The sequence below is a fragment of the Holzapfeliella saturejae genome (assembly GCF_037546065.1).
GTDB lineage: Bacteria > Bacillota > Bacilli > Lactobacillales > Lactobacillaceae > Holzapfeliella > Holzapfeliella saturejae.
This window is the reverse complement of sequence record NZ_JAWMWG010000001.1, coordinates 237,501-295,171: the sequence shown is the minus strand read 5'-3', so window position 1 is coordinate 295,171 and position 57,671 is coordinate 237,501. Positions and strand designations below refer to the sequence as shown.

The window sequence follows — 57,671 nt, the reverse complement described above, 5'->3', positions numbered from 1 at the left end:
ATATACCGTCTGAAACTTCGTTTTGTGATAAATAATGTATAACGTCATCGGGACTTTGTGTCGCCAATTTAATCTCAAAATTTCCTTCATGAAATAATAGATAATTCGTTATCGTCTTTTCAACTTGTTTTAACTGAACAGGATTATCCTCACAGATTATAATTGGATAAGACATTGCTCGTTCCCTTCTATTAATTAACTAAAATTTTAATGTTTGCTGAAAAAATATCTTTTTTCTTAGAAAAAGTTTTTAAAATATTAGGATGTTTTTGACTAATCTCTTCAATATTAACTAATCCTAATCCAGAATGTCCTGCTTTAGTCGAAACATTCGCTTGTCTTAATGATTTCAAATCAACTGTATTAGCTACATAATTATTTCTTACCCAAAACTCTAATTGATGATCATCTTGATACAACATGATATCAATTCTTGGATGAGCGGTTTCTACGGCAGCTTCAATAGCATTATCTAAAACAATGCCAAACATTCTAACGCAATCAAATTGATCAATTGGCATCTTATCAACCACCATTTCACATTCAAAATGACAAGCTATCTCTTTTTGTTTGGCTTTTGATAGTTTAGAAATAATCAAACTCTTCAAATAATCATTTTTAATATTTTGACAGTGTCTAAAGTCAACTTCTATTTTTTTGAAATAATTATCTGAGTATTGTTCTAAATCGGAAACAGTATTAATCAGTTCAGAACTATTATCACTTTCTACTGAACCTTTTAGGCTCAATAATAAATTTTTATAGTCGTGTTTGAATTTAGCATTAACTTCTTGGCTATGTTCTAGCTCTGCTGTGTAGTCATTCAAAGTATCAAATTGCTTTTTCAAGAGTTTAAAATCGTATTTCTTTTGTTGATTATGTGAAGTAATCAAAAATACAATAACCGTGAAAACGGCTTGAACAATTAATATGATATTAATAATTGTTATAGTAGTAGCGAAAACACCAAAATAACCACTAATGAAAATAGCAGCTCTAGTCACAACATATAAATAAAGCATTAACGAAGATAGTAGTCCATTACTCTTATCATGAATAATAGTTATTAAATTTACTTTTTTAATTATATATAAAAGTATCATCAATAGTAGGCTATTAGTTAATACTGTACTACTAACAATTCCTACATCACCTATATTAGGTATACTATAGATAGAATTTTTTAATATTATCTCGGTTGAAAAATACACTAGATCACATAACTCTATTGCTAATATAATACTATTAAATACAAATAAATCAGGTTTGTGACTTTTAAAGATAGCATACAATCCTATGGCCATTACTACGTTAAATACGTCACCAATCATCAATAACAGGAAGATTGGTGCCCAGGAAAGTACCAATAAAATAATCTTTTTAACCGTAACCCTATTTTTTAGAAGAACAACTACTGTTATAGGATATAATATCATCAGAAAAAAATATCGTAAGATAAAAAGCTTCGTATCAGTTACCATTTTTCTACCGTACTAACAATTCTTAAATAATGAAAATACACACTGCCATAGGTTATTCGGACTACTTTGCGAATCTCTCATAGTTATATGCCCACCAGTAATCTTTAATAATTCCTCTTTAGTCAATTTTTCCATACTTCTATTTCTCCTTTTATTGAATATCATTTTATAGTATGAATTTTAACACATTAAGAAAAATAAAATGTTCAAGATACAAAAAACGACATTCAAGATTATTTTTAAACATTTTAACAGTCAGGACTGTGATTTCCCTAATTAAGATATTTATTAATAAATTAGTGTCTTCAAGATAGTTATTCCCCCAACTTAAGACTTTTAAATAACTCATACGCTTTATCATGATAAATTGTAATCATCTTAGTAATACTATCTTTTAAAATCAAAGGAGTTCTAACATTGAAAAAAACATTTAACCTTTTCACACCTATGAACGGACAATTATCTGTAGTTAATAGTGTTTCAAGGATATTCCCAGGTAAACAAGTTCACTTGAAAGCAGAAGTTGATATGGAAACTGGCGAAACTATCTTATTCGTTGATAAAGACGATTTAAAAAAATTACAATAGTAGTCAAAAAATAACCTTACATTAATAATTTGTAAGGTTATTTTTTTATGCTTAATATTCTAAATAAAAAATGTCCACATTAATTTATGTCGTGACCCTCCACCCAAAAAAAGTAAGACACATTAATTAACTAAAATTTTGATGTTTGCTGAAAAATATCTTTTTTTAGAAAAACCTTTTTTAAATATATTGAATTATCTCATCATAAAAGGTAACTAATCATATATAAAAGTTCATACCGAAAATTTGAGAAAAAACACTTTGAAAAATTTCGATTATCAACGTTTTTATTATATTGTGACTTATACTTACCTTTTTCTCTTGTAATAGTTAAAGAAAACACATATGTTGAAAAAATACCAAACGCTAAAATTAAAATAATAACTAAAATGATAAGTGTATTCATATTATTTCTCCTTTTTCACATATAATAAAAAAATGTTCACACTACTTCAAGTAGCGTGAACATTTTTTTATTCAGCAACTTTATTCACTGATTTTTTTAGAAAGCGATACTCTTTATTAGAATAGATTGTTCCAACTAATCTAACAATCCAACCAAGTGCCATCACTAATAGTCCTGGTGCTAATGAAGATACTAAATCTGACAGTTTTTGATTATCGACCATATCAATATTAGCTTTAATTTGTTCTAACAAAGCTTGATCTATACTAACTGATTTTAATAGCATAAATGAAACGCCAGCTAATAGTGAACCCGCCATTAATAATATAACCCCACGTTTTTTGACTTCTTCTTTAGGTGCTCTTATCAAGACATACAAGGCAATAATAATAGTTAATGCTGTTGTAATAAAGCCAACAGATGCTGCCGGAACAATTAAGGATATAATTCCTAGAATAAATAATAGTAAATATGTAGTTTTAAAATGTGATAATTTCATTTGATTTTCCCCTTTTTTATAATTCTTTTAAAAATCAAATTTAGTGTATCATCTCCATTTAATTGAGTTTTCAAAGTATCTTTAATCCCCATTTTTATATCCCGAACAACATTTTAAATTTAGGTATATAAAAAAAGACTTCAATTTGAAGTCTTTTTTGTTTTACTTAACTTTATCAACTGCAAATACTTCATTTGCAATTTCAATTACGAGTTTAATTTTATCCCATTGTTGTTCTTCCGTTAAATGGTTCCCTTCTTCTGTTGAAGCAAAACCACACTGTGTGCTTAGAGATAATTTTTCAAGTGGGACATATTGACTAGCTTCTTTAATACGGGCTTTAATGACTTCTTTTGACTCAAGTTCTGGATTTTTGCTAGTAATTAATCCTAAGACGACTTCTTTACCAGGTGTAACCTGTTGTAACGGTTCAAAATCGCCTGAACGATCATCATCAAATTCAAGATAAAAAGCGGAAACATTTTCTTTTGCAAATAACGTATCAGCAACGGTTTCATAACCCCCACTTGCTGCCCATTTTGAGGCATAATTACCACGACAAACATGTGTTGTCACTGCTAAATCTTCTGGTAAATCAGCTAATGCACGATTATTAAAACTTAGGTAAAGGGCTTTTAGCCGATCAATATCTTGATAATCTTTTGAAATCGTCTTCCAAAAACTTTTATCGGCAATCATTCCCCAAGTACAGTCATCTAATTTAACATGTCGACAGCCTTCATTATATAAAGCAATAATTAAATCGTGATAGGCTTGGGCAACGTCTTCAATTAACTGATCTTCACTTGAATAAAATCGACCGATTGCTTCAATATTTTCAGGTCCTCTGACCAGTTCTGCATAAAGTTGAGCAGGAGCTGGGATACTTTGGCGAGCAACTAACTCATCATCGTGTTCAACTAAACTTTGCAAATATTTAAATGCTAATAAATCAGGATGATTAGGGTTAAATTTGATTTTTCCGCTCACTTGAGCAGAATCATTACGAGTTTCAACACCATGGAATAAATAGCCATGTTCTTGTTTAGTATGACTAATCCCATCAAATCCCCAAAAAGTATCTAAATGCCAGTAACTACGGCGTAATTCACCGTCTGTTACAATTTTTAATCCAACTTCTTTTTGTTTTTGGACTAATTTTTTGATTTCTTCATTTTCAATTTGTGTTAAGTCAGCTTGCGTAATTTTATTTTGATTAAATTCTTCACGTGCAATTTTTAGACTTTCAGGTCTCAAAAAACTACCAACTGTATCATAGTGACTAAGTGTTCCATTAATTTTTGGCATAATAAGGTTCTCCTTCAGATTGTTTGATTAATTTAATTTTTCAAAAGCTTGGGCAAAATCCTGTTTTAAATCATCAATGTCTTCAAGTCCAATTGATAATCTTAATAATCCATCAGTAATTCCACGTTCTAGACGTTCTTCTCGGTTCAATTCAGCATGGGACATTTTCGGAGGGTATGACAAAATTGACTCAGTTGCACCTAAAGATACAGAAAAGACTGGGATTTTAATTTCCTCAATTAACTTTTTGACATTTTCTTCAGTTCCAATGTCAAATGATAAGACAGCACCGCCTGCTTTTGCTTGGCTAAGCTGTAAATCATAACCGTCAGATGTTTCAAGTCCAGGATAGTTTACTTTTGTTACGACAGGTTGCTCGGTTAACCACTTGGCAAATTCTAGGGCATTTCTTGACGAAGTTTGCATTCGAACACCAAGTGTTTTTATCCCTCTTAATAATAAGAAGGAATCAGCAACACCTAAAGTTGCTCCCATTGCATTTTGTAAGAAATAAACCTGATCTGATAAAGCTTTTGTTTTCGTCACAACGAGTCCCGCTAAAATATCACTATGACCCGCTAAAAATTTAGTTGCACTGTGAACAACAAGATCTGCTCCTAATTCTAATGGCTTTTGTAAAATAGGTGTCATAAACGTATTATCAGCAAATACTAAAGCACCTCTTTCATGAGCAATTTTTGAAACCTTTTGAATGTCGGTCACTTGTAAAGTCGGGTTTGCTGGTGTTTCAAGATAGACCACTTTGGTATTCTCTTGAAAAGCATCTTTCAAGGCTTTTTCATCGCTTAAATCAACAAATGTATGACTGATACCATAATTAACTAAAACTTCAGTTACCAATCGAAAAGTACCACCATAAACATTTTTTGTCACAATAACGTGGTCACCTTGTTTAAGCGTTAATAAGGCTGTTGAGATTGCGGCCATTCCGGTAGCAAAGGCAAACCCGCGGTCACCATTTTCAAGTTCTGCAATACTTTCTTCCAAAACATCTCGAGTTGGATTACCACTTCGGGCATAATCCCACTGACCAAATTCATCAAGTCCAGGTTGTTCAAATGTTGAAGACAGATAAATCGGTGGATTCACCGCTCCAGTGTGGGGATCAGGTTTAGCTGTTGATTTGACTACTTTAGTCCAATCTGAAAATTCTGCTTGACTCATTTTTATTCCTCGCTTTCAGCTTTTTTAAATGCTTGTTTGAAGTCTTTAATTAAATCATCACTATCTTCTAGACCACATGAGATTCGGAGTAAGTTTTCGGTGATACCTGTTTTTTGTCGTTGCTGTTCACTTAAATCGGCATGAGTTTGAACAGCTGGAACAGTGACTAAGGTTTCTGTTCCACCTAAGCTCTCTGCAAAAGAAACGACTTCGAGCTTCTTTAAAAACGTATCGATTTTAATATTTTTTGCGGTATAAAGGCTAATCATACCGCCTTTACCTGGATATAAAACGTTAGTAACAGCCTTTGATTGTTTAAACAAACTGACTAATTGCTGTGCATTTTCTTGTTGCTTCTTCAATCGAATAGGCAAAGTTTTCAGACTACGAAGTAGCAACCATGAATCAAATGGACTAATGTTTGAACCAATCGTAATCAAATTTTTATCCAGAACCTCAGCTGTTTGCTCATCTTTACAAATAACAGCCCCAGCTAAAATATCATTGTGACCTGATAAATATTTGGTTGCACTATGAACTGCAATATCGGCTCCTTCATCCAAAACTTGTTGAATGAGTGGCGTATAAAACGTATTATCGACAATTAATTGAGCCTGATTTTGATGTGTTAATTCAGCTGTCTTTTCGATATCGATGACTTTCATCATTGGATTTGAGGGTGTTTCTATCCAAACGGCTTTAGTTTTTTCGGTCAGCAATTGGGCAAACTGGTCAAAATCCTGACCATTCCACTGACTAAATTCAATGCCATATTGTTGGCTCAATAAATCAAAAAATCGAAAAGACCCACCATACAAATCATCAGATACAACAATATGATCGCCACTTTTAAATTGCGTAAAAACCAACTGAATCGCAGCCATTCCTGATGATAATCCAAATGCACGCACACCATTTTCAAGTTTAGCTAATACTTCTTCGAGTACTTGTCGTGTTGGCTGGTTCATTCGTGAGTAATCATAACCTGTTGATTCGCCTAACCCGTGGTGTCGATAAGCTGTTGAAAAATAAAGTGGCATCGAAATCGCACCCGTGACGTTATCTTGACGATTTCCTGCTTGGGCAAGAATCGTATCGATTTTTTTCTTCCATGTACAGTGACTTTCCATTTTTTTGCTCCTTAAAATTTAGATTTTATCAAGTGCTTGTTTTAAATCAGCAATCAAATCATCACTATTTTCAATTCCTATTGATAAGCGAATTAAATCAGGCGTTACACCAGCTGATTTTAGTTCTTCCTCGTTTAATTGAGCATGAGTTGTTGAAGCAGGATGAATAATGAGTGATTTAGCATCTGCAACATTGGCTAACAATGAAAACAACTGAAGTTCTTCAATTAATTCTTGACCAGCTGCTTTTCCACCTTTCAATCCTAAAGTAAAAATTGAGCCTGTTCCTTTTTTGAAATAAGTATTGGCTAGTTCGTGGTAAGGATTATCTGCTAATTTTGGATAATTAATCCAGGCAACTTTAGGATGTTGTTTTAGAAAATCGATAATTTTTTCAGTATTTGAAACATGACGTTCAACTCTTAGCGACAATGTTTCCAATCCCTGAAGTAGTAAAAATGAATTAAATGGACTAATTGCGGCTCCTAAATCTCTTAGCGTTTCTGCCCTTACTTTAGTTGTAAAAACAGCTCCTTCAATATCTGCAAAAATCAAGCCATCGTAGTGTGGATTTGGTGTAATAAATTCTGGGTAACGTTTCGTTTTTCGATAATCAAATTGACCATTTTCAACAATCACACCCCCCATCGTTGTGCCATGACCACCAATGAATTTGGTAGCAGAATGGACCACAATGTCAGCTCCATGTTCTAATGGTTTAACTAAATAAGGGGTTCCGAAGGTATTATCAACGATAAATAAAATATTGTGTCGGTGTGCAATTTCTGCAATTTTTTCAAAATCCACGAGATTAATATTAGGATTCCCAATGCTTTCAACATAAATAGCCTTGGTATTTTCGGTGATTTGTTTTTCAAAATTCAAAGGATTATCAGAATCAACAAATTTAGTTGTAATTCCATATTTAGGTAGGGTTACCGAAAACAATTCGTATGTACCACCATATAAACTACTAGCTGATACAATTTCATCACCCTGTCCTGCAATATTTAAAATCGCAGACGTAATTGCGGCTGCACCTGTAGCTAGAACGACAGCAGATGTGCCGTTTTCAAGAGCTGCAATTCTTTTTTCTAAAACATCTGTTGTGGGATTGGTTAATCGAGTATAAATATTACCTGGTTCTTTTAATCCAAAACGATCTGCAGCTTGTTTGGGATTATCAAAAACATAAGAGGTTGTTTGATAAATTGGAACAGCTCGAGCACCTGTTTCTTTATCAACTTGTTGTCCTGCATGAACTTGCAAAGTTTCAAAATTAAATTGTGTCATAAAGTAAAACCTCTTTCTTAATTAAGTCTAGCCAGTTTTGATAAAATTGCTGACTACTAGCTTGCCATGTATTAATTGGCTGTTGATTAGTATAATAATTTTTTGGTTTTTGAATCTTTTTTTGTTGGTTTAAATCTCTTAAGTACTCATTATGAAGCGTATGAGTGTCATATTCTGGATGACCGCTAATGTAAAGTTGGCGATATTTTTTAGAGTATAAAATAAATGGCCCAGCCTCTGGACTCGAGGCAATAACTGTTAAATCTTTTGGTAAGTTTTGTTCATCCACAAGAGATTTAGTATGACGTGATTGTGGCATTGTTATCGTTTCACAATATTGCGTTAACTCGTTTTCTTCAGCTAAATAACTGGCTTGATAAATACCAAATAATTTTTGCTTCAAATTGATTTTTTCTACCTCAAAATCTTGATTAAGACCTTGTTGTGCAGCCCAACACTCGTTGATGGTTTGTTTAACATGTGTTTTGGCCCAGTTTCGAATAGTGATTAATTCATCAATATAATCAATTTCTGAAAACGCCAACTTTTCAATAGGTGCTCCGGTAATAATTAGACCATCAATTTGTTGGTGCTTAATTTCATCGAATGTGGCATAAGATGCGACTAAATCTTTAGCCTGTGTATGCTTTGAATGGTGTGTTTTGGGATAAATAAATTGCACCGCAATTTCAGCATCTAAACTGTCTAATAAATTCAAAAATTGTCTTTCCGTTTCTTTTTTGTTAGGCATTAAATTCAAAATCACGATAGTAATAGGATTGCTTTGTTGACTATTTACCCACTCTTTTTGTTGTTTTAAAAATCCATTACACGCATTCACTGACATACTTTCAACTCTCCTTTTTTGATTAAGACCATAAAAAAAGCCCCTAGATCTAAGACTATGCTTAAACCTAGGGGCGTTGTTAAACGCGGTACCACCCTATATTAGTGATAATTATACAGTGCTATTATCACCATCTTCGATCCGGACACTCATGGTAGCTATCCTTCAACACAGTAACGTGTGTTATCCCGTAAATTGCTAACCTAACTGGCTCACAATTTAAACTTACTCCAAGACCATCTTCAATATTTTCTTAAGTACCATCTTTCACCTAACATGGCTCTCTGTTAAAATAAGATAAATATTTACTCATCTTTTCTCAGTAAAATTTAATTATTTGCTTTGTTGATGACTACTATAGCGAGATTATAATCGAATGTCAAACTCTTTTTTAAATTAATAACAGCCTCTATCAACAAAAAGCTTATTCAGTAAAGGTTTGCGATTATAAATTTTGTTGAAAAATTTTTTAAGGAGAATAAATTATGTTTACCTACAAAATTGATCATGAATTAGAACTTGCTCTACCTAGACCCGAACTAGATGCTGAGGCTATTTACCAATTAGTTGAAAAAAATCGCACTGAATTTGCAAAATGGTTGCCCTGGGCAAATAACATTAAAAGTCCAAAAGATGAAGAAAAATTTTTGAAAGATTGTCTACAAAAATACGGTAAAGGTGAGATGTTATTAACCATTATTTGGTGCAATCACAAACCTGTTGGTACGCTTACATTAAACCGATTTCATGCGAGCGATAAAAGTACTGAGATTGGCTACTAGCTCGATAAAGATGCTAGTGGCAAGGGTATTATGCATCGTGCTGTGTTAGCCATATGTGATATTGCATTTACCGATTATGACATTAACAAAATTGAAATTCATGCCAGTGTTAAAAATGACAGTAGTAACAATGTTGCCAAAAAAGCCAGTTTTCATTTTGATGGTATTCATCGTGCGGGTGAATTATTACAAGATGGTTTTCACGATTCAACAATTTGGTCTTTACTGCGAGATGAATGGCAAAATAAAAAAGCAAGATAGGCTTTAAGCCCATCTTGCTTTTTTCATAGATTAGTTGTTAGCTAGTGCTTTTTCAACTGCTTCACGTTCTGATTCAATTAAGTCTACACGACTTTCGATTGCTTTAATTCCCATTTTAATTTCACGAGTTAAACCTGGTGTATTAATTTTTGGTTCAAAGAAAGCTTTAAATTCAGCTAATCTTTCAGCTGTTTTGAAAGTACTTGAAACAACCGTAATGTAGCTAGTAAATTCCATGTCGCCACCCACGGTATCTTCAAGCCATTGCCAATCATTTTGTAGCCAATCCCAAGTTTGTTGTTGAGATTTATCATTTGAAAGCAAACCACTAAACCATGATCTTAAATCTTGCGGTTTAATAACATCACTATTTTCAAAGTTTGAAATTAATTTTTGGGCTAACTGCACATCAGTAGTTGAAACTAAAGCTGCAGTTAAATCACGTTTATAGCTGGCATCGGTTGATTTTTGATACTGTGTTAGCAAGTTATCAAATAATTCTTTTGAGCCATAATTCTTAACTTCATTACTCAAAACAAAAGAACGAATTTCAGCTGGTAAGCTGATCAAGTTATCGTGATGGTCGTTAAATAAATCGTGAGCTTCACTCATTGCTTGTTCATTTTTAGCATAAAGAGTCGCACTCAAGACATAAGGTCTAGTCAATTGGTCATCATTTGATTCACCTGATTTTGGTGTGAATCCTAAACGAGCAAATTGTTTTTCACTTAAGCGGTTAAATAAGTTTTGTAAATCTTTTTTAGCTTGACTATCTTCTTTAACAAAACGTTTTAGATTGTTAGCTAAACGGTAAAGACCAGCATTAACAATATTTGATGAACTATCTGCAAAGTTTTGTAACAGTGGGATTAGTTCAGAGTAAGACAAGCGACGACCTTCAGCAAGTAAACGTAAATCCTGTAGTAGTTGCATTTGAGCAATTGCATCTAGTTGGTTTACATCGCTTAAAATGTCATCTAGTAAAGCTTGGTCGTATTGCACAATAAAGTGTGAATTATTGCCCACATTCAAACGCAATGCTTGATTATTAGCTTTTCTTAAATCATCGTAGTTACCTAAAGAAACGCGTTTTTCAGTTAATAGCTCTGGCAATTCTTTGTAATTTGCATTTAGTGGAATTTGCCATTTACGGTCAACATCTTGACCTTCCCCAATAAAGAATTGTTGTTGTGATAAGGTTAATTCACCCTCAATTACTTCAGCTTTAACTACAGGATAACCTGGTTGTTCTAACCATGAATCCATCACAGCACTAACGTCCATACCAGAAGCGTCACCTAGAGCTTTCCAAAGATCTGGACCTGTTGCATTGCTATATTGATGAGCTTTAAAGTAATCCTTAAGCCCTTTTCTTAAGGCATCATCACCAATTAATGAACGCACCATAACTAGTAAACGTGCTCCTTTAGCATAAACAATCGCTGGGTCAAATAGTGAATCAACTTCAGCTGGATGTTCAACTTGAACGTGAACAGATTGGACCCCATCAGTTGCATCACGTTGAAGAGCGGCAGGTGCTTCACCTGTTTGGAAGCTTTCCCAAATATGCCAGTCAGGTTGAATCGCATCAATTGCCACATATTCCATCATATTGGCAAAACTTTCGTTTAACCACAAATCATCCCACCATTTCATTGTGACTAAATCACCAAACCATTGGTGAGCTAGTTCATGGGCAATCACAGTAGCGACTACTTGTTTCATACTTAACGCTGTATTGTCTGGATCTAGCAACAAGTAGGCTTCACGATAAGTTACAAGTCCCCAGTTTTCCATTGCTCCTGCTGAAAAGTCTGGCAACCCTAATTGCCATGAATGAGGTAATGGATAAGGTGTTTGGTAGAAATCTTCGTAGAAGTCGATAGCACGTTTGGCAATATCTAAAGCAAAATCTAACTCATTAGCTTGATGTGCTTTTGTTGAAAACACCCCAACTTTAACGCCACTTTTAGTTTCTGTTAATTTACTTTGCATCTCACCAAAAGCAAATGCCACTAGATAAGTTGACATTTTAACGGTTTTATCAAAGTAATGCACACCGTCTTCCACACGAGTTTCTGGCATGTTACTTAAAGCGATTTCACCTGGTTTTTCATCAAATTTTAGTGCTAATTCAAAAGTTGCTTTTGCTTCAGGTTCATCCACACAAGGAAAAGCCTGGCGAGCAAAGTTTGTTTCAAATTGTGTGCCGACTAATTGTTTTTTGACACCTTCATGTTCATAATATGAAGGATAAATCCCCATCATCGTATCAGTTAATGGTGCTGTATAAGTCACTTCAATCGTTGCTTCACCTGTAGTTGGTGTTTCAAATTTAATTAAGTCTTTTTCTTTATCAATTGTAAAATCAACAGCTTGACCAGCTACTTTCACTTCTGAAACAGCCAAATCTTTTTGATGTAAAGCAATTGTTTTAGCTTTTGCTTCACCCACTACGGTTGTTGTTCCGCTAACCGTTTTGGTTTCACGATTAACATCAATATATAAGTCATAATGTTTGGGTTCAAAAACATCATATAAACGTTTTAATTCTGTCATGAGTCTCTCCTGTTTTTCATTTTATTTTAATAATATAAGTTTATTATATCGTGTTTACTTGACTGATGCTATAACCTGACCAAATAAAAAACGCATCCTTCACTGGATGCATTTTTTGTTAATTAAAGTTTCTTCCATCCTTCGTGCATAATTGATGGAAATAGTGGCACAATTTGTTCAATTTGATCACGTTCTAATTTCAACGCAATCGCTGGTAGAACCGCATTAATAAAGTTTTCAGCTTCTTCACTGACTTCAGTTGCACCGACTAAGTGGCCAGCTTTATCAAAAATAAGTGTTTGTTTACCGATTTTATCTTCATTAACTTTTCTGAACCAATCGCCTGTAACATCACTTTCTAAGATATCGTATTGATCACGATTGGCTTTTGCTTCAGCAACCGTTACACCTGCTTCAGCAATTCTTGGTGAAGTAAAGGTTACAGTTGGTACCACAAATGGTTTCATATCATCTTTGGTATCACCCATAATAAAGTGTGCGATATAGTTTGAGTGGTGAGTTGCTGTTGGCGTTAGTTTTGGATAAGTTGTATCAGCAACATCTCCTGCAACAAAAATATTATCGATATTAGTTTGCATTTTACCATTCACTTGAATCCCTTTATCGCTATAGTGAATCCCTAATTCGTCCAAACCATATCCTGAAGTATTTGGTACACGACCTGTTGCATCTAAAATCCAGTCTGTTTCAACTGTTTTGTCATCATCGTAATGCACAACATAGTGATCATTTTCTTGAGTGAATTCACTTACTTTAGCGTTTTTAATGAATTTAACGCCACGTTCTGTCATATCTTGGACTACTTCGTCAACATACTCAGCATTGAATTGACGCAATACACGATCTCCACGCATCAAAACAGTGACTTCACTACCAAAAGCATTCGCAATTGTTGCAAATTCCATTCCGATATAACCTGAACCAATAACTGTCATTCGTTTTGGTAATGGGTTCAAGTCGAGGAAATCTTTACTATCATGAGCATATTCTTTTCCTGGAACATCTAGTTGATGTGGGTGCAAGCCTGTTGCAATTACAAATTTATCTGATGTATAGGTTTTTCCGTCAATTTCAACAGTATGGTTATCAACAAACTTAGCCCAGCCATGAAGCACATCAATACCAGAACCTGTAAATTTCTTTTCCATACCATCAGCTAGTGGGTCGATAACTTCATGTTTGTGAGCCATGTTTTGTTCCCAACTTAAACGTAAATCGCCTTGAACAATATCTTTTAATTGTTCATGTGTTCGGCTTAATTTAACTGGACCATCTAGTACAATTTTGGCATTACATGCCCAGTTTGTACAAGTTCCGCCGACTTTTTCGGCTTCAATTTTAGCTACTTTATAGCCATATTTATTCAGCATCACCGCACCATCTGAACCGTGACCTGCACCAATAAACATCACATCGTAATCGTATTGTTGAGTTTTCATTTTGACATCTCCTTATTCAATTGAATTATGTATTTTGCACACCACTGTGTGCAGTATTGTATTGCTTTATAGTGAACTAAAAACATCACTAGCAATTGATGGGAACAAGTGAATCATCCGACCCAATTGTTCTTTTGTTGGTTTTAATTCGATAATTGGAACCAAGGCATTAATGACATCATCTGCTTTTTGACTAACTTCAGTTGCACCAACTAATTGATTATTTTTGTCAAAAACAAGACTTCTCTTAGCAATTGGCTCTTTAAAGGCTTGGTAGTACCAATTTGTTTGTGCTAAGTCTGATTCCACTACGCGATAATCGGGATTATCTTTAGCTTCGTCGACTGAAACACCGACTTGTGCAATTCTTGGTGTTGTAAATGTCACTGAAGCAACTGCTGGAAAATCAATTTCTTTTGATGTTTCACGTGAAAACAATTGTGTTAAATAAGCACTTTCAAAAGCTGCGGTAGGTGTTAACTTAGGTTGAGAACTTGAAATGACATCCCCTGAAGCGTAAATACTATCTACGCTTGTTTGAAGATAGCCATTAACCTTAATTCCAGTTTGATCATAGTCAACGCCAACTTCTTCAAGTCCCATGTTTTCAACATTAGGTGTACGTCCTGTAGCATCTAAGATCCATTTAGTAGCATGTTCTTGATTATCCCCATATTTCACAACATAGCCTGATGTTGTTTGTTCAAAAGCAGAAACATTAGCGTTTTCGATAAATTGAATACCCTCTTTTTTCATTTGGTCAACAATTAGAGTAACGTAAGGTTGGTAAAAGTTTCTCAAGACAATATCATGACTCATCATAACCGTTACATTAGCACCTGCCGCTTGAGCGATTGATGCAAATTCCATCCCAATATAACCAGAACCAATAATGGTAATATCCTCAGGTAATTCATCCAAAGCTAAAAATTCTTGACTATCATGAGCTAATTCATGACCATCAACCATTAATTTATGTGGATGTAGACCTGTTGCAATCACAATTTTTTCAGCTGTTTTTTCTTCGCCGTTTACTTGTACAGTATGACCATCTTTTAATTGACCAAAGCCGTGAATAACATCAATTCCTACGGATTGAACTAATCCCTCGATCATATCAGGTAGTGCATCAATCACATCATGTTTGTGTTTCATATTATTTTCCCAGTTTACTTTAGGAAGTTCACCTTCGAATAAATCAGACATATTTTGTTGTTGATGACGAATCAAAACAGGTGCGTCCAACGCTATTTTGGCATTACAGCCCCAGTTCGGACAAGTTCCACCCATTTTATCGGCTTCAACTACACCAATTTTAAAGCCCTTTTGTGCGAGTGGCACTGCACCGTCAAAAGTCCCGTGACCTGCACCTAAGTAAAGAACATCATAATCATATTTTGCTGTCATTTGATTGCCTCCATGACTGTCATTTATTTTAGAATATCATAACACCAAATTAGATTGTTTACAATTTATTAAGTTCAAAAAAAAGCTGCTAGTTAACAAATACTAGCAGCTTTTTTCTATTCTAAATTTGCATGATTGTGTTGCATGTCTGATTCCAAAATATCAAATTTGTTCATATATGAAAGTGTAAAAGCATCTCCAAAAATCAATAGTGATTGTTCAAACAGCGACCCCATCGGTTGGCTTGATTGTTCACCTGAATCGAATTTACCTTTACCAGCTAAATACGTGATTTCTGAAGCTAATTCAGTAGCGGGTGTCTGTTTAGTAGTGGTTAGGAGCCATACTTTGCCACCTAAATTAGCTGCTTTCTCCATAAATTGAATCATTTGACTAGTTGTCCCAGAACCCGTTGCGACAATTAATAAATCCGCTTCGCCAAAAGCAGGGGTTGTCGTTTCAACCACAACATAAGTTGGCTTTCCAAGTTGATTTAATCGCATCGCAAACGATTTCAAGTTTAACCCAGAACGTCCTGCTCCTGCCACAAAGACACGATTGGCTTGGCGAACTAATTCCAGTTGTGAATCGCTCACTTCAACTGCCCCTTTTTGCAACTCTGACAAAATTAATTGCCAACTAGATTGCTTAGGCATTGTCAATCATATCCTTGAACACTTTTGCTTTTTCAGCTGGGTTATCATCAGTTGAAATTGCACCACCAACGATTAATAAGTCAGGTTGTTGTGAAATAATTGTTGGCGCAGAATCTTCTTTAATGCCACCTGCAACAGCTGTTTTAGTTTGTTGAACCGTTGCTTTGATTTTATTGAAGTTTTCAAGTGGTGTTTGACCTAGTGCTTGTAAATCATAACCGGTGTGAGTTGCAATATAATCTGCACCCATTTCATCTAGTTCTTTAGCACGTTTTTCAACATCTTGAACCCCAATCATATCTACTAATAATTCTTTGCCATGTTCATGTGCTTTAGCCACAGCATCTTTAATAGATTGATCTTCAGCAGCAGCCAAAATTGTCACAATATCTGCACCATAATTGATTGCTTGCTCAACTTCGTAACCAGCAACGTCCATAATTTTGACGTCAGCTAATAACGTAATATCTGGAAAACGCTCACGAATTTTCTTTAGTCCTTCAAGACCAAAGTTAATAACTAATGGGGTGCCATATTCAAATACATCAACATTATCTTTTGTTTTTTCGATAAGTTCAATAGCACCATTTACATCTTCTAAGTCAATTGCGAGTTGTAATTTCATAATTAATCGTTCCTCCTACTAACTTTTTGTAATTAAAAGTCTATCGAAAGAACAGATTGGATACAATAAGTTACTTTGAGGTAACTCCCTTATTTTCGCTTGAATTGGTTTGATAATGTGGGTTAATTTTTAGCTCTTCAATGCGGTTTTCACCCCATTGATACATCGCTTCAAGAATTGGAATAATGGTTTGACCAGTGGCAGTCAATTCGTAACTCACTCGCTTAACATTGCCCTCATCGTAGTCCCTTTTTTTAATCATATTATCTTGAATTAATTCATTTAACTGATTAGTTAATACTTTGCGACTGACATTTGGAATGAGACGTGTAAATTCATTAAAGTGAATCGGATTGCCCTTTCTTAGTTCCCATAGAATAAATAATTTATGTTTGCCCATAAACATCGACATGGTCAGCTCTTTGGCACAGTCAAAGTCACCTGATTGAATTCTTTCTTTTACTTTTTGTCGAATATCTTCTTCCATTACTGTCACCTCATTTTGTTAATTAAATCAACCTAATTAACTATATAGTCATATAAGTCGTCTGAATTATTCAATAAATAATCAAATAATATCATATTGTGACGATTATTATTATCAAATTTCAAATTACTTTTTAATGATTCCAAACAAGCGATAAGATCTTTCTTTTTTATACCTGACCCTAAATTTTTTTTTATCTTTTTTATTTTCTTTTTAGACTCTATCTTTATTTTTATATCCATACCATAAAAATTTAAACACTTTTTTAATTTTTCACTTATATCACTTTCATACACTAAATTAATTTTAATATCTTCATCTACAGTATTATATCTTATATCAAAAGAGAGTCCTTCCAACCTACTGTAGTCTTCAAAAAATGGATGGAAACCATAATTTACATCCCCTTTTATTTTATTGCAGTCACTACACATAGGAACCAAGTTAATTGGAGTTATTGAATATTGAACATATTTACTTTGGGGCAATACGTGATCAATATTTATTTTAAAGTATTCTCTGCCGCAAACTGGACAATTAGACTCATTGTATTGTTTCAATATTTTTTCTCTTAATTGACCTTTGATTTTATTTTTATACATTTTTTTAGACTCTATGATATTTAATTTGCCAATTTGATTACATGGCTTTATATCATAACAGTTTTTAGCTTTTATATATCTTTTTTCAAAAAATAATAGCCTATCTTTTTCATATTTATTGAAGCAACTGGGAAGTGTAATATCTTTTAAAATATCATGTAACACCAGATTTGGTTTATCAAGTCCATCAAACAATACTATTCGCTCCTAAAAGATGAAAGATATATTAACGCATCTTCACTCAAAAATCCTTGATTTTTTAAATCAACAAGTTCATTTGGGTATTTTTCAAAGATATTTTTTAGTATTTGATAATATCCTGTACTTCTAATATCGAGTCCAAATATTTCATCGTTGATTGTTTCGGTACTAGTAGCAAATGTTTGGATTTTTGGATTATAAAATTTGTTATATCCTTCATTATTTTTTATAATAAAAACATTTTCTCGGGTCAATTCTTGCAAAACCACAGCAGAATGTGTCGTCATCAAACATATAGAGTTAGTTTGAGAAGCTATTTCATTTATAGATGTAATAATGCCTAACGTAAAAGGTGGGTGTAGATATAATTCAGGTTCATCTATTAATATGATTGAATTTTCACTAGTATGCTGTATCAAATTGGAAACAATAGACAGAACTATCTTTTGTCCTGAGCTCATTCTTTTTATTTTACTTTGAACCTTTGTTCTAATTTTATCAGCATCAGTCGTATAACTAGATACATCAATTTCTGAAACAATATCTAGCAAGCTGCTACTCCATCTAAAATTATTTAACGAATTTAGTAGTATTTCTTTTTTCCACGGATCATAACAAACCCACTCAATACACAAAGCTAAATTTGCACTCATTTCATCTAAATCTGTTATTTTGTTGAAGTCATCTGAACTTCTAATACCCACAAACTTATTTTTATCTTCTTTAAATAAGTCAGAAAAAGATTGTTCGAAAAAGTCGAATGTACTGTATGTAATAAACATTGAATTTGTTATATCAATACCTTTCTTATTAATTAATATTACACGCCAATTTTCAAGAAATAATGAATCCACATAATTTCCAACACAAGAGGCCGCCATTGCTAAATCTTTCAAAATTGATGTTTTACCAACGCCGTTATTTCCTATGATAGCAAAAGAATTACTAGGAATGAGAGAATTTATATCATTTTTCAAGTACATATTAACCGAGTTTCCATCATTTTTATTTTCATATCTTAATATAAATTCAAAATTTTCAAATTTATGTTCTCCATTGATAACCCTTCGTATTTGTTCAATCGAAGACATAGATTTCGTTCTAAAAAACGATTTCATGATAACCGGTAAGTTTTTTACGTTTTCAAAATTATCATTACTATAAGCAATATCATTTGTCTCTCTTAAAATTGAATTTATTTGCCTTTCAGTCAGCTTCTTATTTAAATATTCATAATAAGGAAGTTCCCCCAACATAAAAAGTTCTGAAGGAAATGTTTCAAAATAATTAATACCATCAGGCAAAATAGAACGTATATATCTGTAGGTACTATGAACATAGCCATCACCAGAATCAGAATAAGCATAAGGTATCTGGCTATTTACCCCAATCTTAATAATACCTAAATCGTCATAACTCCTTTGTTCATTTATAAAATAACCATGGAATGTTGTTTTATAGGTATAGTCATCCCAATTATCTGCCAAAAAAACTATACCTTTATTAAAATAGCTAAGTTCATCCATAACTAACCTATTATCGACAAAAAAATAATTAATATTAACCTACTCCTTCAACAATTTTATTTATGATAAGCACTACCACTATTAATCATGAACGCACGATAAATTTGTTCGCATAATACAACACGCATTAGTTGGTGAGGCAGTGTCATTTTACCAAAACTCAATGCATAGTTAGAACGTTTCATTACCGCTTCGCTCAGTCCATTTGAGCCGCCAATCACAAAAACCAGCGAACTATGACCATATGTTGTCCAGTCTTTAATATTTTGAGCTAGTTTTTCTGATGAAATTTCTTTACCTAAAATCTCAAGCGTAATGACAAAATCTTGATCATTAATTTTAGATAAAATCTTTTCACCTTCTTTATCTTTAACCTGCTCAATTTCTTTATCGCTCATATTTTGAGGTGCTTTTTCATCAGGGACTTCGACAATATTCAGTTTACCAAAGCGTTGCATCCGCTTTTGATATTCATCAATTGCTGACTTCAAATACTTTTCTTTTAATTTTCCTACACACACTATTTTTTGTGGCATTTTATCAAAAACTCCTTTATTTCGTGAAACACTAGTCATATATCTTGTATATAGCAATCAATTAGACCACTATAAGTTGATATTGCCTCTTATAAAAAATTTAATAATTGATAAGTTGTGATTTTAGTTCGTTTTTTTAATAATAGCTATAAACCCTAATATAATAACGTTTATAGACGTTTTTAACTATTTTTAATCCCATTTTAAACAACCTAGATATCCACAATTCACAAGGTTATCCACAGGTTTTGTTGATTTTATACTTTACTAGTTTTATGTTTTGTATGGCTAAACACGAACATTATTCATGTTTCACATTTTATACATACAAAAAAGATGGTTATCAAAAGATAGCCACCTCAATTATAGCAAAGCTTTAGTTAAGTTTTAAACTGACAGTTTGTGTTTGTCCAGCACGAACAATTTCAAGACTAATTGTATCGCCAACCTGTTTTTGGTAAAGCAATGAATGTAATTCAGTTACTGAGTTTACAGCATGACCTTCAAATTTAGTAATAACATCACCACTTTGAATGCCGGCTTGCTTAGCAGATGTATTGTCATCTACAGAAGCAATGTAAACCCCACCAGTTACTGAGTCTGGTAGTTGAACTTTTTGGCGTAGTTGTTGTGTCATTTCACTAACACTAGCCACTCTAACACCAATTTTTGGTCTAGTAATTGATCCTTTTTCAACGAGTTGATTAATAATTGTTACAACTTCATCACTAGGAATAGCAAATCCCATACCTTCAACATTAGTCCCATCTTGACTTTGAGCGAGTTTCATAGAGTTAATTCCAACTACTTGACCATCAGAGTTTACAAGTGGACCACCTGAGTTACCAGGGTTAATAGCTGCATCTGTTTGGATAACAGTTGTTTGAGTTCCTGAATTGCTATTTAAAGTACGACTTTTAGCTGAAATAATACCCTGAGTTACACTTGTTGCATATTGACTACCTAAAGGAGAACCAATCGCAATAACAGGTTGTCCGGGTTCTAAGTTATCTGAGTTACCAAAGTCAGCAGTTGCTGGAACTTTTGCAGAGTCAATTGATAAGACAGCTAAGTCAGTTACGCTATCAGAACCCACTACATTTGCATCAATTGCTTCACCAGTATTCAAAATAACCTGAAGTTTAGTTGCGCCTTCAATAACATGATTATTTGTTACTATGTAACCCTTTCCATTAGCTGTTTGATATATAAGTCCTGAACCTTCACTTGCAGTCTGAAGAGTACTTTTTGCTTTTTCATCATCTCCATACATTTGACCGAAATAAGATGACAAACTATTTTGACTAGATTTAGCGGGCTGTAAATTAGAAACTGAGACAACAGCTGCACTTACTTTATTAAATGCACTAGTCATTGATCCGCTATTTGATGATCCTGTAGATGTATTTTGTAATTTTGTAGCTCCACTGGTATTTGAACTAACACCATTGCTAGTTTGTACAACTGATTGGTTACCTGACAGTGCATTATAGGCACCAACACTTGCAAAAGGAATGCTTCCTGCCAAAAGACCAGCAACAGCACTCACAGTTACTAATTTCCATCCTTTATTAGTTGAATTTTGACCTTCTTGATTTTTAGCCATAACAATTCCTCCTTATTTACACCTATTTTAACTCTAAATTTAGAAAATTGTATGACAAAATAATTACAAATTTTATAAAGTAATTAATTCTTGAACATGATTTTGCTGTGTTTTCATCAATTTAACGTGGTGAATATGATTTTTCTGTAAAGTTTCATCAACAGTTTCAAAAGCAACCTCACGTGTATTATTATCTTTACTTAAATGACTCAGATAAATGTACTGCGTATTATCACCCACCCAATTGGCTAGTAACTTGGCACTATCTGAATTGGATAAATGGCCTTGATCAGACAAGATTCTCGTTTTCAAATCCCAACTATAAGGGCCTGAACGCAATAAATCAATATCATGATTACACTCCATCACATAAACCGTTGAATCACATAATGTTGGCCAGATTTTTTGGGGAACATAACCCGTGTCTGTTATTACTACAGCAGATTGATTAACTTCTGTAACTTTGTAACACTGCGGTTGAGCTGCGTCGTGAGAAGTAGCAAAGCTCAAGACTTGAAGTTCATCAAATAGCTTTAATTCTCCAGTTTCAAAAATTTGGCAGAGTTCGGTATCCACTTTTCCTATCTTAGGTAGTAAAGCCTGCCAAGTCTTTTGATTAGTATAGGCTTTAATGTGATATTTTCTCATCAAAACACCTAATCCTTTAGCATGATCACTATGCTCATGTGTAATAAAAATCGCATCAATATCTGCGATATCTCGATTAATTTTAGCGAGTGCTTCTTTCGTTTTTTTAGCAGAAAGTCCTGCATCAATTAAAATTTTATGCTGGCTCGTCTCAATATACGTAACATTGGCTTTTGACCCACTAGCTAAAACCGATAACTTCATTTTATGAATGCTCCCTTATTAGTTCATTACTTTTCCATCAAATGCATTGACTTCTTTGACAAAGAAACGATTATCATTATTAGTAACAACACCCACATACCATGTTGGGACATAAATTTCGCTACCTCTAATCGTTGTATTATAAAGTGGACTATAACCTAACTTCAAAAAAAGCACTTTTGAGTTGTTACTGATTGACTTTTGACTGTAGAGATTAATAACGGCACTTTGTTGGCTAATTGTAGCTTGTTTTTCACCTATTTGAGCCAAATCACTAACATAACTTTGCGTATAGCCTGTAATATTGTTTCCTTTAATTTGAAAACGAATCTGACTTTTATCATCATAAATGAGTCCTGTCATTTGTTTACTTTGACCTAGATTTAACTGTTGTACAAAAACAACCTCCGTATCTGTTGAGAGTTCAGATGCGTAAACATACTCTGATCCATAAATGACATTTTCACTATTTCTCATAAATTGAGCTAAGTCATTAGCTACTGATTCTTTTTGATAATGAATCACTTGATTAAGCTGACTAGTTAGCACATTTTTATCAGTATCATAACTTACACGCTGATTTTTTAAGTATTGATTGTAGTTAGCCAAACTATTCAAATTGCGTGTTGCTAAGTATTGACTTTCATCGGTAGTCGTCGACAATTCTGGAAGACTAATATTATCTTTTTGAATTGAATTAATGGTGTTGTCATTACTATTAGCTGCACTATTCTCAAAAAAAGGCGGATTTTGAACTGAAATACTCAAAAAGATATTAATAAATAAAAAGACCGCAATGAAAATATATTCTATTTTTCTAAAATCCATAGCAATTCCTTTCTATTTATTATCTGTAGATAAATCATTAGCAGATGACTTATTAATCAACGTTTCGTAATTGACCAGTTTGTCGTTCACTTTAACATAGTAGGTCGGAACCAGATCAATCAATTTATCATTAGTTGAATCTTTTTGCCACTCAAAGCCTAATTCGATATCTTGAATACTTTGATAATCATAGCCGACCTGTTTAAGAAGATTAAGTAATTCAGATGTTGTCGGTAAGGTGACGACTTTGCCATCTGGTGGAATCGGAACTTGTAACATTTGATTAGTAAAGTTCATTTCTTCGCCACTATTTGAATACCTGACACTTGCCACCCCATTTTCAGTTTGACTAAATACAGGTAGCCCTTCAACATAATTTCGGTAAGTAATTTGCTTATCAGCTGCTTCATCTGAAGAACTATAATACCGCCATTCAACTAATCTTGTTTTTAAATTCGAGATAGATTGAAAACTTTGGTCGAATAAATTTTGTAAGTCTTGAGGAATTTTGGTCACTGAAACATCGCTGTACTGCAATGAATCATTATTTTTATCGACAACTAAACGCTTACTACTTCCTAGTTTATAAGTTGTTACATAATTGATTTGAGGGGGAGCAATATTATTCCCTAATAACCGAGAAACATAATTATCTTCCATTTCACGATAAATCATATAGCTATAGACTGAAAGTTTGGGTTCAGTTGTGTAATTAAGAACGTATCGATTTGAAGCTAACTTGATAAACTTCGCTGGTGTTTTAAACCCATAATCATCAACTAATTGATTAAATCCTGATGCATCATAACCCCCACGTTCAACCGTATAAATTTCTTTTGTTTGATCATTAGCAAAGTAAATATGATTATCTAAATCTTTGGGAATAAAGATACGATTAAACATAAAATCATTATTTTGTCGTAATTCTTTTTTATCGATAACCTCTGAAAAGACATTTAATGACATGCTGTCTGTATAGGCAACCTGAGTATAGTTTTGATTGTTTAATTTATCTAAATAACGCTTATCATCTAAAGTCTGGATTTGATTTAATTTTAAGCTCCAAGATTTTAACATCGCGATTAGGCTACTAATTAAGTCATTTTGCTGGTTAATTAAGACATAATTTTGACCATTTTGCGCATTTACAACCTGTGTTGGTAAAAATACTCGCGCAAAATTTTGATTATTTAACTGATTAGTCTCATCAGTTACTACCGGATTTTCATAATTTTCTTGTTCTAAACTTTGGTTGCTAGTCCAAATTAAAAAAGTTAAAAATAAGCTCAAAGCAACCAACCCAACTAAAGAAATCCTGACAATATAATTTCTAAACTGCATCCCACGGTTCTCCTTCATTTAATGGTTCAAAGGGTAGCGAAATGTAAAAAGTAGAGCCTTTTCCTTCCGTACTTTCAACCCAAATACGTCCTTTATGAGATTCTACTACTTCTTTTGAAATAGCTAACCCAAGTCCTGTTCCTCCTTGATGTCTAGAACGAGCTTTATCTACTCGATAAAAACGATCAAAAATTTTGTTAATATCTTTTCGTGGAATACCAAGTCCTTGGTCTGAAATACTAATAATGACACGATTAGCAGCTTTAACTAAACGAACCGTAATCACACCACCATCTGGTGAGTAATTAATTGCATTATTCACAATGTTATCAATCACTTGTGTCATCTTATCCGTATCAATTTCTGCCCATAAATCATGGGAACCGAGTTCTCTTTTGATCGTATAGTCTTTACTTTTTTGCTGATCTTCTTGATTATTTTTAATAATCATATCGAAACGATTAAGAACATAGGAAACAAACTCATTTAAGTTCACCCACTCTAAGTTCATCTTCGATGTTCCTTGATCCATTCTGGATAGATTCAACAAGTCATTAATCATTCGAATCATCCGATCAGTTTCTTCTTGAGTGACTTTCAAAAATTCTGGTGCAATATCTGGGTCTTGCCAAGCACCATCATTTAAAGCCTCAATGTAACTACGAACAGAGGTCAGTGGTGTTCTCAATTCATGTGAAACATTGGACACAAATTGACGCTGTTCTTGTTCGTTTTGCTGTTGTTCTGTAACATCATGGAACACACAAACCATCCCTGAAACAAATCCTGTAATTCTTTGAATTAGTGAAAAATTAGCATGCAAAATAATTTCTTGACCATGACCTTCACTCAACGTAATAAACATTTCAGTTCGTTTTTCTAAGAACTTTTGAATATTATCTTCTGATTCAACATCTAATAGCGTCATCACAGACTCTCCGATTGTTTCTTCTTGTGTGCAATCAAAAAGTTGCATGGCTGTTTCATTAATAATTGTAATTTTACCATGTCGATCAGTCGCAATAACGCCATCCGTCATATGCGCTAAAACATTATCAAGCCGTCTTCTTTCAGAGTCAGAAGCCTCTTGTGCTTCCTCAACGCGAATGGAGAGATTATTAACTGCCTGAGCTAATTGACCGAGTTCGTCTTGGCCATAAACTTTAACCTGTCCAGAATAATCGCCGTTGGCGATACGAATAGCTTGTTTTTTCATCTCATCAATCGGCATCGTCACGGCCCGTGCAATAAATAGCGCAATAACTGCACCTAGTAGTGAGGCTACTAAAGACGCTGTTAGAAAAATCACCATGACATTTTGAATACTGCTATAAACAGAACTCATACTAGCTTTAATATAGATTAAACCGACAATGCCATTATTATCACCAGTATTAGAGGTAATGGGCAACACTTGAATATAGTAGTTTTCTCCATTAATTACCCTCGTTTTATAAAGACTTTTAGAATTATCCGTCAATCTAATATCTGGGTCGGTCGATCTTTGACCGATTAAATCACGCGAACTGTAATTACTAATCCCCCGAATTGTTTCTTTATTGTCAATCACTTGAATATCCGTAATTTGAGAATTACTCATATCAGAAATAATGTTAGCAATTTCAGTATTTGCTGCTTTAGTATCGGTTTTATTCAGTTGTTCGGCTAATTGCGTATTGGTATACGGTTTTACTTGCAGTGAAGTTTTGAACGTATCCATATTTTCTCTTTGTAATTGCTGGGTAAAGTAAGCCCCGATAATTTCAATTGTTGCTAGTAACAATAAAATGAAAACAATCGAAATTTTGAAATGAATCGATTGAAAAAAACCAATTTTTTTATTCATTAAAACATTCAACTCTCCTAGTCACTATTTAGCTGGTTTAGTCTTCTTGACTGGGGTCTTTCATAAAGTAACCGACACCTCGTCGAGTTACTAAGTATTGCGGTTTACTTGGATCGTCTTCAATTTTTTCACGTAAACGACGAACTGTCACATCAACCGTTCTCACATCACCAAAATAATCATAACTCCAAACTGTCTGTAACAAGTTTTCACGTGTCATCACTTGACCAATGTGAGCGGCTAGATAATGGAGAAGCTCAAATTCACGATGGGTTAAATCTATTTTTTCGTCATTTTTAGAAACACTATAAGCATCTAAGTTAATTACCAAGTCCCCAACTTTAAGCAATTTTTGCTCTTGTGCTTCATCGTTTGAAGTTGTCACTTCTCGTCTTAAATTAGCTTTAACACGAGCGACTAATTCACGATTTGAAAAAGGCTTAGTCACATAATCATCCGCCCCGATTTCAAGACCTAATACTTTATCAATTTCGCTATCTTTGGCTGTTACCATGATAATTGGCATATTGTATTTTTTACGAACTTCACGGGCAACTTCAATCCCATCCATCTTAGGCAACATCAAATCTAGGATAATTAAATCTGGTTTTTCAGCTTCAACTTGGGCTACCGCTTCTTCACCATCATAGGCAACCACAACGTCATAGTTTTCTTTTTTAAGATTAAATTTGATAATATCTGAAATAGGTTTTTCGTCATCAACGACTAGTATTTTCTTACTCATATCTTTCACCTCTAAATTAATTTTAACTTTTTTGATTTAGGTATTCACTTATTCATTTTAAGCCAGTTCAGCCTAAAAACCAATTATTAGCATGATGGAAATTTTTATATAAATTAATACTTGTTATTCTATTAGTAAAGTGATAGTATAACAATGTTGAAGCAAACCGGGTGGTTAGCTCAGTTGGTAGAGCAACGGACTCTTAATCCGTGGGTCCAGGGTTCGAGCCCCTGACCACCCATCATAAAGCACTTAACCTCGTCAATTGACGAGGTTTTTTTTTATACCAAAAAAGTTACCTGTTAACAGGTAACTTTTTTAATTTAACCCTGGATAAGGATTATCTTTAAGTAATTGACTATAAAATGTGATTTTATGAATTCCTTGCTTTAGGCGTTTTTGATAAAAATCAATTGAAGGTCCTTCTTCAAGTAGTTCACCATTTTCACTAAAGTTTTGTTGCACATTCCCGATAGCAATTGGTGTGGGTAAAACTAAACTCCCTAGTCTTTCAAGTACTGGTGTTAACTCAAGCCCACCAAATTGCCCTCCACGTGCATTATTTGCATAAGTCATTACTAAGCTAGGTTTATCAGCAAGCTGTGTACTTAAATAATCAATGCCATTTTTCAAAACAGCAGGAAATGAATGATTATACTCCGGTGTTAAAAAGATAAAGCCATTAGCTTGGGCCATGTCATCCACCCATTTTTGTTCATTATCTTTAAGCTTTCGATCAGGATTACCAAGAGGTGGCAATGCTTCATAGAAGAATGGTAAATGATAGTCACCAATCTCCATCAGATTAAGCTTGACTGATAGTTCTTCTTCAAAAGATTTTTGCTGTTTTTTAAGATAGTTCAAAACGTGTCGACCTAATGAGTTGCTTCTTGAGCTACCTAAAATAATATTAATTGTGGTCATAAACTGACTTCTTTCTATTTCTTCAAATCGACAAATCGTTCAGTCGCTGCTGGACTATGATGATCAATAAATAAAGGTTGTTTTAGGTCTAACGCTTTAATTTTTGTCATCTCATCTGCAGTCAATTCAAAATCCCATACCTCAATATTTTGTTGCATTCGTTCTTTATGAACGGATTTTGGAATAATGACCGCTCCTAGTTGAATCAAATATCTCAAAGCAACTTGAGCAGCTGTTTTTTGATGAGCTTTGCCAATTGCAATCAATGTTTCATTAGTAAACAAGCCGTTTTTACCTTCAGCAAACGGTCCCCAAGATTCAATTTGAGTACCATACTTTTCAAGATAATGCTGGTCTTCTGCACGCTGATGAAAAACATGCATTTCAAGTTGGTTAACTGCCGGAATGATTTTAGCATAGTTTGCTAAATCAATATAACGGTCTGGATAAAAGTTTGAAACACCAATTGCTCGTAATTTTTTAGCTTCATATAAAGCTTCTAAAGCTTGATAGGCACGATAATAATCGTTAAACGGTTGATGTAATAATACCAAATCTAGGTAATCTGTTTTTAATCTTTCCATTGATTTTTCAACGGCAGCTTTTGTCTCTTCAAATCCATAATCTGTTACCCAAATCTTAGTGGTAATAAAAATATCTTCACGCCGAACAGGGCTTTCTTGAATTGCCTGTCCAACGGCCGCTTCATTTTGATAAATTTGGGCAGTATCAATAAGACGATAACCGACTTCCAGTGCTTCTTTTACTGCTTGTTTACACTCATCAAAATCAGGGATTTGGAAAACGCCAAAACCTTCTTGTGGCATTTTAACGCCATTATTTAGAGTCACGGTTGGAATATTTGGCATGATAAGTCTCCTTTTTTATTGTTTCACATGAAACTTTTTAGAAGTTTTGAATAATTTCTGGTGTAAGATGATCAATAACTTTTTTAGCCAATTCAAAACTATTTTGAAAATCTTCTAATGCAATATAAGAATGTGGTGTATGGGCATAACGAACGGGTACACTAATGACAATGGTTGGTGCACCTTTGTAGCCTGCAATAACTGACCCATTTTGACCACCACGAGTATCTGCATATTCTTGGTGAGGGATATTATAGCGTTTGGCAATGTCTAAAGCAAACTTTTGGAATCGAGGGTTAGTAATCATCGTTGAATCCATGTGACGAATCATCGGGCCTCGTTTAATTCCCGTTTGAATCGCGTAATCAGGGAAACATGTATCATTTGCAGGTGCACCTTCAAATACAATTGCTAAATCAGGTTGAACTTTTCTAACTGTGACTTGTGCACCACGAGCGCCGACTTCTTCTTGGGAAGCTAAAGCGCCCACGACATCAATAGGTAAAGTTTTATCTTTTAGATAATTCATTGTTTTAGCAAGTAAAGCTGTCCCCACACGATTATCAAAAGCTTTTCCAACTAGTGTCTTGTTGTAGTCGTTGTATTGTGTTTTGACATCAATGGTCACTGGTGCACCACGTTTGATTTTTAAGTCTTCAACTTCCTTAGCAGAAGTTGCCCCAACGTCGATTGTGAGTTCGTCGACTTTTGGTAGACGTGTTTTTTGTTCAGGTGTCATAAAGTGAGGTGGAATACTTGAAATAACCCCTGAAATATATTGACCCTCATCATTTAAAATTCTAACTTTAGTAGATGATAAAGTGATTGCAGTTTGTCCACCAATTAAAACAAATTCAATTAAGCCGTTAGGTCGAATGTTTTTTACAACATAACCCACTTCATCTGAATGAGCATCAATTTGCAAACGTAGTCTATTACCCTCATTTTGCTCGGGTTCAACATAAACATTGTTCATTGCATCTTTTGTGACTTTACCAGCTGTTGCCACTTCTTGTTGGAACAAGTCAACGACTTCATCTTCAAATCCTGAAACCCCACTAGCATTAGTTAATTGTGTTAATAAGTTAATATCTGATTGTGCTGTCATGTTTTGGCTCCATTTCTTAATCATATTTTAAGTAAACTATAGCACAGTTAATTTAAACTTTGAAAATATTCTATAATAAGATTATGATGATAGAAGAAATGAAACTTTAAGGGGGTTAGCTAGTGGCAAATTATTTAGATTATTTACGTTTTAGAGGGGATTTGTCCATTAAACAAGACCGACTCAATCCCATTGACTCAGCAATTTTGAGTGCACTAGTTTATCTACCTTTAGATGATATTATGAAGTACCGTCAATCCGTTCCCATTCGCGAAGCGGCTCGACTACTACTTGATAATCCATTATATCGTGTTGATTTACCTGAAGTTGAACAAACACTACTTGAACTTCTTAGAAGAAGTCCTCGATTTAGCTCTGCACGAATTACGAATTGGGAAACCAAATTCAACTATAATCCTGCGATTCAATTTGCAGCGATGACGGTTTTATTTGAAAATAAAACGGCCTACATTGTCTTCAGAGGAACTGATACCACAATGGTGGGGTGGAATGAAGATATGGTGATGAGCTATGCGCCGACAATTAATGGTCAGTTTTTAGCCACGCTTTACCTCAAACGGATGGCAATCAAGTATCCCAAGCGTCATTTGTTTGTTGCGGGTCATTCAAAAGGTGGCAACTTGGCAATTTTTGCAGCAACGCATGTTTCGATGAAAGTTCAAGAACGGATTAACTACGTTTATAACTTAGACGGACCAGGATTTGAAAAAGACTTGCTTAAGAATAAACGCTATAAAAATATCCAAGATAAAATTTTAACTTTTATTCCTCAAGGGTCTATTTTTGGTCGGATGCTCGATCATAATGAACCGCATATTATCGTAAAATCCAGCACCAAAAATTTACTTGCTCAACATGTCCCTGATACTTGGGATATTGGTCGAACAAACTTTATTGAAATGCCAGAAGTTACCAATGGTAGTATTTTCATTGATAAAACACTTCGAAAATGGGTTGAAGAAGTCCCAAGATCTCAAAGAAAGTTACTTTGGAAAGCTGTTTTTGAAGCTTTTGAAAAAGCCGATATTACCGATTTATCTCAATTAACCGACGGTAAAATTCAAAGTGCGATTGGCTTCACTCGTGCCTTTAGTGGACTGGATACCAAAACCAGAAAACTAGCTATCAAAGTGGCTATTCATCTCTTCAATAATGCTCGCCAAAACTTAGATATTATTTTACCGTTTCTATAACAAAAAAGACGCCTTAATGGGCGTCTTTTTTAGCTAGGTTCATGTTGATAATCAAGATTTGAGAAACGGTTATGTGATTTAGTAAAGATTAAATTAGCAGTCCCTCGAGCACCACTTCTGTTCTTTTCAATAATTACTTCAACTACACTTGTATCTTGATTTTCTTGTTCTTCTTCGTCATCACTATGGTAGTAGTCATCACGATATAAGAAAGCCACAATATCAGCATCTTGTTCGATTGATCCTGATTCACGAATATCAGATAAAATTGGTCGTTTGTCTTGTCTTTGTTCTACCCCACGAGAAAGTTGGGACAGTGCAATAACTGGTACGTGCAATTCTTTTGCTAGTTTTTTAAGTTGTCTTGAAATTTCAGAAACTTCTTGTTGACGACTTTCTTTACGGGTTCCTTCAATCAGTTGTAAGTAGTCAATTACCACAATGCCAAGGTCACCTTGTTCTTTTTGGAGACGTCTTGTTTTGGCACGAATTTCTGCCATTTTAATTCCCGGAGTATCGTCAATAAAAATATTAGTTTTATCAAGTGACCCAGCAGCCACAACCAATCGACGCCATTCTTCATCAGTTAAGTTACCAGTTCTTAAATGCTGGGCATCGATTAGACCTTCTGAACAAAGCATTCGGCTCACCAATTGCTCTGCCCCCATTTCAAGACTGAAAATAGCAACGGTTTTCTCGGTTTTAATACCAATAGCTTGACAAATATTCAAAGCAAAGGCAGTTTTACCCACACCTGGACGAGCGGCTAAAATAATCAGCTCATCTTCATGAAAACCGGTTGTTAAATTATCTAAAGCTTTAAATCCAGTGCCAAGTCCCGTGATATTTTCAGCATTTTCAGGAATTGAATTAATTTGTGTTAACGTCGTATCTAATACTTGATGAATCGTTTTAAAGCCGTTTTGACCATTAGCTTGAGAAACATTTAAAATTTTACGTTCGGCATCATCTAAAATTGTCGTCACATCAGTATCTTCTTCAAAAGATTCTGAAATGATTGATTGTGAAGCCGAAATCAATCGCCTAAGTAGGGCTTTACGTTGGACGATTTTTGCATAATAAACGATATTAGCCGCCGTTGGCACCGCTTCAGCTAATTCACTAATGTATGAAACGCCACCTATATCTTCTAATTGTTTACGTCGTTTCAATTCATCTGTCAACGTCACAACGTCTATTGCTTTATCTTGCCCATTTAATTCAAGCATCGCAGCAAAAACTACTTGATTAGCATGACGATAAAAATCGTCAGTCGTAATTAACTCAGAAGCTTCCACAATTGCTTCTGGATCTAAAAATATAGCCCCTAAAACTGATTTTTCAGCTTCTTCATCACGTGGCATATTTTGTGCAATAAATTGGTTATCCATAATTCACCTTCTCTTTATAACTAAATAAAAAGCCACTCACGTGACTTTTATTCAGCAACAACATGTACTCTGATTTTACCTTCAACGCCTGTAAATAATTTTACTGGAACGTTTGTGTAGCCCAATGTACGAATTGGGTTTGATAATTCAATTTTTCTTTTATCTAATTTTACTTTAAATTGTTGTTCTAGTGCTTTAGCAATTTGTTTGCTTGGTACAGAACCAAATAAGCGACTATCTTCCCCTGATTTGGCCTTGATTTCAACAACGGTTTCATCTTCTTCAAGAAAATCCTTCAATTTTAATGCTTCATCTTTTTCTTCTTGGTAAGCTTTAGCTTCCGCATTTTTCTTACCTTTTAAAGCACTAACTGCAGCAGGTGTTGCTTCTTTTGCTTTATTATTTTTAATCAAAAAGTTTTGAGCATAGCCATTAGGGACTTCTTTAATTTCCCCGCGTTTTCCTTTGCCTCGTACATCTTCTAAAAATATAACTCTCATTATGATAGTCCTCCCTTATTCTTGTTCTTCTGGTTCTTCTTCTGCTTGATATGTTTCAATTGCCTCGATTAATTGCTCACTAGCCACATCAATCGTTTCATCTTTAAGCTGGGTAGCTGCATTGGATAAATGACCGCCACCGCCTAATTTTTCCATGATGACTTGAACGTTGACTTTACCTACAGAACGAGCAGAAATACCAATCGTGTTTTTATCACGTCTAGTGATAATAAAAGCAGCTTCAATATTATCTAAAGATAAGCTCATATCAACAGCTTGTGCCGCAACGATTGGATCATAAATCTGATCATCTTCACCTTTTAATAATGCCATACCAGGCTTGATAATTTCAATTGTTGAAATCAAGTGATTACGATTAATAAATTGGTTTAAATCTTCTTTCAATAAATCTTGAATCAATTTATTATCAGCCCCAACTGACCGTAAATAACTTGCCGCATCAAAGGTTCTGGTTCCTGTTCTAAGTGAAAATGACTTCGTATCGACAATAATTCCAGCAAGCATAGCAGAAGCTTCAATCTTGGTAATATTATCAGCTTTTTTAGGTTGATATTCAAGCATCTCTGTCACTAATTCACAAGTTGATGACGCATAAGGTTCAATATAAACCAACATTGGGTTTTCAGGAAACTCTTCTCCACGACGGTGGTGATCAATAACAACCGTTGAATTTTCAAGTTTTTCGTACAATTCAGAACTTTCTGACATCGAAGGTTTTGAATGATCAACCATCACTAATAACGATTTATCATCCGCCATACTCAAGGCTTGTTGAGGGGTAATAAATCGTTCAGCATCTTCTTCTTTATCTAAAAATAAGTCATATAATCGCTGAACATCATAATTAAGATGTGCGTTATCTAAAACAACATACGCCTTTTTATTATTCATTTTTGCGATTCGACTAATTCCAAGTGCTGCCCCAATAGCATCCATATCAGGATGTTTGTGACCCATCACAAAGATTTCATCACGATCTTTAATCGTATCTCGAAGTGCTTGGCTAACCATTCTAGCACGTACTCGTGTGCGTTTTTCCATTGGATTAGACTTTCCGCCGTAAAAACGAGCAGAATCAGTTTGGTTTTTAATCACTACTTGATCTCCTCCGCGACCTAATGCTAGGTCAAGGTTACGTTGAGCAAGCGTGGCAAGTTCACTTAAATCATCGACACCATAAGCAAAACCGATACTCAATGTAATCGGATAATTTTGTTTAGAAGTTTCTTCTCTAATTTTATCTAGGACAGTAAATCTATCACGCTCAGCATCGTTTAATTGATCAAAATGAGCCAAAATTAGAAAATGGTCATCATCAACACGTTTTAAGTACATTTGATATTGATTGGCCCATGACGTTAAGGTATGCGTAATATAGTTATTTAGTGATGAAATCGTTTGATCATCCATACTTTGAGATAATTCATCATAATTATCTAAAAATAGTTGTCCAATCGTCATTTTTTCAGATAAATAACGTTGTTCAATTTCAGCATAACGGGTCACATCAAGTAAATAAAGTACACCCAAGTCATCTTGAATACTCATTTCAAATTGACGTTTTCCCCACGTAACAACTTGATTTTCAATTGTTTGGCTGTCCACAGTTTTTTCCACTAGTGTGGACAAGTCATAATCAACGGCTGAAATCTTTTTACCAATTACTTCTTTATTTCCAAAGTAAAGTTGTAGATAAGGATTAACCCATTGAATTTGTTTTTGGTCATCGTAAAGTAAAATACCAATTGGCATTTTAATTAACGCTTCTTGTTCACCACGTTTAATCCGGTAGCTCAAATTTGACACAAAATTAGTGGTATTTTCCGATAAAATCATCGTACCGTAAATAAAACTAATCACCAGTAGTAAGAAGATAATAAAAATTATCATACCGAAGAATAAGTTTAATGCTAAACCAACAACTGCACCAATAATGCACAAAGCAAAAATAACAATCATTGCAATAGCTAATCGTATATCTTTTAAAAAGGTTGGTATCTCTATTTTTTGTAGTAGTTTTTTCATAAAGTATCCCCAATGATATTTTTATTTAACATTATTTAATTAATATCTATGCCTATTCTATCATAAAAGTCAAAAAATCGTCTTCGTGTAGTATAAGGTGCTAGATAAAAATAAAAAGCCTTGCAGAATGTGCAAAGCTTTTTATTTTTATCTATTAGGAAACATTTTAGTCTTCGACTACGAATGGTAATAGTCCCATAATACGTGCACGTTTTACGGCAATAGTCAACTTACGTTGGTTCTTTGCACTTGTACCCGTCACACGGCGTGGTAAAATTTTACCTCTTTCTGAGATAAAACGTTTCAACAAGTCTGTATCCTTGTAATCAATGTATTCGATATGGTTAGCCGCGATAAAATCAACTTTACGACGACGTCTTCCACCTCTTCTTTGTTGAGCCATGAGTGTTTCCCTCCTTTATTTAAAATGGTAGGTCATCATCTGAAATATCAATTGTATTTCCTGAATCCGCAAAAGGATCTGTGAATGATTGACTATCATTATTAGTTTGATGTTGCGTATTATTTTGTGCTGAGTAGTTAGAAGTTTGTTGGGATTGGTTTTGATTAAAACCACCGCCACCTTCTCTTCTTCTAGCATCAGCTTGAGATTTAGATTCAAGCAATGAGAAATTATCAACGACTACCTCAGTCACGAATACACGTTGACCATCAGCATTATCGTAAGATCTCGTTTGCAAACGTCCTTCAACGGCTACAAGAGAACCTTTATCCGTGAAATTCACAAAGTTTTCAGCAGCTTTACGCCAAATTACACAGTTGACAAAGTCAGCCTGACGCTCACCTTGAGCATTTGTGAATTGTCGGTTAACTGCCATCGTAAATGAGGCAACGGAAATACCGCTTCCTGTACTACGCAACTCCGGATCACGTGTTAAACGTCCGACAAGAACTACTCGATTTATCATAATTTCTCACCCCTTAAAGTCTCAGTTAATTAAGCTTCGATTTTTACTGTCATTGAACGTAAAATCGCTGAATCGATTTTTGCAAGACGGTCAAATTCGTTAATTGCATCTGCATTTTCTGCGTTTAAAACGACAATGTGGTAAGTACCTTCACGATACTTGTTCATTTCGTATGCAAAACGTTTTTTGCCCCAGTCTTTGGATTCAACAACTTCTGAACCGTTTTGGTTTAAAACGTTGTCGTAACGTTCAACAAGCGCTTGTTTACTTTCTTCATCAACGTCTGGTTTGATGATGTAAGTTACTTCGTATTTTGTTGTTGCCATGACTGTCACCTCCTTATGGTCTATGGCTCCCGATATTTGTGATCAAGAACAAGGAGTAAACTGAATTACTTCAGCCGGTAATAAATACCGATTACTCACGAGCATTTATTTTACCACAAGATCGTGTAATTTTCTAGTTAATTATCAGGTAATTTTTTAGTTATCTTTAATTACTTGAAGTATCTTCAGTTACATTATTTTCTGCCACTTCTTCTTCAGATTCGCTTTCTGGAACAGTTGTTAGGGTTGCAACTTTTGAGTTTTCACCGACTTTAATTAAACGAACACCTAAGGCTGCACGTCCTGTTTCAGAAACATTAGCTACTTTGAATCGAATCAAAACACCTTCATCAGTGATTAACATGATATCTTCATCCCCATTAACCACACGAATACCTGCAAGTGGACCATTCTTTTCAGTAACATTAACGGTCTTAATTCCTTTACCACCACGACCTTTAATTGGGTAATGGGTGGCTTTAGTTTGTTTACCGTAACCTTTTTCAGAAATAACCAATACGTTTGAATCTGGTGTAATGATATCAGAACCAATAACCGCGTCTTCTTCACGCAAACGAATACCTCGAACACCTGCAGCAGTTCTACCCATTGATCGAATAGATTCTTCGTCAAAAGTTACAGCGTAACCTTTGTGTGTGCCAATAAAAATAGTTTGTTGGCCGTCAGTAAGCAATACGTTGTTTAATTCATCATCATCTTTAAGTGTAATGGCACGAATACCTTTACTTCTGATGTTTTGGAAGTCACTAATTGGTGTGCGTTTTACTGTTCCGTGTTTAGTGATAAAGAACAAGAATTGATCTGCTTTTGATTCTTCAACACTAATAACAGTTTGAACTTTTTCATCAGAGTCAATGCCGAGTAAGTTAATAATTGGAATTCCTTTAGCCGCACGACCAAATTCTGGAATTTCATAACCTTTAGCACGGTAAACTTTACCCGTGTTTGTGAAGAATAGGACCACATCATGAGTAGATGTGAAAATCAGTTTTTCAATAAAGTCATCTTTATGAACGCCCATTCCTTTAATTCCACGACCACCACGGCGTTGAACTTTGAATTCATCTGCTGGCAAACGTTTAATATAGCCGTTGTGAGTCAAGGTTAGTAACACATCTTCACGTTCGATTAGATCTTCATCTTCAATGCTTAGCACTTCACCAACCATTAGTTCAGTACGTCTTTCATCACCGAATTTATCTTGAATTTCAAGTAATTCTTGATAAATAATTTCGTTGATACGTTCTTGACTACCTAAAATTGCTTCGTAATCGGCAATTTTTTCTTTAAGTTGGCGATATTCTTTTTCAATTTTTTCACGTTCAAGTCCGGTTAAACGAACTAAACGCATATCCAAAATAGCTTGGGCTTGCTTGTTAGATAATTGGTAATCATCCATCAATTGATTTTTAGCAATTTCAGACGTACTTGATTTACGAATAATTGAAATAATTGCATCAATATGATCTAACGCAATTTGCAAACCTTCCACAATGTGTAAACGTTTTTGGGCACGTGTCAATTCAAATTGTGTTCGACGACGAATAATATCTTCTTGGTGTTTCAAGTAATACGTTAGCATTTGTTTTAGATTTAATAGACGTGGTACACCATCAACGATAGAAACCATATTAAATCCAAATGAAGTTTGTAGTGAAGTTAGTTTATAAAGATTGTTCAAAATAACATTAGCACTAGCATCACGACGCACATCAATCACAATACGCATACCATCACGGTCAGATTCATCGTTTAAGTCAACAATACCTTCAATGCGTTTATCACGAGCCAATTCGGCTATTCTTTCGACTAATTTGGCTTTATTAACCATGTAAGGAATTTCCGTTACAATGATGCGTTCTTTGCCTTTTTTGTCGACCTCAATATCGGTTTTAGCACGTAAAGTAATGGTTCCTTTACCTGTTTCATAAGCTTTTTTGATACCAGATTTACCAATAACTAAACCACCTGTTGGAAAGTCAGGTCCTTTGATGGCTTCCATTAACTCTAAAATACTGATATCTGGGTTTTTCATTAATAAATGCAAACCACTAATCACTTCATTCAAGTTATGAGGTGGAATATTGGTTGTCATCCCAACCGCAATCCCGGTTGCACCGTTTACTAACAGGTTAGGAAAACGTGCAGGTAGAACATCTGGTTCGCGTTCTGAACCATCATAGTTGTCAGAATAATCAATCGTATCTTTGTTAATATCACGTAGCATTTCAAGGGCCATTTTGCTCATACGCGCTTCGGTATAACGCATCGCAGCAGCCCCATCACCATCGACAGACCCAAAGTTCCCATGACCATCAACTAGCATGTAACGGTAGCTGAAATCTTGTGCCATTCTAACCATTGACTGATAGATTGCACTATCACCGTGAGGGTGATACTTACCCATAACGTCTCCGACAATACGAGCAGATTTTTTATAAGGTTTATCCGGTGTTACCCCCAATTCATGCATACCGTATAAAATACGGCGGTGAACCGGTTTCATTCCATCACGGACATCAGGCAATGCACGGGCAACAATAACGCTAATGGCGTAATCCAAGAACGAGGATTGCATGGTTTCCGATAAATTAACATTCGTTATTCGTCTATCATTTGTATTATCCATTTTTGACCTCCTGATTAAACGTCAATGTTTTCAACATACTTGGCATTGTCTTCGATAAACTGACGTCTTGAGTCTACTTTGTCACCCATCAACATCGTAAAGATACTATCTGCTTCAACAGCATCTTGTGGATCAACACGATCTAAACGACGATTTTCAGGATTCATTGTAGTTTCCCAAAGTTGTTCAGCATCCATTTCTCCAAGTCCTTTATAACGTTGAACAACAGGTTTTGGACTTGGTGATAGTGTGCTAAGTAGTTCTTTTAATTCTTCATCACTATCAACATATTTCACCATTTTTCCTTGGCGAACTTGGTACAATGGTGGTTTTGCGATATAAACGTATCCGGCTTCAACCATTGGACGCATGTAGCGATAAAATAGTGTCAGTAGCAGAATTCGAATGTGTGCCCCATCGACGTCGGCATCGGTCATGATAATCAACTTGTGATAACGAGCTTTTGATACATCAAAGTCAGCTCCAAAACCAGTTCCTAATGCTGTAAATAATGTTCTGATTTCTTCGTTAGCTAAGATTTTATCCATGCTGGCTTTTTCAACATTTAAAATTTTACCTCGAATAGGCAAAATGGCTTGCGTTAAGCGTGAACGGCCTTGTTTTGCAGAACCACCAGCAGAATCACCCTCAACAATAAATAATTCAGAAATTTCAGGGTCTTTACTTGAGTTATCGGCCAACTTACCTGGTAAGTTGCTGATTTCAAGACCTGATTTTTTACGGGTTACTTCACGAGCACGTTTAGCTGCAACTCGAGCTTTTGATGCTAGTTGACCTTTTTCGACAATACGACGACCAACAGTTGGATTTTCCATTAAGAATTTGGCAAAAATTTCAGAGAAAAGACGTTCAGTAATCGTTCTTGCATCTGAGTTCCCCAATTTCGTTTTCGTTTGACCTTCAAATTGTGGGTCTGGATGTTTAATTGAGATAACGGCTGTCATCCCTTCACGGACATCTTCACCTGAAAGCTTGGCATCGTTATCTTTTAATAGACCGGTTTTTCTAGCATAGTCGTTGATAACACGTGTCAGTGCTGACTTAAATCCAGCTTCGTGTGTTCCACCTTCATAAGTGTGAATATTATTGGCAAAACTCATCAAGTTGGTATGATAGTCATCTGTGTATTGTAAAGCAACTTCAACTTGAATGTCGTCTTGATCAGCTTCCACATAAATTGGCGTATCAAATAACACTTCTTTATTTTGATTTAAATATTCAACATAACTTCTAATTCCACCTTCATAGTGGTAACTTAGCGTTTCAGGGTTTTCGATTCGCTTGTCAGTATAAGTTAGTTTCAACCCTTTATTTAAAAAGGCTAACTCACGAATACGTGTCGTTAAGACTTTACTATCAAAAGTTGTCGTTTCAGTAAAAATAGATGAATCAGGTACAAAGTGAACACGTGTTCCATGGCGATGTTCTGGCACTTCGCCCATTTCTTTCATTTGTGTTTTCACTTTACCACTGGTGAAATCGATATAATATTTCTTGCCATCACGCACAACTGTTACATCAAGTTCAGTTGACAAGGCATTGACAACAGAAGCCCCCACCCCGTGAAGTCCTCCTGAAACTTTATATCCGCCACCGCCGAATTTACCACCGGCATGTAAGATGGTGAAAACTGTTTCAAGAGCTGGACGTCCTGTTTTTTGTTGAATATCAACCGGAATTCCACGTCCGTTATCAGTAATGGTCACACTATTATCAGGTTCAATCTCAACATTGATTTCATCAGCAAAACCAGCTAATGCTTCATCAATCCCGTTGTCGATTATTTCCCATACTAAGTGGTGTAAACCTTGTGAACTAGTTGATCCGATGTACATTCCGGGTCTTTTTCTAACAGCTTCAAGTCCACCAAGAACTTGAATTTGACTAGCGTCATAAGACTTAGCACGTTCTTCTAATGCTTCAACTTGCTGTTGCTTTAAGCGGTCATCATTGTTTTGGGTCATTTTTAACTCCTTTTTTTACTAAATTTCCATTACTAACTTCGAAAATAGTCGGTTGATGCTTGAGTTCTTTTGAAACACTGGCTAAATCCGTTGTTGTAATAAAAGTTTGGATATCTTCGTCAATAATCTCAATTAAGGCTGCTTGTCGTTTACTGTCTAGTTCAGACAAAACATCATCTAACAGTAATATTGGACTTTCTTTGGTTACTTGTTTAATTAACTTGATTTCAGCCAACTTTAAACTCAAAACACAGCTTCTTTGCTGCCCTTGTGAGCCAAATGACTGTAAATCTTTCCCATTTATTTCAAACACAATATCATCACGATGAGGACCTAACAGTGTTGTCCCCAGTTTGATTTCACGACTTTGAACTTTTGAAAATTGTTCAATTAAAAAATCGACAACTGATTGCTTGTCGTTTTTGTGTTTAAAATCGTAATTTGTAGTTTGATAATTAAAGGACAACTTTTCGGTTTGCTGACTAATCTGAAAGTGAATACTTTGAGCTAACTTTTCAAGATGAGCCACATACTTCATTCTCAACTCAATCACAGTTGCCGCAACTTCCACCAACTGACGTGTTAAAACTTCTAAATATAAAAAGTCTGGTTCTTTTTGATAACTCATTTTCTTCAAAAACGTGTTACGTTGCTTTAACAATCGCTGATAGCGGGCTAGTAACGTCAGATAACGATTATCAATTTGACCAAATTCTAAGTCAATGAATCGTCGGCGTTGAGCGGGTGACCCCTTAACCAAGTTTAAGTTTTCTGGAGAAAACAAAACCACATTTAATTGCCCAATATAAGCAGATAAACGTTTTTGTTCCAGATGGTTGATACTTGCTTTTTTACCTCGATTGGCGGTTACTAACTCCAAAACGTTGGAAGTTTGTCTTTTATAAATTCGGGAAGAAACTTTGGCAAAAGGTGAATCAAAATAAATTAACTGACGATCATTATTCGTTCGATGAGACCTCGCAAAGGCTAAATAATAAATCGATTCCAGTAAATTAGTTTTACCTTGTGCATTTTTTCCAATAAAAATATTAATAGTTGGCGAAAATTGAACATTTAATTCTTTGTAGTTACGGTAGTTAGTTAAGTTTAATTGTTTTAAGTACATTGCGATTATTCCAAAACAACCTAATTCTTAATTCGAACTAAATCACCATTAATATTGACAATATCTCCTGGATATAACTTTTTGCCACGACGATTTTCAAATTCATCGTTTAATTTCACAGGAAACTCTTGCAAATACCATTTGGCTTGCCCTCCTGTTGAAATATAACCTAATTCTTTTAATGCCTGAGTCAATGTTATATAGGTCTCTTTAATTGTTAAGTCTTGAATTGTCATTTCCCCCAATCTTCGTAAAAACAGTCGGTTTGTCACTATCTATTATACGTTTTTTTGGAGTAAAGCACAAACTTAAAACCGATATTTTTAATCTCTGACAAATTTTAGCGTTTGACTTTGTAAACTACCCAAAAAATATAAAATCGCTGAGAATAGGGAAAATTTGGAAAATAAAAAAAGACCACAATTTTGTGGTCTTTTTTTAAAATGTTCGAACTGGCGTAATTAATTGCACGAATTGGCCATCATTTTCTTTTGGAACAACTGTAAAGGGTCTTAGCGGTTGTGTGAATTTCATAGTGATTTGATCTGTCTTGAAAGCTCTGAGAGCCGATTTTAAGTAATCTGGGTTAAATGAAATTTCAAGGCTTTCTCCCACTAACGTTTCAACGTTTAAAATTTCTTCTACATTACCCACTTCAGGAGAGTTTCCATAAAGGACAACTTGATGTAGTTCCGGGTTGATAACTAAACGAACCACATTGTTACGACTTTCATGCGTTAACAGACTAGCACGTTCTAAAGCACTGAAGATTTTTGAACTATTAAATGTAATATCAGTTGTTGAACTGTCAGGCAACAAACGGTCAGTTTCAGGATAAGTACCTTCAAGTAAACGAGAATAAAAAGATAAGTGACCAATTGTAAACAAGATTTGGTTTTCACTCATTTGAATTTGAATATTATCATCCACATCACTTAAAATTCTTGAAAGTTCAGTTAGACTTTTACCTGGAATAATAAAATCTAAAATCGTATCTGGACCGTTTTCAATTTTTAAAATACGTTGAGATAAACGGTGGCTGTCAGTAGCAACAGCTTTGACTTGTTCATTTGAAATAACAAAATGAACCCCAGTTAAAATTGGACGACTTTCTTGCGTTGATACCGCAAAGTTAGTTTGATTAATCAAGTTACGCAAAGTTTTACCATTTAATTCAAATTGAAGATCCTTTGATACTTGTGGTAGACGAGGGTAGTTGTCTGCATCTAATCCATTAATTAAAAATTCAGAACTGCCTGATTTAATTACTGTTTGTAAATTTTCTTTAACTTCAAATGTAAAGATTGCTTCAGGTAATTTTTTAACAATTTCACTAAAGAATCTAGCAGGTAAAACAATGCTACCTTCGCTTTGTATTTGTAGTTCATTATCTTTAATCATAGTTGATTTAATTGAAATGTCTGAATTGCTTCCAGTTAAAATTAATCCTTCTTGAGATAAGTCTAATTTAATTCCTGTCAAAATAGGAATTGTTGTCTTAGAAGAAATAGCCCGCATAACATGGTTTAAATGATTAATAAATTTATTACGATCGATTGTAAATTTCATCTCAAAAATCCTCTTTCTCTATTTAATTTATATTTATATATAGTTAGTAATAGTAGTAGGTACTGTGGATACTGTTAATAAGTATGTTGATAGTTGATTATATCAGTATTTTACCTGTGTATAAACTGTGTATAAGTCAGGGTGTTTTTCCACACTAGTTGTGTGTAAGTTTTTGGGTAATATCGTTAATTTGATTCTTAATATCAGAGTCTATTTTAACTAATTCTGTAATTCGCTCGTGTGCATGCATCACAGTTGTATGATCTTTACCACCAAATTCTTGACCAATTTTAGGTAATGACTTATCGGTCATATTGCGTGATAGATACATGGCAATTTGACGAGGAAGAACGATTGTTTTAACTCGCTTTTTACCTTTCAAATCACTTGTAGAAACTTGATAATAGTTAGCCACGACTTCTTGAATTTTTGCAATTGTGACACTGCTAAATTGTTGGACTAAGTTCAGATTCTGTAAGGCTTCTTGAGCAAGTTGAGGGTTAATATCTTGACGCTTAATTGTCGCATGAGCTTGTACGCGAACTAATGCACCTTCAAGATTTCTAATGTTAGTATCAACTTGTTTAGCGATATAGCTAATCGTTGCATCATTGATTTTAATTTTTTCAGCATCTGCTTTTTTCTTCAAAATCGCGATTCGTGTTTCAAAATCAGGTGGTGTAATTTCGACCTGTAATCCCCATGCAAAGCGGTTGCTTAGCCTTTCAGAAAGACTTTTGATTTCGTTAGGTAGGCGATCACTTGTCATAACAATTTGTTTTTGATTACTATAAAGCGTTTCAAATGTATGGAAAAATTCTTCTTGAATACCTTGTTTATTAGCAAAAAATTGAATATCGTCCACCAAGAAGAGGTCAGCATTACGATATTTACGGCGAAAAGCTTCTTGCGTATTATTTTTGATGGAATTAATTAAGTCGTTTACAAAAGTTTCACTTTGAATGTAAACAACGCGACAATTAGGATCTTCTCTTAACATTTGGTGAGCAATAGCTTGCATTAAATGCGTTTTTCCAAGACCAACGCCACCAAAAATAAAGAGTGGATTATAAAAATCACCAGGGTTATCAGCAATAGCCATGGCAGCTCCCGCAGCTAACTTGTTGCCCTCTCCCTGAACAAAGGTATCGAATGTATATTTATTATTTAGGCGTAAATCAGATGCTAATTTTGCATGCTGGGTATCGTTAGAACTAGTTTCAGGACGTTCTTTAGATGTTTGAATAGGCTGTTGTTTTGATGCGTAGGTAGTTGATTGAGCTTCAGGTTGTTGTTGACTTTCAACATAGAAGATAGGTGATATCTCTAAATCGGCATAACCATAGGCTTCTTGAATAAGGTCAGAAGACAGATTCTTTTCCCAGTAGCCCTTACTAACAGCTGTTTCAACACTAATTGTCATTTGCTTAGTGTTTTCATCAAATGAAATGGGATGAGTGTTTCTAAACCAAGCGTTGTAAGTCACTTCGTTATAACGTTTTTTCATCTCGTTAGTAAAATATTCCCAAAAACTATTTAAGTTAAACAATCAGTTGTTCCTCCAATCTTATAAAAATAAAAGTAATAGCAAAAATTATTTTAACATTTTATAAGGCACTTTTCCACAGTGTCAAAAAATACTTTTCCACAAAAACACAAGTGTGAATAACTTTAATAACGAGGTTGTGGATAAAGTCAGAGAGAATAGAAGAATTATTTTTTAATTTCTAAATATCAGATAAAAACATTTATAGAATAACAATCTAAGCCTGTGGATAAAAAATATAGTCATATTTTATTTGTGGATAAAACTGTTAGTTAATCTGTGGATAAAAAAAACGAGAAAAATAGTAATTATTTTATCCACATAGTTATCCACTATTATTGTACCTATAATAAAGTGGAGTTAATTTGAAATAAAGTAGACTTATTTATTTTTATATGCTAAAATTTAACAGTATTGTGCTTATATACATTACAGTAATTTATAAAATAATGACGTAACAGTCGAAAGCACTCGAAACAACTAGGAGGTGCAAAAACATGTCAAAAAGAACTTACCAACCTAAAAAACGTCACCGTCAACGTGTTCACGGTTTTAGAAAACGTATGAGTACTAAGAACGGCCGCAAAGTTTTAGCACGACGCCGTCGTAAAGGTAGAAAAGAATTATCTGCTTAAGGCCACTGAATAAACTTCAGTGGTTTTTTTGTTATATAAGGTGGAAATACTCAAATGAGAAAAAAGTATCGTATAAAAAAAGAACAAGAGTTTCAGACTGTGTATCAAGGTAAAAACTCTTGTGCGAATCGAGCTTTTGTTATTTACCAGATGTCTAAGCCTAATCAAAAGCATTTTAGAGTTGGCATATCTGTCGGAAAAAAAGTGGGTCATCATGCTGTTGTTAGAAATCGGTTGAAACGCTATATTCGTCAAACATTAACTGAAGAGTTACAAGACTTACCAAAAGAATTGGATTTTTTAGTGATTGCTCGACCATATATTCGTGATTTTACAATGGCAGAGGTTAGACAGAATCTAAGACATGCTTTAAAAGTTGCTCATATTTTAGAAAAATAAATGTTTACTCAAGGAGATAGAATTGACTAAGTTTATAAAGAAACATCGTAAAAAGATATTACTGATGGCAACGTTGATGTTGTTCACATTAGTATTAACCGGTTGTTCATCTACTAATCAGCCAATTGATCCAAACACCACAAACTTTTGGGATCGTTACATTTTATATAACATGTCTCAATTATTGATTTGGATTTCAAAAAGTGTCGGCAATAATCCTGGACTAGCGATTATTATCTTTACTATCGTTGTGAAAATTATTTTATTACCATTAAATGTAATTTCAATGCGTAATATGAAAAAAATGTCACAATTGAAACCGCAAATGGATGAAATTAAGAAAAAATATCCAGGTAAAGATGCTCAAAGTCAAAGACAAGTTCAAGTTGAAACTCAAAAATTGTACTCTGAACAAGGAATTAATCCCATTTCGGGTTGTTTACCAATGCTACCGCAATTACCTATCTTGCTGGCGTTATATTCTTCAATTTTAAGAACGCCAGAACTACAAGTGGGTCGATTCTTATGGATGGAGTTAGGAAAAGCAGATCCATACTTTATCATGCCAATCCTTTCAGCACTATTAACACTGGCTACTTCATATATTAGTTCAATGCAACAGCCTGATAGTAATGCGACAACTAAGATTATGACTTTCGTACCGGCAATCATGATTTTGATTGTTGGGTTGAATTTACCGTCAGCTTTGACTATTTACTGGGTAGCTTCAAACTTGTTCCAATTGGCACAAACATTTATTTTCCAAAATCCGTTCAAATATCAACGTGAAATGCGTGAAAAAGAACAACAAGAACGTGATCGTCGTCGTAAAATAAATAAAGCTAAAAAGAAAATTTACAAAAAATAATAAAAAAATCTCAGACTTAAGTCTGAGATTTTTTTATAGCTGAATATGACGAAGATCATCAACATCTGACCAATGTGCATCATAACCTTTTCCTTTTTTAAAAAAGATTGAATTAGCTGTATTTTCTAGGTCACTTTCTGGATCATAATTGATAGTGTTAATCAGTTCAGTTTGATTTTGGGCAGGGAAGTACCCTTTTAGCTGTGTCGTAAGACGTCCTTTATTTTTAGTAAAGGAAGCGAAAGTTAAAGGATAGTCGGTAAAATTGGAAACGGGAACTGCACCTTCAATGAGAGTAGAATCCGCTGAAATTTCAGTAGTAGGGTCTAACTCACCACCCATTCGTGTAATATCTGCACTGACTTTACCAATTAAGTCGCTTGGAACCGTGATTTTTAAAGCAAACCACGGTTCAAGTAGGTGATTAGTTGCTCTTATTTTCATTAATCCTTGGCGAATGGCACGGTAAGTGGCTTCTCTGAAGTCGCCCCCCTTAGTTTCAGGATAATGTGCACGACCACTTAGTAAAGTGATGGTCAAATCGGTTATTGGTGAACCGGTTAAAACACCAAGATGTGTTTTTTCAGTGAGATGAGTCATAATTCGAGATTGGAAGTTAATATCTAATTCTTCTCGACTACAATTATTTTTGACAATAATACCTTGACCGGGTTGACCTGGTTCAAGTTTCAAAGCCACTTCAGAGTAATGTCTTAACGGTTCAAAATGTCCAAAACCAATAACAGGTTCAGTGATGGTTTCTTTATAAAGTACACTAGGTGACAGAAAATCGATTGCGATATTAAATCGCTCTAAGAACGTTTCTTTTAAATAATCCATTTGAATTGTCCCCACGATACTAATGTAAAGTTCGTTGAGGTCTTTTTTGTATCTTAAATGTAGCATCGGATCTTCATCAGCAAGTAAATAAAAATGGCTAATCATCTCATCGAATTGGCTAGTATCTTTTGCGATAACTTGCACTTCATAAACTGGTTCACGAGTTAGTGAAATAGGTTTTGGTAGGTCGGTTTGATTAACACCTGTCCCGCCCATAAATTCACCAGGAGATCCTTCAGTCAAACCGGTCATAACCACAATATCGCCTGTTTTAGCAGTTGTCGTTTTAGTTAGTTTGCGACCTTCAGGATAAAAAATTTCATTAATTTTAAGATTATTTTCTGATTGGGCTAAGGTTACTTTTTCTTTTGAATGAAATTGACCTGAAATAATTTTGGCGTGGACTTGGGTAAGATTATTTTTGTCATGAGAAATCTTATAGATTTGAGCGATAGGATTGTCTTGGTTGAGTTCATCTAGTTCAATGATATCAAGCAACATCAATAAATCTGAAACGCCAGCAAAAGTAACGGCTGAACCGTAAATAGTGGGCATAATCTTTCGTTGTTTAATAGCCGAACTCAAAAGTTGGTGTTGTTTTGTTTGTGATACTTTTTTTGATTGTAACATCAACTCTAACCAATCATCGTCTAACATAGCCCAATCTTCTAAAAATTGATGATCAGGATTTAAAGAAGTATGATCAAAGGGCAATGTTTGAGCAGAAAAACGGCTTATTTCTTGTTTAAGTGCAGGAATATCGACGGTTTCAACATCTGTTTTATTGACAAAAAGTAAAACAGGAACCTGATATTGTTCACATAATTCAGAAATTGTTTCCGTATAGCCTGTAATACCATCAGTCGCACTAACAATCAAAATAGCAATATCGACAACTTGTAAAATTCGCTCCATTTCAAAAGTCAAATCCATATGTCCCGGGGTATCAATAAAAGTATAAGGTTGGTCGTGAGACTTAAAACTGACAGGTTTACTTGAAAAAGTAATTTTGCGTCGTCTTTCAATCGGTTCATTATCCAAAACGGTTGTGCCTTTATTAACATTACCAACTTGTTCGATGATGTGATTTTTATAGAGTATAGCTTCCATCAATGTGGTTTTGCCACCATCAACGTGTGAAAAAACACCAATTGTTTTATTTTGAAAAGTCATGAAATCCTCCTTTATTTTAGTGCTAAAGAAAAGGAACGTCTCATCGTGATAGTGAGAACATTCCTTAAATTTAAAATTAATTAATCCATCTTGTCGTATTTGAAATTTGGGAACAAGAACTTATCCGCTAAATCAACAATTTTTCCTTGGAAGAATAAAGCGAAAATTGTCCCAATATTAACAGCTGATAGTTGTTGTGAAACTGCAAAAATAATGATAATAACAATGATAGGTGGCGTAAAAGTTAGTAGTTGTGCACTAACAGGGTTACCTTTGGTGTAATTAAAACGAATAACTTTCATTAAATCATCAACAGGATGCATAATTAAATTAACACGTTGATAAAGTGAAATACCACAGCCAATAAAAACAATACCAATTAAATCGATAATTAGCTTGATAATGTAAGGTAATTCAGGAAGTGGTGTCATCATCAGTAGAGAGGTCAAGTAGTTAACGACCAAACTAAAAAGGACCATAAAGATAATGTTACCTAGTACCTGTTTCCATTTGAATTTTCGAAGTAAAATAACGGTGAGGACGGCTGCAAAAAGTGCTGTTCCAAAAAGTGTTGTTCCTAGATTCCATGAAAAGAAATTGCTAATATTAACGGCACTAGCCGTCCAAAGTGCTGAACCTAAATTCATTGAGACGGTTAACGCATTACCCAATCCATTGATAAAAATAGCAAACGCAAGAAAAAATAGTCGCGAAGCCATACTGTTTTTTTGATTCATTGTGAGCTCCTTTTTTATAGTCTGATACTATCATAGATAATTAAAGCAAAATAAGCAAAGAAATAATCTAAGTTTTTACAACATATAATGGTAGAAACTCGTAAAAAAGTAAAAAATGTTTCACGTGAAAACATCGAAACATTGACAAATTTGGCGAATATCGCTATATTTTAAATAAATGAATATCGATAAAGTAGTCAAGGTGCTTTATCCACTCAAAGATTGAGCTTTCAGTGGATATCTAGCACCTTTTTTATTTCAAGGAGGAATTATGGCCACTGCTGTTACGGAATACGATACGATAGCTGCGATTTCAACGCCGATAGGTGAAGGTGCAATTTCAATTGTGAGATTGTCTGGTGAAGATGCAGTAGAACAAGTTAACCGCTTATTTAAAGGAAAAGATTTGACGGAAGTTGATAGTCATACCATTCACTACGGTCATATTTTGGATGCTACTACAAAAAAACCACTTGATGAAGTGATGGTAAGTGTGATGCGTGCACCTAAAACATTTACCCGTGAAGACATTGTCGAGATTAATTGTCACGGTGGTGTGGTGGCAACTAATAAAATTTTACAAAACTTTCTTGGTGAAGAAGTTCGTTTAGCTGAACCTGGAGAATTTACAAAAAGAGCCTTTTTAAATGGGCGTATTGATTTAACACAAGCAGAATCTGTGATGGATTTGATTCGTGCCAAAACTGATAAAGCCATGCAAGTGGCGGTTAATCAATTAGATGGTCAATTGAATAACTTAATTCATAATTTGAGAGAAGAAATTTTACAAGTTTTAGCTCAAGTTGAAGTTAATATTGATTATCCTGAATACGATATGGACGACATGACGACCCAATTACTGCTTGAAAAAGCCCAACATATCCAAACTCAAATCGATAGTCTACTTCAAACAGCTAAGCAAGGAAAAATTTTACGTCATGGATTAGCAACAGCCTTAGTTGGACGTCCAAATGTTGGGAAATCTTCCTTGTTAAATTATTTAATCAAAGAAGACAAAGCCATTGTAACGGACATTGAAGGGACAACCCGTGATGTTTTAGAAGAGTATGTCAACGTTCGTGATGTGCCGTTGAAGTTGGTCGATACCGCCGGGATTCGTCAAACTAAAGATGTTGTTGAAAAGATTGGTGTAGAACGTTCTAAAAAAGCAATTAACGATGCGGATTTAGTGTTAGTGGTACTAAATGCAGCAGAAGAATTAACGGATGAAGATCGCCAATTACTTGAGTTAACTGCAGACAAGAATCGAATTATTTTGTTAAATAAAATTGACTTAGATCAAAAATTAACGGCTGCTGAGTTAACACAAACGGTTGGTGAAACACCTGTAATTGAAATTAGTGTACAAAATACCCAAGGACTCGATCAACTTGAAGAACAAATTGCAACGATGTTCTTTGGTGGAATTGAAACTAATCAGACTGATGTGATGGTGACAAATGCTCGTCAAATTGGCTTGTTAACGCAAGCGCAACACAGTTTAGATGAAGTGATTGCTGGAATTGCAAATGGCATGCCAATTGATTTAGTGCAAATTGATATGACAGCTTGTTGGGATAAATTAGGTGAAATCACGGGTGAAAGTGCACCTGATGAATTAATCACCCAGCTATTTAGCCAGTTCTGTCTAGGAAAATAATGAGGAGAGATTAAACACATGAAGACATATGATTCATATGATTACGATGTTATTGTCGTAGGTGCTGGACATGCGGGTTCAGAAGCGGCACTTGCTTCAGCTAGAATGGGTCAAAAAACCCTATTATTAACAATCAACTTAGATATGGTAGCCTTTATGCCATGTAATCCATCAATTGGTGGTCCTGCTAAAGGAATTGTTGTGCGTGAAGTTGATGCTTTAGGTGGTCAAATGGGCCAAAATATTGACCAAACCTATATTCAAATGAGAATGTTAAATACAGGTAAAGGACCAGCGGTTCGAGCACTACGTGCACAAGCTGATAAAAATCAATACCACGAAACAATGAAACAGGCAATTGAACAAGAAGACAATCTAACGCTAAGACAAGGATTGGTTGAAGATTTAATTGTTGAAGATGGTGTTTGCCAAGGCGTTTTAACAAATACAGGGGCTAAATACTACGCTAAATCAGTTGTCTTAACAGCCGGAACTTCTTCACGTGGAAAAATTATTATCGGTGAATTGATGTATTCATCAGGTCCAAATAATTCACTTCCTTCTATTAAACTATCTGAAGGTCTTGAACGTTTAGGGTTCAAGTTAAACCGATTCAAAACCGGAACACCTCCTCGTGTTGATAAAAATACGATTGATTTTTCTAAAACAGAAGAACAACCAGGAGATACTAAACCAAATCACTTTTCATATCAAACCAAAGATGAAGATTACGCAATTGATCAAATTAGTTGTTGGATGACTTATACTAACGAAAATACTCACGACATCATTCGTCAAAATCTTGACCGTGCCCCAATGTTTTCAGGTGTGATTGAAGGGGTGGGTCCTCGTTACTGTCCATCTATTGAAGATAAAATTGTGCGTTTTGCAGATAAGCCTCGTCACCAACTATTTTTAGAACCAGAAGGTCGCCACACAGAAGAATACTATGTCGGTGATTTTTCAACATCAATGCCAGAAGACGTTCAATTGAAAATGTTGCACTCGGTTGAAGGACTTGAAAAAGCTGAAATGATGCGTCCAGGTTACGCAATTGAATATGATGTGATTGAGCCTTGGCAATTGACTCATACCTTAGAAACTAAAGTGGTTAAAAACTTATTTACAGCGGGTCAAATGAACGGAACTTCAGGATATGAAGAAGCAGCCGGACAAGGAATTGTGGCCGGAATTAACGCTGCACGTCGTGCTCAAGGTAAAGAAGGCTTTACTTTGAAACGTGATGAAGCTTATATTGGTGTGATGATTGACGACTTAGTAACCAAAGGAACAGCTGAACCTTATCGCTTACTAACTAGTCGTGCTGAATATCGTTTGATTTTGCGTCATGATAATGCTGACCTACGTTTAACTCAAAAAGGACATGACTTAGGTTTGGTACAAGAACCTCAATTTGAACGATTCACACAGAAAAAAGAACAAATCGAAGCTGTTTTAAAACAATTTCAAACAACACGTCTTAAACCAACTGATGAATTACAAACTTATTTAGAAGAAAACAACCAAGCTAAATTGAAAGACGGTATTTTGGCTAGTGAATTGCTAAAACGTCCAGGGATTAGTTATGGTGATGTTGAACAGTTTATGGCTATTGATCACGATATTGATCGTTATGTTAAAGAACAAGTGGAAATTTCACTTAAATATGAAGGTTATATCAAAAAAGAACAAGGTAAAATCGATAAATTACGTCGCTTAGAGTCTAAAAAGATTCCAAAGAACATCGATTATGAAGCTATTAATGGCTTAGCCACAGAATCTCGCCAAAAATTGATGAAAATTAGACCTGAATCTATCGCTCAAGCTAGTCGTATTAGTGGGGTGAATCCTGCTGATGTTGGTATTTTGAGTGTTTACATTCAACAAGGTCGGATTGCAAAATTAGAAAACCCAGTGGAATAGTAAGGTTTAGATCATATTTGGAGAGAATATAATGAAAAAAGGACATAAGTTTGAGTCGTTACCAATTGCGATTATGCTATCAATAGTCGGCGGATTTGTTGATGCCTTTAGTTACTTGCATCTTGGTCACGTCTTTTCTGCTTTGCAGACAGGGAATATTGTTTTGCTTGGGTTAAATATCGCGACATTTAATATAGGAGCGATTTTTCACTATCTATTGCCGATCATTTCATTTTTAATTGCAAGTGCGATAGCTAACTTTGTCGAATTATCGGGACCAAAGTTAACCAGTTTTGTTTGGCAAGAAATCGTGATTTATATTGAATTGATAGGATTATTAATTACTCGTTTATTAATTAACCAGCTAGATACTACTGTTATAGTTAGTATGTTGTCATTCTTTATGGCGTTTCAAGTGCACTCTTTTAGAGTGGTAAACGATCACCCATATGCTTCAGCTATGAACACAGGAAATCTAAAAAAAGTTGGGAACTCTGCTATTGCTTATTTATTGGGAGAGAACAAAAGTCAAAATAAAACGATATTTATTGACTGCCTACTTATTATTTTGAGCTTTGTACTGGGTGCTATTCTCAGTTCATGGCTTTCCAGCTGGTTTGGAATTAACGCAATTTTCTTTCCAATGATGTTATTGATTGGTATTTTAATACTTGTAAGACGGGAATAAAAGTTGATTTAAAAGGATTTTCGCCCTTTTGAATCAACTTTTTTTATTTTTTATCAAAAAAGTGTTGCTAAGGACACAAATCGATGGTATTATATTTTTTGTCGTTAAATAACGACGCAATACGAAATAAAGAAATCAAAAAGATTTCAAAGAAGGTATTGCAAAACAACTTAATAAATGCTATTATATTCTTTGTCGTTGAAAAGCGGCAGCTAAGCAACTCAAATAAATTTAAAAAAGATTTAAAAAAAGAGTTGCAAAGCGAAAGAGAACATGGTATATTAATTAAGTCGTCAAGTTGAGCGATAAGTTATTGATTCATAAGAAAAAAATAATTTAAAAAACTTCTTGACACTGATTAACAGCTTTGATATAATAGAGAAGTTGTTAAACAAGTAGACCTTTGAAAACTGAACAAAGTTTCGCATAAATGTGTGGGGGTAATTAACCCCAAGCAATGAGCGAAGTCAATTCGCTAGTAAGTTTTAAAAAGAGCAAGTCAAACAATCTTAAAATGAGAGTTTGATCCTGGCTCAGGACGAACGCTGGCGGCGTGCCTAATACATGCAAGTCGAACGAGTTTGCTCTTATGATGGTAGTGCTTGCACTACTTGACTAAGAATCCAAACGAGTGGCGGACGGGTGAGTAACACGTGGGTAACCTACCCTAAAGCGGGGGATAACATTTGGAAACAGATGCTAATACCGCATAACAATAAGAATCGAATGTTTCTTATTTGAAAGATGGTTTCGGCTATCACTTTAGGATGGACCTGCGGCGTATTAGCTAGTTGGTAAGGTAATGGCTTACCAAGGCGATGATACGTAGCCGACCTGAGAGGGTGATCGGCCACATTGGGACTGAGACACGGCCCAAACTCCTACGGGAGGCAGCAGTAGGGAATCTTCCACAATGGACGAAAGTCTGATGGAGCAACGCCGCGTGAGTGAAGAAGGGTTTCGGCTCGTAAAACTCTGTTGTTAGAGAAGAAAGATAGTAAGAGTAACTGTTTATTATTTGACGGTAACTAACCAGAAAGCCACGGCTAACTACGTGCCAGCAGCCGCGGTAATACGTAGGTGGCAAGCGTTGTCCGGATTTATTGGGCGTAAAGCGAGCGCAGGCGGCTAATTAAGTCTGATGTGAAAGCCTTCGGCTTAACCGGAGAAGTGCATTAGAAACTGATTAGCTTGAGTGCAGAAGAGGAGAGTGGAACTCCATGTGTAGCGGTGAAATGCGTAGATATATGGAAGAACACCAGTGGCGAAGGCGACTCTCTGGTCTGTAACTGACGCTGAGGCTCGAAAGCGTGGGTAGCAAACAGGATTAGATACCCTGGTAGTCCACGCCGTAAACGATGAGTGCTAAGTGTTGGAGGGTTTCCGCCCTTCAGTGCTGCAGCTAACGCATTAAGCACTCCGCCTGGGGAGTACGACCGCAAGGTTGAAACTCAAAGGAATTGACGGGGGCCCGCACAAGCGGTGGAGCATGTGGTTTAATTCGATGCAACGCGAAGAACCTTACCAGGTCTTGACATCTTTTGACCACCTAAGAGATTAGGTTTTCCCTTCGGGGACAAAATGACAGGTGGTGCATGGTTGTCGTCAGCTCGTGTCGTGAGATGTTGGGTTAAGTCCCGCAACGAGCGCAACCCTTATTACTAGTTGCCAGCATTAAGTTGGGCACTCTAGTGAGACTGCCGGTGACAAACCGGAGGAAGGTGGGGATGACGTCAAATCATCATGCCCCTTATGACCTGGGCTACACACGTGCTACAATGGATGGTACAACGAGCAGCGATACCGCGAGGTTTAGCTAATCTCCTAAAACCATCCTCAGTTCGGATTGCAGGCTGCAACTCGCCTGCATGAAGCTGGAATCGCTAGTAATCGCAGATCAGCATGCTGCGGTGAATACGTTCCCGGGCCTTGTACACACCGCCCGTCACACCATGAGAGTTTGTAACACCCGAAGCCGGTGAGGTAACCTTTTGGAGCCAACCGTCTAAGGTGGGACAAATGATTAGGGTGAAGTCGTAACAAGGTAGCCGTAGGAGAACCTGCGGCTGGATCACCTCCTTTCTAAGGATATACGGAAACACACATTTGAAACTTTGTTTAGTTTTGAGAGGTTTACTCTCAAACGTTGAACATTGAAAACTGAATATGATTTAAGAACCAAAAGCCGAGGTTATCGGAAAGATAATCAAACACCGCGTTTTTAAGAGTAAATTAAAGAGAAATCACAGGTTAAGTGATAAAGGGCGCATGGTGGATGCCTTGGCACTAGGAGCCGATGAAGGACGGGACAAACACCGAAATGCTTTGGGGAGTTGTAAGTAAGCTTTGATCCAGAGATATCCGAATGGGGGAACCCACTAAGAGTAATCTTAGTATCTGTATGTGAATACATAGCATGCAGGAGGAAGACGCGGGGAACTGAAACATCTCAGTACCTGCAGGAAGAGAAAGAAAAATCGATTTCCTGAGTAGCGGCGAGCGAAACGGAAGAAGCCCAAACCAAGAAGCTTGCTTCTTGGGGTTGTAGGACTACAATAACGGACTTAAATAAGATAGAAGAATGAGTTGGGAAGCTCAGCCAAAGAAGGTGACAGCCCTGTATTTGAAATCTTGTTTATACCAAAGTAGTATCCTGAGTACGGCTGGACACGAGAAATCCAGTCGGAATCCGGGAGGACCATCTCCCAAGGCTAAATACTCCCTAGTGACCGATAGCGAACCAGTACCGTGAGGGAAAGGTGAAAAGCACCCCGGGAGGGGAGTGAAATAGATCCTGAAACCATGTGCCTACAAGTAGTCAAAGCCCGTTAATGGGTGATGGCGTGCCTTTTGTAGAATGAACCGGCGAGTTACGTTATGATGCAAGGTTAAGTTGAAGAGACGGAGCCGAAGCGAAAGCGAGTCTGAATAGGGCGAATAAGTATCATGATGTAGACCCGAAACCAAGTGACCTATCCATGTCCAGGTTGAAGATGCAGTAAAATGCATTGGAGGACCGAACCCACGTACGTTGAAAAGTGCGGGGATGAGGTGTGGATAGCGGTGAAATTCCAAACGAACTTGGAGATAGCTGGTTCTCTCCGAAATAGCTTTAGGGCTAGCCTTGGAGTAAAGGATCGTGGAGGTAGAGCACTGTTTGGACTAGGGGCCCGTCAAGGGTTACTGAATTCAGATAAACTCCGAATGCCATTGATCTATATCCAGGAGTCAGACTATGAGTGATAAGATCCGTAGTCGAAAGGGAAACAGCCCAGATCACCAGTTAAGGTCCCAAAATTTATGCTAAGTGGAAAAGGATGTGGCATTGCGTAGACAACTAGGATGTTGGCTTAGAAGCAGCCATTCATTTAAAGAGTGCGTAATAGCTCACTAGTCGAGTGACGCTGCGCCGAAAATGTACCGGGGCTAAGCATAATACCGAAACTGTGGATGTGTTATTTATAACACGTGGTAGGAGAGCGTTCTAAGGGCGAAGAAGGTAGATTGT

Annotated in this window: 50 protein-coding genes, 1 tRNA gene, 2 rRNA genes, 1 pseudogene and 1 other annotated feature (2 of these 55 cut by a window edge); of the genes and pseudogenes, 13 read left to right on the top strand and 41 right to left on the bottom strand. The window is 35.3% G+C overall.

What is annotated here, in order from left to right; all coding sequences use genetic code 11:
* The 3 genes from R4Y45_RS01325 to R4Y45_RS07445 form a co-directional block, all read right to left on the bottom strand.
* Positions 1-175, bottom strand: the start of a protein-coding gene (locus R4Y45_RS01325; protein ID WP_339968478.1) for a LytR/AlgR family response regulator transcription factor. It extends 569 nt beyond the left edge of the window; the window shows 175 of its 744 coding nt (coding positions 1-175); its start codon is at positions 173-175; the stop codon falls past the left edge of the window.
* A gap of 16 nt (positions 176-191) precedes the next feature.
* On the bottom strand, positions 192-1,022 hold the full coding sequence (locus R4Y45_RS01320) for a sensor histidine kinase (RefSeq protein ID WP_339968476.1): 831 nt from the start codon (positions 1,020-1,022) through the stop codon (positions 192-194).
* A gap of 471 nt (positions 1,023-1,493) precedes the next feature.
* Entirely contained in the window at positions 1,494-1,616 is a 123-nt protein-coding gene (locus R4Y45_RS07445) for an EntF family bacteriocin induction factor (RefSeq protein ID WP_412747360.1), read from the bottom strand.
* Between the two features lie 282 nt (positions 1,617-1,898).
* Here R4Y45_RS07445 and R4Y45_RS01315 point away from each other — a divergent pair, with 282 nt between their 5' ends.
* A complete protein-coding gene (locus R4Y45_RS01315) occupies positions 1,899-2,069 on the top strand; it encodes a hypothetical protein (protein WP_339968474.1) in 171 nt (56 codons plus the stop codon).
* Positions 2,070-2,542: 473 nt separating this feature from the next.
* Here R4Y45_RS01315 and R4Y45_RS01310 read toward each other — a convergent pair whose 3' ends face one another.
* The 6 genes from R4Y45_RS01310 to R4Y45_RS01285 all read right to left on the bottom strand — a co-directional run bounded on the left by R4Y45_RS01310 (position 2,543) and on the right by R4Y45_RS01285 (position 8,737).
* Positions 2,543-2,974, bottom strand: coding sequence for a hypothetical protein (locus R4Y45_RS01310; protein ID WP_339968472.1), 432 nt, complete (start codon positions 2,972-2,974; stop codon positions 2,543-2,545).
* Positions 2,975-3,136: 162 nt separating this feature from the next.
* Positions 3,137-4,282, bottom strand: a complete 1,146-nt coding sequence (locus tag R4Y45_RS01305; protein WP_339968470.1) for a 5-methyltetrahydropteroyltriglutamate--homocysteine S-methyltransferase — start codon at positions 4,280-4,282, stop codon at positions 3,137-3,139.
* A 27-nt stretch (positions 4,283-4,309) separates the two neighbouring features.
* Positions 4,310-5,467, bottom strand: coding sequence for an aminotransferase class V-fold PLP-dependent enzyme (locus tag R4Y45_RS01300; RefSeq protein WP_339968467.1), 1,158 nt, complete (start codon positions 5,465-5,467; stop codon positions 4,310-4,312).
* A 2-nt stretch (positions 5,468-5,469) separates the two neighbouring features.
* Entirely contained in the window at positions 5,470-6,597 is a 1,128-nt protein-coding gene (locus tag R4Y45_RS01295) for an aminotransferase class I/II-fold pyridoxal phosphate-dependent enzyme (RefSeq protein WP_339968464.1), read from the bottom strand.
* A gap of 18 nt (positions 6,598-6,615) precedes the next feature.
* Positions 6,616-7,890, bottom strand: coding sequence for an O-acetylhomoserine aminocarboxypropyltransferase/cysteine synthase family protein (locus R4Y45_RS01290; protein WP_339968462.1), 1,275 nt, complete (start codon positions 7,888-7,890; stop codon positions 6,616-6,618).
* Positions 7,877-8,737, bottom strand: a complete 861-nt coding sequence (locus R4Y45_RS01285; RefSeq protein WP_339968460.1) for a homoserine O-acetyltransferase/O-succinyltransferase family protein — start codon at positions 8,735-8,737, stop codon at positions 7,877-7,879. The genes R4Y45_RS01290 and R4Y45_RS01285 overlap by 14 nt, the downstream gene beginning before the upstream one ends.
* 66 nt (positions 8,738-8,803) lie before the next feature.
* Positions 8,804-9,067, bottom strand: a binding site (T-box leader).
* Positions 9,068-9,222: 155 nt separating this feature from the next.
* Between R4Y45_RS01285 and R4Y45_RS01280 the strand changes: the two genes are divergently transcribed.
* Both R4Y45_RS01280 and R4Y45_RS01275 read left to right on the top strand, forming a co-directional pair.
* Positions 9,223-9,519: a GNAT family N-acetyltransferase gene (locus R4Y45_RS01280; protein WP_339968457.1), complete on the top strand. Its 297-nt coding sequence runs from the start codon at positions 9,223-9,225 to the stop codon at positions 9,517-9,519.
* 15 nt (positions 9,520-9,534) lie between these two features.
* Positions 9,535-9,780 (top strand): annotated as a pseudogene (locus R4Y45_RS01275) (GNAT family N-acetyltransferase); the annotation flags it as partial.
* Positions 9,781-9,810: 30 nt separating this feature from the next.
* On the opposite strand, the gene R4Y45_RS01270 reads toward R4Y45_RS01275, so the two are convergent.
* From R4Y45_RS01270 to yycF, 15 genes are all read right to left on the bottom strand, one after another.
* Positions 9,811-12,339, bottom strand: a complete 2,529-nt coding sequence (locus R4Y45_RS01270; protein ID WP_339968452.1) for a M1 family metallopeptidase — start codon at positions 12,337-12,339, stop codon at positions 9,811-9,813.
* Between the two features lie 122 nt (positions 12,340-12,461).
* Positions 12,462-13,799, bottom strand: a complete 1,338-nt coding sequence (locus tag R4Y45_RS01265; protein WP_339968449.1) for a dihydrolipoyl dehydrogenase family protein — start codon at positions 13,797-13,799, stop codon at positions 12,462-12,464.
* Positions 13,800-13,865: 66 nt separating this feature from the next.
* Entirely contained in the window at positions 13,866-15,206 is a 1,341-nt protein-coding gene (locus R4Y45_RS01260; protein WP_339968447.1) for a dihydrolipoyl dehydrogenase family protein, read from the bottom strand.
* Between the two features lie 116 nt (positions 15,207-15,322).
* Complete coding sequence (hxlB, locus tag R4Y45_RS01255) at positions 15,323-15,862, bottom strand: 6-phospho-3-hexuloisomerase (protein WP_339968445.1); 540 nt, start codon at positions 15,860-15,862, stop codon at positions 15,323-15,325.
* Positions 15,855-16,487, bottom strand: a complete 633-nt coding sequence (hxlA, locus tag R4Y45_RS01250; protein ID WP_339968443.1) for a 3-hexulose-6-phosphate synthase — start codon at positions 16,485-16,487, stop codon at positions 15,855-15,857. The genes hxlB and hxlA overlap by 8 nt, the downstream gene beginning before the upstream one ends.
* Before the next feature lie 70 nt (positions 16,488-16,557).
* A complete protein-coding gene (locus tag R4Y45_RS01245; protein WP_339968440.1) occupies positions 16,558-16,974 on the bottom strand; it encodes a winged helix-turn-helix transcriptional regulator in 417 nt (138 codons plus the stop codon).
* A gap of 32 nt (positions 16,975-17,006) precedes the next feature.
* A complete protein-coding gene (locus R4Y45_RS01240; protein ID WP_339968436.1) occupies positions 17,007-17,771 on the bottom strand; it encodes an HNH endonuclease in 765 nt (254 codons plus the stop codon).
* A 2-nt stretch (positions 17,772-17,773) separates the two neighbouring features.
* Entirely contained in the window at positions 17,774-19,303 is a 1,530-nt protein-coding gene (locus R4Y45_RS01235; RefSeq protein ID WP_339968434.1) for an AAA family ATPase, read from the bottom strand.
* 56 nt (positions 19,304-19,359) lie between these two features.
* On the bottom strand, positions 19,360-19,839 hold the full coding sequence (rlmH, locus tag R4Y45_RS01230) for a 23S rRNA (pseudouridine(1915)-N(3))-methyltransferase RlmH (protein WP_339968431.1): 480 nt from the start codon (positions 19,837-19,839) through the stop codon (positions 19,360-19,362).
* Between the two features lie 376 nt (positions 19,840-20,215).
* Positions 20,216-21,445, bottom strand: coding sequence for a S1C family serine protease (locus R4Y45_RS01225; protein ID WP_339968429.1), 1,230 nt, complete (start codon positions 21,443-21,445; stop codon positions 20,216-20,218).
* 72 nt (positions 21,446-21,517) lie between these two features.
* Entirely contained in the window at positions 21,518-22,297 is a 780-nt protein-coding gene (locus R4Y45_RS01220) for an MBL fold metallo-hydrolase (RefSeq protein WP_339968426.1), read from the bottom strand.
* Between the two features lie 18 nt (positions 22,298-22,315).
* Positions 22,316-23,125 carry a two-component system regulatory protein YycI gene (locus tag R4Y45_RS01215; RefSeq protein ID WP_339968424.1) on the bottom strand — a complete coding sequence of 270 codons (810 nt, stop codon included), beginning with the start codon at positions 23,123-23,125 and terminating at the stop codon, positions 22,316-22,318.
* 12 nt (positions 23,126-23,137) lie between these two features.
* The gene (locus R4Y45_RS01210; protein ID WP_339968421.1) at positions 23,138-24,466 is read right to left on the bottom strand and encodes a YycH family regulatory protein; all 1,329 of its coding nucleotides are present in this window, start codon (positions 24,464-24,466) and stop codon (positions 23,138-23,140) included.
* The gene (gene walK, locus R4Y45_RS01205) at positions 24,456-26,312 is read right to left on the bottom strand and encodes a cell wall metabolism sensor histidine kinase WalK (protein ID WP_339968419.1); all 1,857 of its coding nucleotides are present in this window, start codon (positions 26,310-26,312) and stop codon (positions 24,456-24,458) included. The genes R4Y45_RS01210 and walK overlap by 11 nt, the downstream gene beginning before the upstream one ends.
* Before the next feature lie 37 nt (positions 26,313-26,349).
* Positions 26,350-27,057 (bottom strand): response regulator YycF, encoded by a 708-nt coding sequence (yycF, locus tag R4Y45_RS01200; RefSeq protein ID WP_339968416.1) that lies wholly within the window; start codon positions 27,055-27,057, stop codon positions 26,350-26,352.
* A 168-nt stretch (positions 27,058-27,225) separates the two neighbouring features.
* On the opposite strand from yycF, the gene R4Y45_RS01195 reads away from it, so the two are divergent.
* Positions 27,226-27,298, top strand: a tRNA-Lys gene (locus R4Y45_RS01195).
* 77 nt (positions 27,299-27,375) lie between these two features.
* Here R4Y45_RS01195 and R4Y45_RS01190 read toward each other — a convergent pair.
* The 3 genes from R4Y45_RS01190 to R4Y45_RS01180 are packed head-to-tail and all read right to left on the bottom strand — an operon-like array spanning position 27,376 to position 29,982.
* Positions 27,376-27,981 (bottom strand): NADPH-dependent FMN reductase, encoded by a 606-nt coding sequence (locus R4Y45_RS01190; protein ID WP_339968414.1) that lies wholly within the window; start codon positions 27,979-27,981, stop codon positions 27,376-27,378.
* A gap of 14 nt (positions 27,982-27,995) precedes the next feature.
* Positions 27,996-28,841: an aldo/keto reductase gene (locus R4Y45_RS01185; RefSeq protein ID WP_339970233.1), complete on the bottom strand. Its 846-nt coding sequence runs from the start codon at positions 28,839-28,841 to the stop codon at positions 27,996-27,998.
* A 46-nt stretch (positions 28,842-28,887) separates the two neighbouring features.
* Complete coding sequence (locus R4Y45_RS01180) at positions 28,888-29,982, bottom strand: M42 family metallopeptidase (RefSeq protein WP_339968412.1); 1,095 nt, start codon at positions 29,980-29,982, stop codon at positions 28,888-28,890.
* Positions 29,983-30,080: 98 nt separating this feature from the next.
* Between R4Y45_RS01180 and R4Y45_RS01175 the strand changes: the two genes are divergently transcribed.
* On the top strand, positions 30,081-31,172 hold the full coding sequence (locus tag R4Y45_RS01175) for an Mbeg1-like protein (protein ID WP_339968410.1): 1,092 nt from the start codon (positions 30,081-30,083) through the stop codon (positions 31,170-31,172).
* Positions 31,173-31,201: 29 nt separating this feature from the next.
* Here R4Y45_RS01175 and dnaB read toward each other — a convergent pair whose 3' ends face one another.
* The 12 genes from dnaB to dnaA form a co-directional block, all read right to left on the bottom strand.
* A complete protein-coding gene (dnaB, locus tag R4Y45_RS01170) occupies positions 31,202-32,563 on the bottom strand; it encodes a replicative DNA helicase (protein WP_339968408.1) in 1,362 nt (453 codons plus the stop codon).
* A gap of 47 nt (positions 32,564-32,610) precedes the next feature.
* Positions 32,611-33,063 (bottom strand): 50S ribosomal protein L9, encoded by a 453-nt coding sequence (rplI, locus tag R4Y45_RS01165; RefSeq protein WP_339968405.1) that lies wholly within the window; start codon positions 33,061-33,063, stop codon positions 32,611-32,613.
* Positions 33,064-33,078: 15 nt separating this feature from the next.
* Positions 33,079-35,109, bottom strand: a complete 2,031-nt coding sequence (locus R4Y45_RS01160; RefSeq protein WP_339968402.1) for a DHH family phosphoesterase — start codon at positions 35,107-35,109, stop codon at positions 33,079-33,081.
* A 166-nt stretch (positions 35,110-35,275) separates the two neighbouring features.
* Positions 35,276-35,512 carry a 30S ribosomal protein S18 gene (gene rpsR / locus R4Y45_RS01155; protein WP_339968399.1) on the bottom strand — a complete coding sequence of 79 codons (237 nt, stop codon included), beginning with the start codon at positions 35,510-35,512 and terminating at the stop codon, positions 35,276-35,278.
* A 19-nt stretch (positions 35,513-35,531) separates the two neighbouring features.
* Positions 35,532-36,038, bottom strand: coding sequence for a single-stranded DNA-binding protein (gene ssb, locus R4Y45_RS01150; protein ID WP_339968396.1), 507 nt, complete (start codon positions 36,036-36,038; stop codon positions 35,532-35,534).
* 29 nt (positions 36,039-36,067) lie between these two features.
* On the bottom strand, positions 36,068-36,364 hold the full coding sequence (gene rpsF, locus R4Y45_RS01145) for a 30S ribosomal protein S6 (protein WP_339968394.1): 297 nt from the start codon (positions 36,362-36,364) through the stop codon (positions 36,068-36,070).
* Between the two features lie 166 nt (positions 36,365-36,530).
* Positions 36,531-39,014: a DNA gyrase subunit A gene (gyrA, locus tag R4Y45_RS01140; RefSeq protein WP_339968392.1), complete on the bottom strand. Its 2,484-nt coding sequence runs from the start codon at positions 39,012-39,014 to the stop codon at positions 36,531-36,533.
* A 14-nt stretch (positions 39,015-39,028) separates the two neighbouring features.
* Positions 39,029-40,999 carry a DNA topoisomerase (ATP-hydrolyzing) subunit B gene (gene gyrB, locus R4Y45_RS01135; protein WP_339968390.1) on the bottom strand — a complete coding sequence of 657 codons (1,971 nt, stop codon included), beginning with the start codon at positions 40,997-40,999 and terminating at the stop codon, positions 39,029-39,031.
* Positions 40,983-42,125, bottom strand: coding sequence for a DNA replication/repair protein RecF (gene recF / locus R4Y45_RS01130; protein ID WP_339968388.1), 1,143 nt, complete (start codon positions 42,123-42,125; stop codon positions 40,983-40,985). The genes gyrB and recF overlap by 17 nt, the downstream gene beginning before the upstream one ends.
* Positions 42,126-42,145: 20 nt before the next feature.
* Entirely contained in the window at positions 42,146-42,361 is a 216-nt protein-coding gene (gene yaaA / locus R4Y45_RS01125) for a S4 domain-containing protein YaaA (RefSeq protein ID WP_339970232.1), read from the bottom strand.
* Between the two features lie 202 nt (positions 42,362-42,563).
* A complete protein-coding gene (dnaN, locus tag R4Y45_RS01120; RefSeq protein WP_339968386.1) occupies positions 42,564-43,694 on the bottom strand; it encodes a DNA polymerase III subunit beta in 1,131 nt (376 codons plus the stop codon).
* Positions 43,695-43,848: 154 nt separating this feature from the next.
* Positions 43,849-45,243, bottom strand: coding sequence for a chromosomal replication initiator protein DnaA (gene dnaA / locus R4Y45_RS01115; RefSeq protein ID WP_339968384.1), 1,395 nt, complete (start codon positions 45,241-45,243; stop codon positions 43,849-43,851).
* A gap of 494 nt (positions 45,244-45,737) precedes the next feature.
* Between dnaA and rpmH the strand changes: the two genes are divergently transcribed.
* From rpmH to yidC, 3 genes are all read left to right on the top strand, one after another.
* Positions 45,738-45,875 (top strand): 50S ribosomal protein L34, encoded by a 138-nt coding sequence (gene rpmH, locus R4Y45_RS01110; protein ID WP_339968382.1) that lies wholly within the window; start codon positions 45,738-45,740, stop codon positions 45,873-45,875.
* 54 nt (positions 45,876-45,929) lie between these two features.
* Positions 45,930-46,274: a ribonuclease P protein component gene (rnpA, locus tag R4Y45_RS01105; RefSeq protein ID WP_339968380.1), complete on the top strand. Its 345-nt coding sequence runs from the start codon at positions 45,930-45,932 to the stop codon at positions 46,272-46,274.
* Positions 46,275-46,338: 64 nt separating this feature from the next.
* The gene (gene yidC / locus R4Y45_RS01100) at positions 46,339-47,142 is read left to right on the top strand and encodes a membrane protein insertase YidC (RefSeq protein WP_339970231.1); all 804 of its coding nucleotides are present in this window, start codon (positions 46,339-46,341) and stop codon (positions 47,140-47,142) included.
* A 33-nt stretch (positions 47,143-47,175) separates the two neighbouring features.
* On the opposite strand, the gene R4Y45_RS01095 is transcribed toward yidC, so the two are convergent.
* Positions 47,176-49,155: a translation factor GTPase family protein gene (locus tag R4Y45_RS01095; protein WP_339968377.1), complete on the bottom strand. Its 1,980-nt coding sequence runs from the start codon at positions 49,153-49,155 to the stop codon at positions 47,176-47,178.
* Between the two features lie 80 nt (positions 49,156-49,235).
* Positions 49,236-49,892 (bottom strand): YczE/YyaS/YitT family protein, encoded by a 657-nt coding sequence (locus R4Y45_RS01090; RefSeq protein ID WP_339968375.1) that lies wholly within the window; start codon positions 49,890-49,892, stop codon positions 49,236-49,238.
* 271 nt (positions 49,893-50,163) lie between these two features.
* Here R4Y45_RS01090 and mnmE point away from each other — a divergent pair, with 271 nt between their 5' ends.
* The 5 genes from mnmE to R4Y45_RS01065 all read left to right on the top strand — a co-directional run.
* The gene (mnmE, locus tag R4Y45_RS01085) at positions 50,164-51,552 is read left to right on the top strand and encodes a tRNA uridine-5-carboxymethylaminomethyl(34) synthesis GTPase MnmE (RefSeq protein WP_339968373.1); all 1,389 of its coding nucleotides are present in this window, start codon (positions 50,164-50,166) and stop codon (positions 51,550-51,552) included.
* A gap of 18 nt (positions 51,553-51,570) precedes the next feature.
* Positions 51,571-53,475 (top strand): tRNA uridine-5-carboxymethylaminomethyl(34) synthesis enzyme MnmG, encoded by a 1,905-nt coding sequence (gene mnmG / locus R4Y45_RS01080; RefSeq protein WP_339968371.1) that lies wholly within the window; start codon positions 51,571-51,573, stop codon positions 53,473-53,475.
* 31 nt (positions 53,476-53,506) lie between these two features.
* A complete protein-coding gene (locus R4Y45_RS01075; protein WP_339968368.1) occupies positions 53,507-54,163 on the top strand; it encodes a YoaK family protein in 657 nt (218 codons plus the stop codon).
* 510 nt (positions 54,164-54,673) lie between these two features.
* Positions 54,674-56,245 (top strand): 16S ribosomal RNA (locus R4Y45_RS01070).
* Between the two features lie 166 nt (positions 56,246-56,411).
* Positions 56,412-57,671: ribosomal RNA gene (locus R4Y45_RS01065) — 23S ribosomal RNA — on the top strand (it continues 1,653 nt past the right edge of the window).
* Together the 16S and 23S rRNA genes form the textbook arrangement of a ribosomal RNA operon.

Coding starts and splice junctions, on each gene's coding strand:
- R4Y45_RS01225 (WP_339968429.1), bottom strand. CDS start 21,445: ATGGCTAAAAATCAAGAAGGTCAAAATTCAACTAATAAAGGATGGAAA.
- R4Y45_RS01075 (WP_339968368.1), top strand. CDS start 53,507: ATGAAAAAAGGACATAAGTTTGAGTCGTTACCAATTGCGATTATGCTA.
- hxlB (WP_339968445.1), bottom strand. CDS start 15,862: ATGCCTAAGCAATCTAGTTGGCAATTAATTTTGTCAGAGTTGCAAAAA.
- R4Y45_RS01190 (WP_339968414.1), bottom strand. CDS start 27,981: ATGACCACAATTAATATTATTTTAGGTAGCTCAAGAAGCAACTCATTA.
- R4Y45_RS01090 (WP_339968375.1), bottom strand. CDS start 49,892: ATGAATCAAAAAAACAGTATGGCTTCGCGACTATTTTTTCTTGCGTTT.
- R4Y45_RS01280 (WP_339968457.1), top strand. CDS start 9,223: ATGTTTACCTACAAAATTGATCATGAATTAGAACTTGCTCTACCTAGA.
- R4Y45_RS07445 (WP_412747360.1), bottom strand. CDS start 1,616: ATGGAAAAATTGACTAAAGAGGAATTATTAAAGATTACTGGTGGGCAT.
- dnaN (WP_339968386.1), bottom strand. CDS start 43,694: ATGAAATTTACAATCGATCGTAATAAATTTATTAATCATTTAAACCAT.
- rnpA (WP_339968380.1), top strand. CDS start 45,930: ATGAGAAAAAAGTATCGTATAAAAAAAGAACAAGAGTTTCAGACTGTG.
- R4Y45_RS01300 (WP_339968467.1), bottom strand. CDS start 5,467: ATGAGTCAAGCAGAATTTTCAGATTGGACTAAAGTAGTCAAATCAACA.
- yaaA (WP_339970232.1), bottom strand. CDS start 42,361: ATGACAATTCAAGACTTAACAATTAAAGAGACCTATATAACATTGACT.
- rpsR (WP_339968399.1), bottom strand. CDS start 35,512: ATGGCTCAACAAAGAAGAGGTGGAAGACGTCGTCGTAAAGTTGATTTT.
- rpsF (WP_339968394.1), bottom strand. CDS start 36,364: ATGGCAACAACAAAATACGAAGTAACTTACATCATCAAACCAGACGTT.
- dnaB (WP_339968408.1), bottom strand. CDS start 32,563: ATGGATAACCAATTTATTGCACAAAATATGCCACGTGATGAAGAAGCT.
- R4Y45_RS01095 (WP_339968377.1), bottom strand. CDS start 49,155: ATGACTTTTCAAAATAAAACAATTGGTGTTTTTTCACACGTTGATGGT.
- yidC (WP_339970231.1), top strand. CDS start 46,339: ATGGCAACGTTGATGTTGTTCACATTAGTATTAACCGGTTGTTCATCT.
- rpmH (WP_339968382.1), top strand. CDS start 45,738: ATGTCAAAAAGAACTTACCAACCTAAAAAACGTCACCGTCAACGTGTT.
- R4Y45_RS01270 (WP_339968452.1), bottom strand. CDS start 12,339: ATGACAGAATTAAAACGTTTATATGATGTTTTTGAACCCAAACATTAT.
- R4Y45_RS01320 (WP_339968476.1), bottom strand. CDS start 1,022: ATGCTTTATTTATATGTTGTGACTAGAGCTGCTATTTTCATTAGTGGT.
- R4Y45_RS01215 (WP_339968424.1), bottom strand. CDS start 23,125: ATGGATTTTAGAAAAATAGAATATATTTTCATTGCGGTCTTTTTATTT.
- R4Y45_RS01310 (WP_339968472.1), bottom strand. CDS start 2,974: ATGAAATTATCACATTTTAAAACTACATATTTACTATTATTTATTCTA.
- R4Y45_RS01235 (WP_339968434.1), bottom strand. CDS start 19,303: ATGGATGAACTTAGCTATTTTAATAAAGGTATAGTTTTTTTGGCAGAT.
- R4Y45_RS01295 (WP_339968464.1), bottom strand. CDS start 6,597: ATGGAAAGTCACTGTACATGGAAGAAAAAAATCGATACGATTCTTGCC.
- rplI (WP_339968405.1), bottom strand. CDS start 33,063: ATGAGAGTTATATTTTTAGAAGATGTACGAGGCAAAGGAAAACGCGGG.
- gyrB (WP_339968390.1), bottom strand. CDS start 40,999: ATGACCCAAAACAATGATGACCGCTTAAAGCAACAGCAAGTTGAAGCA.
- R4Y45_RS01220 (WP_339968426.1), bottom strand. CDS start 22,297: ATGAAGTTATCGGTTTTAGCTAGTGGGTCAAAAGCCAATGTTACGTAT.
- R4Y45_RS01160 (WP_339968402.1), bottom strand. CDS start 35,109: ATGAAAAAACTACTACAAAAAATAGAGATACCAACCTTTTTAAAAGAT.
- ssb (WP_339968396.1), bottom strand. CDS start 36,038: ATGATAAATCGAGTAGTTCTTGTCGGACGTTTAACACGTGATCCGGAG.
- walK (WP_339968419.1), bottom strand. CDS start 26,312: ATGAATAAAAAAATTGGTTTTTTTCAATCGATTCATTTCAAAATTTCG.
- recF (WP_339968388.1), bottom strand. CDS start 42,125: ATGTACTTAAAACAATTAAACTTAACTAACTACCGTAACTACAAAGAA.
- R4Y45_RS01290 (WP_339968462.1), bottom strand. CDS start 7,890: ATGACACAATTTAATTTTGAAACTTTGCAAGTTCATGCAGGACAACAA.
- mnmE (WP_339968373.1), top strand. CDS start 50,164: ATGGCCACTGCTGTTACGGAATACGATACGATAGCTGCGATTTCAACG.
- R4Y45_RS01180 (WP_339968412.1), bottom strand. CDS start 29,982: ATGATTAAGAAATGGAGCCAAAACATGACAGCACAATCAGATATTAAC.
- R4Y45_RS01285 (WP_339968460.1), bottom strand. CDS start 8,737: ATGTCAGTGAATGCGTGTAATGGATTTTTAAAACAACAAAAAGAGTGG.
- mnmG (WP_339968371.1), top strand. CDS start 51,571: ATGAAGACATATGATTCATATGATTACGATGTTATTGTCGTAGGTGCT.
- rlmH (WP_339968431.1), bottom strand. CDS start 19,839: ATGCCACAAAAAATAGTGTGTGTAGGAAAATTAAAAGAAAAGTATTTG.
- R4Y45_RS01265 (WP_339968449.1), bottom strand. CDS start 13,799: ATGAAAACTCAACAATACGATTACGATGTGATGTTTATTGGTGCAGGT.
- gyrA (WP_339968392.1), bottom strand. CDS start 39,014: ATGGATAATACAAATGATAGACGAATAACGAATGTTAATTTATCGGAA.
- R4Y45_RS01210 (WP_339968421.1), bottom strand. CDS start 24,466: ATGCAGTTTAGAAATTATATTGTCAGGATTTCTTTAGTTGGGTTGGTT.
- R4Y45_RS01260 (WP_339968447.1), bottom strand. CDS start 15,206: ATGACAGCAAAATATGATTATGATGTTCTTTACTTAGGTGCAGGTCAC.
- R4Y45_RS01305 (WP_339968470.1), bottom strand. CDS start 4,282: ATGCCAAAAATTAATGGAACACTTAGTCACTATGATACAGTTGGTAGT.
- hxlA (WP_339968443.1), bottom strand. CDS start 16,487: ATGAAATTACAACTCGCAATTGACTTAGAAGATGTAAATGGTGCTATT.
- yycF (WP_339968416.1), bottom strand. CDS start 27,057: ATGAGTAAGAAAATACTAGTCGTTGATGACGAAAAACCTATTTCAGAT.
- R4Y45_RS01245 (WP_339968440.1), bottom strand. CDS start 16,974: ATGGAAGAAGATATTCGACAAAAAGTAAAAGAAAGAATTCAATCAGGT.